Raw genomic sequence first — 57,334 nt, 5'->3', positions numbered from 1 at the left:
AGCTGGATCAGCAGGCTGCCCACCGGCAGGTCGTTCTTCCTGGTGTGCTTGGCCGAGATGTTGCCCATGCCGCCGGCGATCATGATGGGCTTGTGGTAACCCATCACCTGGCCGCCCACGTTCTGTTCGTAGGTACGGAAGTAGCCGCCCAGGTTGGGACGGCCGAATTCGTTGTTGAAGGCCGCGCCACCCAGCGGGCCGTCGATCATGATCTGCAGCGGCGAGGCGATGCGCTCGGGCTTGCCGTAAATGCCGCCCTGGGCGTGGGCGTCGCGCTCGGCAGCCGGCTGGGCCACGTCACGGGCGTTTTCCCAGGGCTGCACGGCGTGGGTCACCATCAGGTTGGAGACGGTGAAACCGGTCAGGCCGGCCTTGGGCTTGGCACCACGGCCGGTCGCGCCTTCGTCGCGGATTTCTCCGCCAGCGCCGGTGGAGGCACCGGGGAACGGCGAGATCGCGGTCGGGTGGTTGTGGGTTTCCACCTTCATCAGGATGTGGGTCAGCTCTTCCGAAGCTTCGTAGACGTTGCCCTTGGTAGCGCCGCGCTGGTAGAAGCGCGAGATGCTGGCGCCCTCGATGACGGAAGAATTGTCCGAATACGCCACCACGGTGCCCTTGGGCGCCAGCTGGTGGGTGTTGCGGATCATGCCGAACAGGGACTTGTCCTGCACCTGGCCGTCGATGGTCCAGTCGGCGTTGAAGATCTTGTGGCGGCAGTGCTCGCTGTTGGCCTGGGCGAACATCATCAGTTCGACATCGGTCGGATTGCGCTGCGCCTTGGTGAAGGCTGCCACCAGGTAATCGATCTCGTCATCCGACAGGGCCAGGCCCAGCTCGGTATTGGCTGCTTCCAGGGCGGCACGGCCGCCGCCGATGACATCCACGCTCTCCAGCGGACGGGCCTGCAGTTCGGAGAACAGGCCGGCCGCCTCTTGCGGATCGCGCAGCACGGTCTCGGTCATGCGGTCGTGCAGCAGCGCGGCCACGGCCGGCAGGCTGGCTTCATTGAGCTTTTTGGCGCCGCCCAGCAGACCGGTCTTGACCTGCACGCGGAAGATGATGCCGCGCTCGACCCGGTGGATGTGGCTCATGCCGCAGTTGCGCACGATGTCGGTGGCCTTGCTGGCCCACGGCGAAATGGTGCCGAAACGCGGGATCACCACGAAGGCATCGCCCTCGTCGCTGCCGTTGAAGGGGTCGCCGTAGGTCAGCAGGCCGTTCAGGCGTGCCTCATCCTCCTGGGTCAATGCCTGCTGAGCATCGACGAAGTGCAGGTAGCGGCCGGATACGCCGGTAATGGCGGCGTCCACTGCTTGCAATTGGGTCAAAAGGCGTTGGGTACGGAAAGCGGAAAGGGCATTGGAGCCCGGCAGGATCAGCATGGCGAGGTCGAGGCAGTTAGCTTGAATCGGGAAAACCGTCGCAGCATCGCGGCAGGGACCGGTCCACCGACACCGGCCGCACCCTCGGATGTTGCACCGCACTAGGTAAAAACGTGCAGTTTCGGGTACGGCGGACTGATGGATCGTGCGCGCGTTTGCTGGCAGAGCCGGCATTATACAGTGGACGCCGGTCCCCGTCCCAGGCAAAGCGAGCACAGGCGCCTGGGCGATGCGGCTGTCATCGCCACGCGGGCGCCGCGCGTTGTCCATCGCAGGGACTGGAACTACGGCCCGGTCCTGGCAGAAATGTAGCGCTGCGGCAATATCCGAACGGCAAGGAAATTTTCGCGGTATCATTCGGCCCGCATCGGAAATGGCCGCCGCCCTGTCCCGGGATGAGACCGGCCGGGACGGCAAGAGCCCACGGCGCACCCGAACGCAGAACCGATGACCATGACCACAGCGGCCAGGCCGCTTCCAAGACGAACAGAGTGAACAGTACACATCGACAGATCGCCGTCATCGGCGGGGGACTTTCAGGGATTTGCAGCGCCTATTTTTTGGCCGCCAAGGGCTATGAGGTGGCCGTCATCGAGCGCCGCGCCCACGTGGCCGAGGAAGCCACCTTCGGCGATTCCGGCCTGCTGGCCCCGGGTGCGGCGATGCCATTGACCCTGCCGGGAGCCATGGCCACCTTCGCCTGTCGCTTCCGGGACGAGCCGCGCGTCCTGCTGGCACCGGGCGCCGACTTCGGCCGTCGGCGCTGGATGCGCCAGACGCGCCAGGCCCAGCAGCACGCCTTCGCCGGCAACAAGCTGCGCCTGTCGCGCCTGTCGGCCTACGGTCAGAGCCTGACCCTGCAACTGCAGGCGCACTACAACATGGAACACGAAAACGGCAGCGGTGTGCTGCACCTGTTCCGCCAGCCCGCCGAGGCGGCCCGCATGCCACAGTTGCAGGAGGCCGCCGGGCAATGCGAGTTCAAGCAACAGGCCCTGGACACGGCGGCCATCCGTGCACTGGAACCGGCGTTTTCCTCGGAAGCGGCGCTGGCCGGTGCCCTCTTCTATCCTGACGACATGGCCGGCAATTGCGTGCTGTTTGCCAAGCAGATGCGCAATGCCGCCCAAGAGCTGGGGGTCAGTTTCCATTTCGACTCCACCGTCAAGTCCATCAGCGCCGATTTTGGCGGCCGCGTCACGCTGGTGCTGGAGTCGCCGCATCTGGCCTCGCACATGCAGGTCGATGCGGTGGTCGTGGCCGCTGGCATGTCCAGCGCCCAGCTGCTGCAGACGCTGGGCACGGCGCTGCCGCTGCGGGCAATGCAGAGCTATTCGGCCCTGGTGCCGGTCAAGAACCCCGACGACGCGCCCAGCATGGCGCTCTACGACGACAGCTACAAGGTCGCCATGACGCGCCTGGGCGGGCGCATCCGCGTCACCGGCCTGCTGGGCTTCGTGCCGCCGGCGCAGACACTGCCGCCCAAGGCCCTGCGCAACCTGCTCAAGATCGCCGGCGACTACTATCCCAATGCCGCCAACTACAACCAGGCCCATTTCTGGAGCAATACCATGGCCATGCTGCCGCACGGCCTGCCGCTGCTGGGACCGACCCGGAACGGCAATGTGTTCGTCAACGTCGGCCATGGCGCCACGGGCTGGGCCGCCACGGTGGGTTCGGCGCGCCTGCTGAGCGACCTGGTGGCCGGTGAGGAGCCGGAAATCCCGACCGAGGGCCTGCTGCCGCGCGATCTGCTGGCCTGAACCCGCAAAGGATGGCGAAAAAATCGGCTCTCATCGCGGCGTCGATTTTTTTCATGCATGCGGCATCTGCGCAGGCACCGCAATTCACTTAAAATCGACAGCGTTGTGCGTGACACCCTGCGCAGCCCGCCCCTGTGGCATGGCCGCGCCCTACCTGAGCTTCACTTCATCCATCCAGTCTTCACGTTAACGCCGCGGCGACCCCCCTCATGAGCGCGCTCCACTCCGTTGCCGAGATCCGCCAGGTCGAACAACAGGCCCTGTCCGCCCTGCCCCCTTACACCCTCATGCAGCGCGCCGGCGCCGCCGTCGCCGAACAGGCGCAGCACCTGCTGTGCTCGGCCACGGCCTCCTCGCCGGCGGTGCTGGTGCTGGCCGGTCCCGGCAACAATGGCGGCGATGCGCTGGAGGCGGCCTGCCTGCTCGAAGAAGCGGGGATCGAAGTCAGCGTGCAGTTGCATGCCGACGAAAGCCGCCAGCCAGAAGATGCGCGGCGCGCACTGGCCCGCGTGCGCGAAGCCGAGATCCAGTTCATCGACGATCTGAGCGACACCGCCTTGCGCGCCCAGTCCTGGGCGCTGGTGATCGACGGCCTGTTCGGCATCGGCCTGGCGCGCCCGCCCGGTCCCAGGCTGCGGCCCATCATCGACTACATCAACAGCCTGCGCTGTCCGGTGCTGTCCATCGATGTCCCCAGCGGCCTGAATGCCGATACCGGCAGCATCGTCGGCGGACGTGAGGGGCTGGCCGTGCAGGCCACCCATACCATTACTTTCATCTCCGACAAGCCGGGCCTGCATACCTGCGACGGCAGCGACCATAGCGGCCACATCGTGGTCGATCCGCTGGAGATCGACCCCACCCATTTCCCGCCGGCGCGCGCCTTCCTCAACGGACCGCAGTGCTTCGCCACCTCGCTCAAGCCGCGCGCCAACAACAGCCACAAGGGTAGCTATGGCGATGTCATCGTGGTGGGTGGTGCACGCGGCATGGCCGGTGCGCCGGTGCTGGCTGCGCGCACGGCGGCCTTCAGCGGTGCCGGGAGGGTCTATGTGGCCTTCGTCGACGAAGGTCCGGCCTATGACGACAAGCACCCGGAACTGATGTTCCGCCTGGCCGACCGGGTCGAGTTTGGCGCCAGCGCGGCGCTGGTGATCGGCCCCGGCATGGGCACCTCGCGCCACGCGCATGACATCCTGGCGCGCGCACTGGACAGCGAGGCCGACATCGTCATCGATGCCGATGCCCTGAACCTGATCTCGGCCGAACCGTCCCTGCAGCACAAGCTGCACCGGCGCCACCAGGCCGGTGCCGAGATCACAAGCATCATCACGCCCCATCCGCTGGAGGCGGCCCGCCTGCTCGACAGCAACACCCAGCAGATCCAGCAGGACCGCCCGCAGGCAGCGCGCCTGCTGGCCCGCCAGTTCAATGCCATCACCGTGCTCAAGGGCGCGGGGACGGTGATCGCCTTCCCCGATGGCGAAATCCTCATCAACCCCAGCGGCAACCCGGCGCTCTCCACTGCCGGTACCGGCGACGTCCTCTCGGGCCTGTGTGGTGCGCTGCTGGCGCAAGGCTGGCCGACCCGCGCCGCTGCCCTGGCCGCCACCTGGATCCACGGCGCCGCCGCCGACCAGCTGGTGGGTGCAGGGCTGGGCCCGGTGGGGCTGACCGCCAGCGAATTCATCCCCGCCATCCGGGCGGTGTTCAACCAGATCATCCGAGACCATGTCCAGCGCCGTCCTGCCGCATCCCCGCATCGCCCCCAGCCATAAGCTGGGCATCCTGTTTCTCATCGCCGGGCTGTGGACGCTGTCGCTGCTGGATACCGCAGGCAAGCTGCTGGCCCTGGCCGGCTACCATGTGGTGATGATTGCCTGGATGCGCTACACCATCAATCTGCTGTTCATGGCCGTGACCCTGGCGCCGCTGTACCAGCGCCGGCACGGGCGCAGCATCCTGCGCTCCAACCGGCTCGGCCTGCAACTGGGGCGCGGTGCGCTGCTGCTGGCGTCGACGCTGATCTTCTTTTCGGTCCTGAAGATCGTGCCGCTGGCTGAAGGGACGGCGATGAATTTCTGTGCCCCCCTGATCGTGCTGGCAATCTCCCCCTGGCTACTGGGCGAACGCAGCTATCTCTCGCGCTGGATCGCGGTGCTGGTGGGTTTTACGGGCATGTTGATCGTGATCCGCCCCAGTGGCGACATTCCGCCGCACGGGGTGGCGCTGGGGCTGGTGTCGGCACTGACGATGGCATTCATGTCCATCCTCAACCGCAAGGCCAGCCAGGTCGACAATCCCATGGTGACGCTGTTCTACGGTGCGCTGGTGGGCAGCGTGCTGTCGACGCTGATGGTGCCTTTCTTCTGGAGCGCCCATACGCCGACAGCCATCGAACTGGCGATCCTGGTGTCCACCGGCATTACCAGCACCATCGGCCACTTCCTGCAGAACACCGCCTACCGGCATGCCGAAGCCTCGGTGCTGACGCCCTTCTTCTATGCCCAGATCATCTCGGCCTCGGGCATGGGCTGGCTGGTGTTCGGGCAATTCCCCGATAGCATCACGGTGCTGGGCATCGCCATCATCTGCGCCAGCGGGATCGGCATCGCCTATATCGAGCACAAACGCGCCCATCCGCTGCCGCCGGCCGATCCGATGGAAGCGGTCTGAGCAGGCTCAGAGCAAGCGTCCGGCCGCGATGGTCAGGGTGCGCTCACAGCGCGCGGCGATACCGTTGTCGTGGGTGACCAGCACCAGAGTGGAACCGCGTTCGCGGTTCAGTTCGAACATCAACTGGATGACCGATTCGCCGGTGGCCGCATCCAGGCTGCCGGTGGGCTCGTCGGCGAACAGCAGCGGCGGTTCGGTGACGAAGGCGCGGGCCAGGGCCACGCGCTGCTGCTCGCCCCCGGAAAGGTACTTGGGATAGTGCTTCAGGCGGCTGCCGAGGCCGACCCGGCCCAGCATCTGCTCGGCCTTGGCGCGGGCCTGGCCATCGCCGCGCAGCTCCAGCGGCAGCATCACGTTTTCCAGGGCGTTCAGGTGCCCGAGCAACTGGAAGGACTGGAACACGAAGCCCAGCTTGCGCTTGCGCAGCAATGCCCGGCCATCTTCATCGAGGGCGTAGATGTCTTCGCCATCGAGCCGCACGGAACCTTCGCTGGGGGTATCCAGTCCAGCCAGCAGGCCCAGCAAGGTGGATTTGCCGGAGCCGGAGGCGCCGACGATGGCCACCGTGGTACCGGCGGCCACGGTAAAATCGATGTCGCTCAAGATAGTCAAACGCCCACCGGGCGCGGCGACATCGGCAACGTGTTTGGATAACTGAAGGACTTCAATGGCTGCAACGACGGTGGATTGTGCGGTATCGGTATCAGTGTCAGGAAGGGAAGCAGGCATGCAGGGCAATCAGGCAAGGGGGTCCGGGAGGGGCGCGGCGCGCACCAGCGTAATGGGCTGGCTGCTGCGGCTACTGGCGGGCGTCGCCCTGGTGCTGGCGACGGCGAGCGCTTATTCTGCCCCAAAAAACCTGCTCGTGCTCGGTGACAGCCTGTCGGCCGAATATGGCCTGCAACGCGGCACCGGCTGGACCGGGTTGCTGCAGCAACGGCTGCAGCAGGACAAATCGGAACTGCGGGTGGTCAACGCCAGCATCAGCGGCGACACCACCATCGGCGGGCGCAATCGCCTGCCGGCGCTGATGACGCAGCACCAGCCGGAAATCCTGGTGATCGAACTGGGCGCCAACGACGCGCTGCGCGGCCTGCCGCTCAAGACCAGCCAGGACAACCTGCAGGCCATGATCGACCTGGCCCGCCAGCAAAAGGCCAAGGTGCTGCTGATCGGCATGCAGATTCCGCCCAATTACGGCCCCGACTACACGCGCCGCTTCGCCGCGATGTACCAGGACCTGGCCAAGGCCAACAAGGTGGCGCTGGTGCCGTTCTTCTTCGAGGGCATTGCCGCCGACCTGTCGCTGTTCCAGGCCGACCGCATCCACCCCAACGAACAAGCCCAGCCCAGGCTGCTGGACAATGTCTGGCCACACCTGAAGCCACTGCTGGGCAAGAAGTAAATCCTCCGCCCTGAAAGCCGAAGCCCCTGCCACCGTTACTGGCGCAGGGGCTTCGTTCATCCAGCGTGAGGATGCTTCAATGACGCGCGTACAGGTCCAGGAAACGGCGCAGCAGACCTGTCGATTGCGGGGTTTCGCTGACCTTTTCGCACAGGGCCTGGGCGTCGATGCCGCAGCCGCGGTAGATGTCGGTGTAATAGCGCAGGTGGGCGCGCACGAACTCGGGCGAAAACTCCGGGTGGAACTGGGTCGAGTAGACGTTGTGCTTGTGCTTGATCACGTGGTGCGGGTCCATCGGCGAACGGGCCATGACGATGGCGTCCTTGGGCGGACGCAGCACCGACTGCATGTGCAGCATGTGCGCCGGGAAGGCCTCCGGCAGCACGCCCAGCAGTTCATCCTGGCGGCAGCATTCCAGCGTTTCCACGTGCATGGTGCCCGCAGCCCGGCCGGCCGGGTTGTAGCCGACTTCACCGCCGAAGGCGTGGGTCAGCAGCTGGTGGCCGTAGCAGATGCCGAACATCGGCGTATCCAGCTCGGCGGCATCACGGATCCATTCGGCGGTGCGCTCGCTCCAGTCTTCCTTGTCGGTCACCATGGCCGGCGAACCGGTGATGAAGACGGCCCGGTAGCTGCGCGGGCAGGAGGGGCGTTCCCCTTCATAGACGGTCACGACTTCGATTTCGGTGTGGCACAGACCGGCGGCGCAACCTATCTGGTCGGCATAACCACCATAGTTGGTCTTGAGGGCAGGATTGGCATCGCCGGTTTGGATGATCAGGACTGGGGCAGGCATAAAAACGTGGTCGGTATTCAGGGCAAAACATGGCATCGGAAGCATTCCTTGTGGGAAGTACCCCGAGCGATGCCTTCGAACTTCGACTGGAGGCAGCGACAACTCTTACGGCAGCCGTTTATTCCAGAAACGGCGCAAGATTGCATGCGGATGACAGGAATTTCACTTCAACAGCACAAACTGTGCATTTTCCCACCTAGTGGAAAGCTGACGAAACGCCAACGGACGAAGGAAGAAAAACCACCGATCCCCGGACTCCGGCTCCCTCGTACATACCCCTGCAGGCTGCGCCAGTGTCCATGATGAAACAAAAAAGGCCGCTGGAAAAGCGGCCTCGGTAAATATTTTAGTAAATTGTGGCAGACATGCCGACAACTCCCCTGAACTGGGCGGGGCTGCGCGCCGATTCACGATCCCGGTGCGCACATGCCCCGTCGCGGGTCACGCCAGCTTACTTGGCGGCGTCATCCGCGCTGACTGCAGCGGCACCCTTGAGCAGCTTGGTCTTGGCCTTTTCACGCAGGTAGTCCAGGTAAGCCAGGGCTTCCTGTTGCGACAAGGCGGCCACGATCTGTTCCTGCTCGGCCTTGCGGCGGGCGGTGTCGACGGTCTTGGGCTGTTCCACCTTGGTGACGCGGTAGATCTGGTAACCCAGGCCCTGCGTCTCGGCACCGACGTAGGCCGGCAGCTTGGCAGTATCGGCCTTCATGACGGCATTGAAGGCTTCCTGGGTCCAGCCGTCGGACTTCACGCGCGAGACCACCTTGGCCTCGCTGAAACCGGTGGCGTCATCCTTGGCCTGCAGCTGTGCCAGGCGTTCCTGGCCGGCCTTGACCGCCAGTGCCTGCTCTTCCTGCTGCAGCACGGCCTTTTGCACATCGGCCTTGACCTCCTCGAACGGACGCTTGGCCACCGGCTTGTAGCTGGTCATGCGGCCGGCCACCAGGGTATTGGGAGCAGTCTGCACGGCTTCGGTATTGTGCTTGGCCTTGATCACGTCGTCGGTAAACAGCGCGGTCAGGAACTTGGCATTGTTGTACGGCAGCGGGCCAGCGGCCGGGTTGGGAGTGCGGGTCACGCCGGTAGCGGTCTGGATCTTCAGCTTGAGCTTGTCGGAGACGGCCTTGAGGCTGTCGCCGTTTTCATAGACCAGGTTGTTGAACTGATCGGCCATTTCCGAATACTTCTTGGCGGCGATCTGCTTCTTGATCTCGGCGCCGATCTCGGCCTTGACCGCTTCCAGCGGCTTGACCGCAGCCGGCTTGATGCCGGTCACTTCGATCACGTGATAGCCGAAGTCGGATTCCACCGGATCGCTGATCTCGCCCTGCTTGAGGCTGAAGGCGGCATCTTCGAAGGGCTTCACCATGGCGCCCTTGGCAAAGTAGCCCAGATCACCGCCGTTTTCAGCCGAACCGGGGTCCTGCGAGTTGGCCTTGGCCAGCTTGGCGAAATCGCCCGGGTTCTTGCGCAATTGCGCCACCAGGCCCTCGGCCTTGGCCTTGGCGGCGGCCTTCTCGGCTGCCGGTGCGTCCTTCTTGACGGTGATCAGGATGTGGCTGGCACGACGCTGTTCTTCGGTAGCGTATTGCTTCTGGTTCTGCTCGTAGTAGGCCTTGATGTCGTCGTCGGTGACGACGGCCTGGGAAGCGACGGCAGCGGCGTCCAGCACCACGTATTCTATGTCGGCCTGCTCCGGGGTCTCGAAGCGGGCGCCGTTCTTGTCATAGTAGGCCTTGAGCATGTCGTCGCTCACCTTGACCTGGGCGGCGTAGCTGTCCGGCTTGAAGTTGAGCATCTGCACCGTGCGTTCCTGGTCGTTCAGGTTGGACAGGTTCTCGGCCACGGTCTTGGGGGCGAAGGCGGTGCTCTGGATCGCGGCATTCAACTGCTGCACGGCCAACTCACGGCGCAGTCCGGCTTCATAGGACTTGGGCGTCATGCCCTGGGCCGCCAGCAGCACGCGGTACTGTTCGTTGTCGAAGCTGCCGTCCGGCTTGGTCAGACCGGGAATCTGCAGGATGCTCTGCTGCAGCACCTGGTCCGGCACCACCAGCTTGTTGGCCACCACTTCGGCGCCCAGAGCGCGCTGAGCGATCAGGTTGTCCAGGATGGCGCGACGTGCCTGCGGGCTATCGAAGAGCTTGCTGTCGAACTGGCTGCCGTACACCTGGCGCATGCGCTCCAGTTGCTGGCGGTGCGCGGCGTCCCATTCTTCCTTGGTGATGGTCTGGCCGGCCACCTTGGCCACGCCGCTGTCGTCGGTCAGGCGGCTGTAGCCTTCCAGGCCGAAGAAGGCGAACGACGGGAAGATGAACAGCAGCAGCAGGAACTGCATCAGGCGCTGGTGAGTACGAATGAAATCAAACATGAATAGCCAATCAATAAACGATCTGGTCAATGAAGGTCAGCGAGGACTGCCGCCGGGCGTCCGCGGATAATAAAAAGGGCGAACTCGCGTTCGCCCTGATCCGGCGCAGGCCCTGGGGCCCGGGACGCACAACGCACACCGTCGTGCTCGCGCGACATTATACACATGCCAATGCCCTGCGGCATCTTTGACGGGCCGCCGCCGCGCTCCTGCCCGCCTTAACGGTCCATCTGGGCCAGGGCCACGCTGCGCAGCTGGAAACGGCCGTCATTATTGAACAGCCAACTCTCCGAGAGTTCGATGCGGCCCTGCTTCAACAGCGCCGGTGGCGGTTTGGGAAAGGGTGCGGCCGTCTTCAGACTGCCCAGGGCGCTGGCTTCGGCGTGCTTGTCGCGATTGCTGCGCAGGATTTCACTTTTGACCAGATTGCCATCCCCATCGACGATGTACTTGATCACGATCACCGAGCGCAGCAAGGCCTGCGGCCTTTCCACATAGACACTGGTGAAGTTGACCTGGGAAATGCGCTTGGCCAGGTCGACCTTGTAGCCATCCACGGTGGTCGCCGTGGAGGTACCGTCTTCGGTGGTCTTTTTTTGCTCGATGAGGGTGCGCGCCAGCTCGTCACGGGATTCCTGGGTACTTTCCGGCGCCGAGCAGGCGGCCAGCATGGCCGCTACGCCTACGCCCGAGATGGCCAGTCGCCTGAGCAACTGCCGGGGCGTCTTCGACAGGCGCGCCGGCCTGGTGCGTGTATTCATTCTGGTCTCCTCTCAGATGAACGATCTTGATTCACTCAATGCCGCTCGTCAATGAAGGATTTGACTGCAAATCGCCGTGCCGATTCCCTGCCGCCGGGAGTCTGGGCGGGCATCCATAGCTTCAATCTATAGCAAGGATTCCGGTCCGCTATTGCAGCAGGGGGTGTCATCCAGCAGTCATATTTTCACCGTACCATCCGCATGCTTTCCACCCCCGGCTGCGCCCCGCAACTCCGCACGGGCGCTGCGTTTGGGCAACAACGCGAGCTAGCGAGACCACTTCCGAGATGATGCACAATCCTTCTTCCGCCGCGCTTGCGCTGCCGCCCGGCCAGGACCCGCAGGAACACAGCGAGACCGGCTTCCTGACCGTGCAGGGCATCGAAAAGCGCTTTGGCGCCTTCACCGCGCTGGATCGGGTGTCGCTGGAAGTGCGTCGCGGTGAGATGGTCTGCCTGCTGGGGCCGTCCGGATGCGGCAAGACCACCCTGCTGCGCACCATCGCCGGGCTGGAACGCCAGGACGCCGGCCAGCTCCACGCCGGCGGACGCGATATCTCCTACCTGCCACCCCAGGCGCGCGACTACGGCATCCTGTTCCAGTCCTATGCCCTGTTTCCCAACCTGACGGTGGCCGATAACGTCGCCTACGGCCTCACCGGCATGAAGCGTGATGCACGCCGGGATCGGGTCGCGGCCATGCTGGACATGGTCGGCCTGGGCGGCAGCCAGGCCAAGTATCCCGGCCAGCTCTCCGGCGGGCAGCAACAGCGCGTGGCACTGGCCCGCGCACTGGCGCCGTCGCCATCCCTGCTGCTGCTGGACGAACCGCTGTCGGCCCTGGATGCCCAGGTGCGCGAACACCTGCAACTGGAAATCCGCCGCCTGCAAAAGCAGTTCGGCATCACCACCCTGATGGTCACCCACGATCAGGAAGAAGCCATGGTCATGGCCGACCGCATCGCCGTGATGCAGCACGGTCGCATCGAACAGTTCGGCACACCGGCCGAGATCTACCGGCGCCCGGCCACGCCCTTCGTGGCCGACTTCATCGGCCATGCCAACTGGCTGCCCTTTACCCGCATCTCCGGCTCGCAGGTCGCGGTGGGAGCGCTGCGCCTGGAAATCCAGGCCGAGGAAGCCGAACTGCCCAGCGGCCGCCTGTTCTGCCGTCCGGAATCGGTCGAACTGTTCGCCACCGACGCCACCGCCAACCGTTTCCAGGCGCGGGTGACCGACCGCATCTACCTGGGTAACCGCTACCGCCTGGCACTGGCCGCCGACGCGCTGCCCGGCCAGACCCTGCTGGCCGATGTCAGCGACCAGGCCCATGAACGCCTGGCCGCCCTGCCCGCCAACGACGGCCTGTGGGTGGCCCTGCCGCGCCAGGCCCTGCAGGTGTTTGCCTGAATCTGCGATGAGCATGCCCTCCTCCCTTTCTTCGTCCGCCATGGCGATCGAACCATCCGTGCAGCCTGCCCCGGCCCTGCCCATGAGCACGGTCGATCGCAGCCAGGGCCTGCTGGCCGGCTTCAAGTGGCTGTTGCTGGTGGTGCTGCTGGTCGGCCTGGGTGGGCCGTTGCTGTTCATCCTGGCGCAGGCGGTGCTGCAGCCCGATGGCAGCTGGGCCGGTGCGGCACCGCTGATGGCACTCTTCGCCAACATCAATTTCCTGCCCATGCTGGGGCGCAGCCTCTGGGTCTCGGCTGTGACCGCCGTGGTGACGGTGCCGCTGGCCTATGTCTTCGCCTACGCCCTGCAGCGTACCTGCATCCCCTTCAAGGGCCTGTGGCGCGGGATCGGCCTGTTGCCGCTGCTGGCACCGTCGCTGCTGCCGGGCATCGCGCTGATCTACCTGTTCGGCAACCAGGGGCTGTTCAAGGAATGGATGGACGGCAGCATCTATGGCTTCTGGGGCATCCTGCTGGGTGAAGTGTTCTACACCTTCCCGCATGCCATGATGATTCTCCTGTCGGCCCTGTCGCAGGCCGACGGACGCCTCTACGACGCCGCCCATGCCATGGGCGCCTCGCGCTGGCGCATCTTCCGCACGGTCACCCTGCCGGCCACGCGCTATGGCATCTTCGGCGCGCTGTGTCTGGTCTTCACGCTCACCATCACCGACTTCGGCGTGCCGAAGATCACCGGTGGCGCCTACAGCGTGCTGGCGGTGGAAGCCTACAAGGCGGTGGTCGGCCAGCAGCAGTTCGGACGCGGTGCGCTGATCGGCTTGCTGCTGCTGGTGCCGGCCCTGCTGACCTTCGCCCTGGACGGCTGGCTGCAGCGCCGCCAGCGCGCCAACATGAGCAGCCGCTCGGAAGTCTATGTGCCCCGCCCCGACTGGCGGCGTGATGGCCTGAACCTGCTGGCAGTGGCCTTGATCGCCGCCGCCATCCTGATGATGATCGTGGTGGCCATGGGCGCCTCGCTGGTCAAGCTGTGGCCCTACAACCTGCAACTGACGCTGCAGCACTACGACTTCGACAACATGGATGGCGGTGGCTGGCTGGCCTATTTCAACAGCCTGAAACTGGCCTGCGGCACCAGCGTGGTCGGCACCATGGTGATCTTCAGCGGTGCATGGCTGATGGAAAAGACCCGTGGCCAGGCGCCGCTGTCCGCACTGCTGCGCATGCTGTGCTTCCTGCCGATGGCGGTGCCGGGGCTGGTGCTGGGCCTGGGCAGCCTGCTGTTCTTCAACCATCCGGCCAATCCCTTCAACTTCCTGTACGGGACGATGAGCCTGCTGGTGCTCTGCTGCATCGTGCACTTCTACACCACGGCCCACCTCACGGCCGTCACCGCCCTCAAGCAGCTCGATCCGGAATTCGAGGCGGCCTCGCTGTCGCTGAAGGTGCCGCTGCTGAAGACCTTTATCCGGGTCACCGTGCCGCTATGCCTGCCGCAGATGCTGGAGATCTTCCGCTACCTGTTCGTCTCCTCGATGACCACGGTCTCGGCGGTGATCTTCCTGTACCGCCCGGACACCGTACTGGCCTCGGTGGCGGTGCTGAACATGGATGATGCCGGCGATGTCGGCCCGGCCGCTGCCATGTCCACCCTGATCCTGCTGACCTCGGCCGCCGCCGCGCTGCTGATGCACCTGGCCGGTAGCCGCTGGCTGGCGCGTGCCCAGGCCTGGCGTCGTGGACGCTCCCACTGACCGCCCGCTTTCATTGCCCGTTTCTACCCTCGCGTTTTCCGACGCTTTTTCAACCCAGCCATTCACAGACGAAGGCCATCATGAAAAAAACCAAGCTGTTTTCCCTGCTCGCATCGGTGATCGGCGCCGGCATGCTGCTGGCGGCACCGGCCGTGCACGCGGCCACCACGCTGACCGTCTACACCGCCCTCGAAGCCGACCAGATCAAGGCCTACCAGGCCGCCTTCCAGAAGGCCAATCCGGACATCGAAATCAAGTGGGTACGCGACTCCACCGGCATCGTCACCGCCAAGCTGCTGGCTGAAAAGGCCAACCCGCAGGCCGACGTGATCTGGGGCCTGGCCGCCACCAGCCTGGCCCTGCTGGACAAGGAAGGCATGCTGACCCCGTACGCACCGCAAGGCCTGTCGGCCATCGACGCCAAGTACCGCAGCGCCGCCAATCCGCCGGCCTGGGTCGGCATGGACGTGTGGGCCTCGGCCATCTGCTTCAACACCGTGGAAGCCCAGAAGCAGGGCCTGCCCAAGCCGACTTCCTGGGCCGACCTGACCAAGCCGGTCTATGCCGGCAAGATCGTCATGCCCAATCCGGCCTCTTCCGGTACCGGCTACCTGGACGTCTCGGCCTGGCTGCAGATGATGGGCGAAGACAAGGGCTGGGCCTACATGGACGCCCTGCACAAGAACATCGGCCAGTACACCCACTCCGGCTCCAAGCCCTGCAAGCAGGCGGCCACCGGTGAATTCCCGATCGGTATCGCCTTTGAGTACCGCGCCGTGAAGACCAAGAAGGAAGGCGCGCCCATCGACGTGATCCTGCCGGCCGAAGGCCTGGGCTGGGACATCGAAGCCACCGCCATCGTCAAGGGCAGCAAGCACCTGGAAGCAGCCAAGAAGCTGGCCGATTTCTCCGCCAGCAAGGAAGCCATGGCCCTGTATGAAAAGAACTTCGCCGTGGTCGCCATCCCGGGCGTGGCCAAGCCGGACGAACTGCTGCCGGCCGACTACGAAAAGCGCCTGATCAAGAACGACTTCACCTGGGCCAGCACCAACCGTGATCGCATCCTGACCGAGTGGAGCAAGCGCTACGAAAGCAAGTCGGAAAAGAAGCAATGAGTACGCTGCAATAAGCATGCCGCAGGAAGGCCTGAAGCTTTCGGGCCCTGAGCAGCACCCCGCCGTCGCAGCCCAGCCTGCGACGGCGCGCAGAGAGGATCACAGGATGCCGACAGAGCGTCCGTCCACAACAGGTAGCACACATCTCGCAAACGTATCCGATGGAGCCATCCCCATGACGCAATCCCCCTCAGAGCACGATCCGCAACACTTCGACCTGGCCGTGGTCGGTTCCGGCATCCTCGGCCTGGCGCATGCCTATGCGGCCGTCAAGCGCGGCCTCAAGGTCGCCGTGTTCGAACGTACCGGCACCCCGCTGGGCGCTTCCGTACGCAACTTCGGCATGGGCCTGGTGACCGGCCAGCCGCCCGGCATCATGCTGGACCTGGCACGTGAAAGCCGCGCCATCTGGCTGCACCTGGCCGCGCGCGCGCACTTCAGCGCCCGCGAAGCCGGCACCCTGCTGTTTGCCCGCAGCGAGGCCGAGCACGATGTGCTGCAGGAATTCATGATGGTGCGCGCCCGCCAGTACGACTACCGCGCCTCGCTGCTGGAAGGCGACAAGCTCAACGCCCTCTACAACGGCCGTTTCCGCCATCACCGTTCGGCCCTGCATGGCACCGAAGACCTGCAACTGTATTCCCGCGAGGCCATGCCGGCGCTGGTGGCCTACCTGCACTCGCAGGGCGTGCATTTCCGCTTCAATACCCTGGTGCATGGCACCTCTGATGGACGCCTGTCTACCACGGCCGGCGAATTCCGTGCCGAGCGCGTGGTGGTCTGTTCGGGTCACGATTACCTGACCCTGTTCGCTGATCGCCTGCAGCCGATGAACCTGAAACAGTGCCGCCTGCAGATGCTGCGCCTGAAGACCGAAGAGCCGCTGCCACTGACCCATGCAGTGCTGACCGGGCTGTCCTGCACCCACTATGGCGCCTTCTCGGACCTGCCGACCGCGCGTGCCGTGCATGCCGAGATCGAGGCCAATGCGCCCCTGCTCAACAAGCACGGCATCCATCTGCTGGTCAGCCCCACCCCATACCAGGAATTGATCGTGGGCGATTCGCACCACTACGGCAGCGATTCGCCGCCCTTCAACAGCGAAGAGGTCGATGAACTGATGCTGGGCCTGGTGGAACACACCCTGGCCACCCGGGTCAAGGTGATCGAGCGCTGGCAAGGCGTCTATGGCAGCAAGGGACCGGGACCGTTCTCGGCCCTGCCCATCGATGCCCACACCTCGGTGGTGCTGATGCATACCGGCATCGGCATGAGCGTGGGCCTGGGTCTGGGCGAGCGCGTGGTCAAGGCTTTGCTGGAAGGCGACAGCCTGCCCACGCCCACTGCCCAGCCGGCACCGGCGACGGCGCTGGCCTGATCGTTTTACCCTCGGCATCCCTCTCCGGCGCGGCGGCCACGCTGCCGCGCCACCGGTTTTCGATCGGTCCGCTTTCCTTCCCCGCGTTCTCTTCCGCTTTTCCTTCCCGCTACGCCTGCCCTGACGTCCGCTTCGGTTTTTTCTGCCTGTTCCTGACAGAAAAAACTTCAGCCATTGCCTGCACAGAGGCGAGCCTCTCTGACGTCGTCGCTGCATCGCAATAACCGCCAGCGCCCCGCAAAGCCTTGCCGGAAGCCACTTTGCCTGCTGCAGCGCAACCAGAAATCGCTGTCCTGCGCTGTAAGCTTGTGTAAGTTTGGAGCAAGTCTTGCGTAAGTTTGACGTCGCACACTCCCGGCATGGACAAGTGGGTCCTTACGCAAGCAATGCGAAGCCAATATCGCGGTTTGTGTCTGACGGGGAAGGCGGGGGAAGAAATCTTCATGCTGTCTCCGGTGCGTTCTTGCATAACGCCCCATTCGACCATCTGTTGCATCTGTTGCACCTGTTGCATCGCAGGGTCCGTACCCCGGGTACCGCAGGCATCCATGCAGTAGCAATATCAATTAAAACCAAGGAGACAAACATGACCACAGCATCAGTCAACACGACTGCGCGCGGGATCACACCGGAGGAAAAGAAAGTCATCTTCGCCTCGTCGCTAGGCACCGTTTTCGAATGGTATGACTTCTACCTCTACGGCTCGCTCGCGGCCATCATCGCCAAGCAGTTCTTCGCCGGCACCGATCCCAACACTGCCTTCATCTTCGCCCTGCTGGCCTTTGCCGCCGGCTTCATCGTGCGCCCCTTCGGCGCGCTGGTGTTCGGCCGTCTGGGTGACCTGGTCGGTCGCAAGTACACCTTCCTGGTGACCATCCTGATCATGGGCGCATCGACCTTCATCGTCGGTGTGCTGCCCAACTACAATTCCATCGGCATCACTGCCCCGATCATCCTGATCATCCTGCGCATCCTGCAGGGCCTGGCCCTGGGCGGCGAGTACGGTGGTGCAGCCACCTACGTGGCCGAACACGCGCCGGAAGGCCGTCGCGGCGCCTTCACCGCCTGGATCCAGACCACCGCCACGATGGGCCTGTTCCTGTCGCTGCTGGTGATCCTGGGCGTGCGTACCTCGGTGGGTGAAGCCGCCTTCGCCGACTGGGGCTGGCGCATTCCCTTCCTGGTCTCCATCCTGCTGCTGGCCATCTCGGTGTGGATCCGCATGTCCATGAACGAGTCGCCGGCCTTCCTGAAGATGAAGGCTGAAGGCAAGACCTCCAAGGCCCCCCTGACCGAAGCCTTCGGCCAGTGGAAGAACCTGAAGCTGGTCATCCTGGCGCTGGTGGGCCTGACCGCAGGTCAAGCCGTGGTGTGGTACACCGGCCAGTTCTATGCCCTGTTCTTCCTGACCCAGACCCTCAAGGTCGATGGTGCCACCGCCAACATCCTGATCGCCCTGGCGCTGCTGCTGGCCACGCCCTTCTTCCTGTTCTTCGGTTCGCTGTCGGACAAGATCGGCCGCAAGCCCATCATCCTGGGTGGTTGCCTGATCGCCGCCGTCACCTACTTCCCGATCTTCAATGGCCTGACCCACTTCGCCAACCCGGCGCTGGAATCGGCTCTGCAAAAGTCGCCGGTGATCGTGACCGCCGACCCGGCCAGCTGCCAGTTCCAGTTCAACCCGACCGGCACCAAGAAGTTCACCTCGTCCTGCGACATCGTCAAGGCCAAGCTGTCGGCCGCTTCGGTGAACTACCAGAACGTGGCAGGCGCACCGGGCTCGGTGGCCACCGTCAAGATCGGCGATCGCGTGATCACCTCCTATGACGCCAACGGCCTGTCCAAGGAAGACGCTGCCGCCAAGGACAAGCAACTGTCCAAGGAACTGGCTGACGACATCAAGGCTGCCGGCTACCCGAGCAAGGCTGATCCGGAGCAGATGAACAAGCCCATGGTCCTGCTGCTGCTGTTCATTCTGGTGCTGTACGTGACCATGGTCTACGGCCCGATCGCCGCTGCCCTGGTGGAAATGTTCCCGACCCGCATCCGCTACACCTCCATGTCCATGCCCTACCACATCGGTAATGGCTGGTTTGGCGGCCTGCTGCCGACCACCTCCTTCGCGCTGGTGGCCTTCAAGGGCGACATCTACTACGGCCTGTGGTACCCGATCGTGATTGCCATGATCACCTTCGTGATCGGCCTGCTGTTCGTCAAGGAAACCGTGCACAACAACATCCACGACTGACAGTAAGACATAGCTGCTCTAACGCCCCGCGCCTTGCCGCGGGGCGTTTCGTTTGGGCCGCCGCGACCGTGGCAGTCGATATGCCTGCGGGCTCTCGCGAATAAGCTCAAGTTGTGTCCTGCCCCCACCCCCGCCGCAAAAAACATTCCGATCCTCCACACAAGCCCATCAGGAAATCTCCGATGGACGCGTCGCTGAAGATTCATACACTAGGGCCAATGACGCAGACGCTGCGTCGCGCGCAGGAAAATCCCTCTCAGGAGGGGGCGCCAGCCTTGCCAGTACGCATGACAAAACCAACCATATAAGCCATTTTCCATGACATTCCTTGATTCATTCCGATTCCTATCTCGTCTCAGCAAGAAGAAAGCAGATACGCTGGGTCAGCTCGCCGCCATCGACAAGGCGCTGGCCGTCATTGAGTTCAGCCTCGACGGAAAAATCATCAAGGCCAACAAGAATTTCCTCGATCTGATGGGTTACTCGCTCGTCGAGATCAAAGGCCAGCACCATCGCATCTTCGTGGCAGAGGAAGAACGCAATGCGCCGGCGTACTCAAGATTCTGGGAAAAACTCGCGCGGGGCGAATTTGAACAGAGTCTCTATCGTCGCATCACGAAATCGGGTGCCGAGGTCTGGATTCAGGCCACCTACAATCCCATCATGGATGCTTGGGGACGGCCCTTCAAGATCGTCAAATATGCGCGCGACGTCACGCAACAGCAGCTACAGGTGGCCGATTTCTCGGGCCAGATCAAGGCGATCAACAAGGTTCGCGCCGTGATCCAGTTTGATATCGCAGGGAACATACTCCATGCCAACGACAACTTCCTGCAGGCGGTGGGCTATTCCCTTGCTGAAATCCAGGGCAAGCATCACGCCATCTTCGTCGAGCCGAGCGAACGCGCATCTCCTCAATACAAGGACTTCTGGCATCGCCTGGGCATGGGGCAAGCTGACGCAGGGCTGTATCGCCGCGTCAAGAAAAATGGCGATCCCTTGTGGCTGCAGGCGAACTACAACCCCATCTTCGACATGAATGGACGCGTCTTCAAGATCGTCAAATACGCGACCAACGTGACCATCCAGACCCAGGCTACCCAGACTCTGCAGGCAGCGGTGACGGGGCTGACCGGCGCGCTCAGCGAAGGCGCCAGCAGTGCGCAGAAGGCGAACAATCTGGTCAAGGCGACCTCCTCCGTCGTTGTGCAAGGAGGGGACGTCATGAACGAAGTCGTTCATAAGATGAACGCAATCAATGCCAGCGCGGCAAAGATTACCGAGATCATCGCGGTGATCGACGAGATCACCTTCCGCACAAATCTGCTTGCCCTGAATGCGGCAGTCGAGGCCGCACGAGCCGGCGAGCACGGGCGAGGATTTGCCGTGGTGGCCGGCGAAGTGCGCAGTCTGGCACAACGCACGGCGGCCTCGGCCAGCGAGATCAAGACCCTGATCGGCGAATCGGTCAACGAGGCCCGGGAGGGATCGGACCTGGTCACGAACGCGGGAAAGACCATGAGCACCATCGTCGAATCGATCAACAACATCAGTGAAATCATCGAGACGATCAGCGTTTCCGCCCACAATCAGACCAATGAGATCGAACATGTCAACGGGGCGTTGGAGCAGTTGCAAATCCTGATGAAATAAAACGGGCCACTGACGCAGCTCACAACGGAGACCTACGCACCCTGGAGGCCGGCCTTGGCGTGCTCGCCAGGCCGGACGCGTTCGTCCGCCCCGCCTTCTCTTCCACCAGCTCCATCAGGCCTTGCGCCGCAATCGACAGGCTGCGCCCCTTGGGCGTGACGATCAGCAAGGGCCGCACCAGGTCAGGTGCATCCAGCGGGATGGCCACCAGCTCCGGCAGGCGGAACTGGAACAAGGTCAGTTCCGGTACCACGCTCACGCCCAGGCCGCTCTCGATCAGGGCGGCCACGGTAGCCAGGTGCTCCACTTCCAGTCCGGTATGGATCACCGCGCCCGGGCGCAGGGCTGCATCCAGGTGCTGGCGTACGCTGGTGGAACGGGCCAGGTGGATCATCTCGCAGCCGGCCAGTTGCGCCACCTTGATGCGACGCTTGCCGGCCAGCTTGTGGTCGCGCCGACAGACCAAGTAGAACGGATCGCTGTACAACGGACGGGTATCGAACTCCAGCAGGTTCGGTCCCGGCGCGGTCAGTGCGATATCGGCCTTGCCCTGGCGCAGCAGGTCCAGGCAATGGTCTGAAATGGCGTCGAACAGCTCCAGCATCACCCCCGGATAGCGACGCCGATATTCCGCCAGCACCGGCGGCAGCCAGCCCGCCGCCAGCGACGGCAAGGCGGCGATGGCCACCCTGCCCTTGCGGCGCGCCACATAATCGCTCATGTCGGCAAAGGCAGCCTCGATGTCGTGCACCAGCTGGCGTGCCACCTGCACGAACAGTTCACCTTCCGGCGTCAGAGTCACATTGCGGGTATCGCGCTCGAACAGCCGCGCCCCGGCGGCGGCCTCCAGCTTCTGGATCATGGCGCTGAAGGCGGATTGCGAAACGTGGCAGCGCTCGGCCGCGTGACCGAAATGGCGGCAGTCGACCAGGGCCAGGAAGGCCTGCAACAGGCGGGTGGAGATATTGGTTTGCATGGCGAAGGTGGGCCGGCCATTATCCTGAAAAACCGGTCAATCAATCGAAAAAAGCGACTTTACAACAAAATCGACCGCCACCTACACTCGCCCTGCTCACCTCCCAGCAGCCTCAGTACACAACAATGATCCGGCGCGTTGGAAGTGATGACAACACAAGAACATCAAACCAAACACCGGAGACACGCATGTTAGCCCTGCTAGGCTTTGTCACGATCGTATCCTTGTTCACCGCCATCCTCACCAAGAAGATGTCGCCGCTGGTGGCGCTGATCGCCATTCCCATCATCGCTGCGCTGGTCGGTGGCTTCGGCCTGCAGACCTCGAAGTTCATCGTCCAGGGCGTGACCGCCATTGCGCCGGTAGCGGGCATGTTCGTGTTTGCGATCCTGTTCTTCGGCATCGTCACCGATGCCGGCATGCTGGACCCCATCATCAGTCGTATCCTCAAGACGGTGGGCAGCCGGCCCACGCGCATCGTGCCGGGCACCGCCCTGCTGGCGCTGCTGATCCACCTGGACGGCTCGGGCGCGGTGACCTTCCTGATCACCATCCCGGCCATGCTGCCGCTATACAACCGGCTGGGCATCGACAAGCGCATCCTGGCCTGCGTGGCCTCGCTGGCGGCCGGGGTGAACTTCCTGCCGTGGACCGGGCCGATGATCCGTGCCTCGGCGGCGCTGCATATCCCGGTGTCGGACATCTTCACGCCGCTGGTGCCGGTGCAGCTGGTGGGGCTGGCCTTTGTCTTCATCGCTTCCTACCTGCTGGGCCTGAAGGAAGAACGTCGCCTCGGCCTGGGCAAGGGTTCCACGGTGGACTTCGTGCAGCAGCATGAGCTGACCGAGGCGCAAATGAAGATCCGCCGACCGCAGAATTTCTGGGCCAACATCGTGCTCACCGTGTTCGTGCTGGGCGTGATGATCAGCGGCAAGGTCGATCCGGTGGTGATGTTCATGATCGGCGTGGTACTGGCCCTGATGATCAACTACCGCGACGTGACCATGCAGCGCGAGCGCATCGACGCCCATGCCAAGGCCGCATTGCTGATGGCCAGCATCCTCTTCGCCGCTGGCGTGTTCACCGGCATCATGACCAAGTCCGGCATGTTGACCGCCATGGCCAAGACGGCCGTCGGCCTGGTGCCGCCCGACATGGCCGGCCATATTCCGGTGGTGCTGGGCCTGCTGTCGATGCCGTTGTCGCTGCTGTTCGACCCGGATTCCTTCTATTTCGGCGTGCTGCCGGTGATCGCCGAGGTCAGCCACATGCTGGGCGTACCGACCATCCAGGTGGCGCAGGCGGCGCTGCTGGGCCAGATGACCACCGGTTTCCCGGTCAGCCCCCTGACCCCGGCCACCTTCCTGGTGTGCGGCCTGGCCGGCATTGAACTGGCGGACCACCAGAAGTACACCATTCCCTTCCTGTTCGGCGCCTCGGTGGTGATGACCATCGCCTGCGTGGTGTTGGGCCTGTTCCCGCTGTTCTGAGCCAGCGACCGGCCCCGGGAAAGAAACGTTTTTGGAGAATTGCATGACCCATGATCCGCAACGCGTCGTGCGCATCGGCGCAGGTGCCGGCTACTCGGGCGACCGTATCGAACCGGCGGCCGAGCTGGCCGAACAGGGACAGCTGGACTACCTGATCTTCGAATGCCTGGCCGAGCGCACCATCGCCATCGGCCAGCAGGCGCGGCTGGCCGATCCGACCAAGGGCTACGATCCGCTGCTGGCCGAGCGCATGTACGCCGTGCTCAAGACCTGCGCCGACCAGGGCGTGCGCATCATCACCAACATGGGCGCGGCCAATCCGCAGGCCGCAGCCCGACGCATCCGCGAGATCGCCCGCGAACTGGGCCTGACGCAGCTGAAGGTCGCCGCCGTCATCGGCGACGACGTGCTGGAGGCAGTGCAGGCCGGCGACTTCCGCATCGAGGACAATGGCCAGCCGGTGGCATCCCTGGGGGAGCGCCTCATCTCGGCCAATGCCTATCTGGGCGTAGCCCCTATCCTGGAAGCCCTGCAAGCCGGTGCCGACGTGATCGTCACCGGCCGGGTGGCCGATCCGGCGCTGGTGCTGGCGCCACTGGTGCACGAATTCGGCTGGGCCGCCGACGACTGGGACAAGCTGGGCCAGGGCACCGTGGTCGGCCATCTGCTGGAATGCGCGGGCCAGATCACCGGTGGCTACTTTGCCGATCCTGGCAAGAAGGATGTGGCCGGGCTGGCGCGATTGGGCTTCCCCATCGGCGAGATCAGCGCCGACGGCAGTGCCATCATCACCAAGGTCGCCGGCTCCGGCGGCCAGGTGACGGCGCAGACCTGCAAGGAACAACTGCTCTATGAAATCCATGATCCCGTCGCCTACTACACGCCGGATGTGATCGCCGATTTCTCGCAGGTGCAGATCACCGAAATCGGCCCTGACCGCGTCGCGGTGACCGGTGGCCGTGGCCGTGCGCGCCCGGAAACCCTGAAGACCACGCTGGGCTACCGCGACAGCTTCATCGGCGAGGGCCAGATTTCCTATGCCGGACCAGGGGCGCAAGCCCGCGCCCAACTGGCCGCCGATATCGTGCGCGAGCGCCTGGCGCTGACCGGCGTGCAGACCGACGAGCTGCGCCTGGACCTGATCGGCGTGAATGCCATCAGCAGCGCGCAGATGGCGTCGGCGGCCCATGCGCCAGAGCCACAGGAAGTGCGCCTGCGCGTGGCCGGGCGCACGGCCAGCCTGAAGGAAGCGGTACGCATCGGCAACGAGGTCGAGACCCTCTACACCAATGGCCCGGCTGGTGGCGGTGGCGCGACCAAGGCCGCCCGCGAGGTCATTGCCGTGCTATCGCTGCTGCTGCCGCGCAGCCTGGTGCACCCATCCGTTCATATCGAGGAGGTCTGACATGCAACTCAGAGACATCGCCCATTCGCGCGCCGGGGACAAGGGCGACATTTCCAATATCTCGGTGATTGCCTACCGCATCGAAGACTACGCCCTGCTGGAACGAGAACTGACCGCCGAGCGGGTGCGAACGCATTTTGCGGGGGTCGTGCAGGGAGAAGTGGTGCGCTACGCCTTGCCGCAGCTGGGGACGCTCAACTTCGTGATGCAGCGCGCACTGGGCGGCGGCGTGACGCGCTCATTGGCGCTGGATGCGCATGGGAAGGCGTTGTCGGGGGTGATGCTGGGGATGGAACTGTAGCATCGAGAATCATCTGAAAATTCTCGTAACACGAGAAGAAAGAAAGAGCGCTGTTTTGGCTGCAGTTAGGTGACATTAGAGCGACGTTGGAGCGATGCGGAGAACCTTTGTCGGTCATAAATTACCCCAGGGAAAAATAGGCAAGTTTTCACCGATTACTTCGCCCGAAACAGCGTACATTGCGACTGTCCAAAGCCGGCAAGATTTGGTATCGTCCGCCCGTGATTCATTCTCGCACTGCATCAGCTCCCTGCTGATACTCTCCCCCCATTATGAAAAAACCAACTCGACTCGGCACGCCGCTTTCTCCTTCCGCCACCAAGGTCATGCTGCTGGGCTCCGGCGAACTGGGCAAGGAAGTCATCATTGCCCTGCAACGCCTGGGCGTGGAAGTGATCGCCGTTGACCGTTATGAAAACGCCCCCGGTCACCAGGTCGCGCATCGCGCCCACGTGATCAACATGACCGACGGCGCCGCCCTGGCCGCATTGATCGAGCAGGAGCAACCGGACCTGATCGTGCCCGAGATCGAGGCCATCGCCACCGAAACCCTGGTCAAGCTGGAAGAAGCCGGCCGCGCCCGCGTCATCCCGACCGCCCGCGCCGCCTGGCTGACCATGAACCGTGAAGGCATCCGCCGTCTGGCCGGTGAAACACTGAGCCTGGCGACCTCGCCCTATCGCTTCGCCGACAGCCTCGACGAGCTCAAGGCCGCCATCGACCAGATCGGCTATCCGTGCGTGATCAAGCCGGTCATGTCCTCCTCCGGCAAGGGCCAGTCCAAGATCGACAGCGCCGACGAGATCGAAGCCGCCTGGAACTACGCGGCCGCCGGCGGCCGCGTGGACTCCGGTCGCGTGATCGTGGAAGGCTTCATCGACTTCGACTACGAGATCACCCTCCTGACGGTGCGCTCGCTCAACGAAAACGGCGAGACCATCACCAGCTTCTGCGACCCCATCGGTCACGTGCAGGTCAAGGGCGACTATGTCGAATCCTGGCAGCCGCACCCGATGCCCGGCGCCGCGCTGGAGAAGGCCCGCGACATCGCCCGCAAGGTCACCGAGAACCTCGGCGGCCTGGGTCTGTTCGGGGTGGAACTGTTCGTCAAGGGCGACATGGTCTGGTTCTCCGAAGTCAGCCCGCGTCCGCACGACACCGGCATGGTCACCATGGTCAGCCAGGTGCAGAGCGAGTTCGAACTGCATGCCAAGGCCATCCTCGGCCTGCCGGTCAATACCGCGCTGCGTACCCCGGGTGCGTCGGCCGTGATCTACGGTCAACATGAAGCCCGTGGCATCGCCTTCGACGGCGTGGCCGAGGCATTGCGCATCCCCGGCGCCGATATCCGCCTGTTCGGCAAGCCCGAGTCCTTCGCCCGTCGCCGCATGGGCGTGGCCCTGGCCGCCGCCGACAATGTGGAAACCGCCCGCATCCGCGCCAAGCAGGCCGCGGCCAAGGTCAAGCCGGTGATCCCGGAATAAGCGTCGCAAACGATCTGGCCGACGGGCTCCGAGATGCATCGGAGCCCGTTTTGCTTTTGGGGCCGGCAACGCGGTGGGGAAACGATATAAACAATATTCCCGTCGGCTCTGGTTATAATCGTCGGCTCCCTCCACAACAGCAGCTTTGCTCACGATCATGAAGTGCGATGTCGCCATCATCGGCAGCGGTCTGGCCGGTCTCTCCGTAGCTCTCCATCTTGCCGAAAAGTATCAGGTCGTGGTCGTCTCCAAGGGCGAACTGCTGGACGGCGCCAGCAACTGGGCGCAAGGCGGCATCGCCGCCGTGCTGGATTCGGGCGACAGCCACGCCCAGCACATCGAGGACACGCTGGTGGCCGGTGCCGGCCTGTGTGACGAAGGCGCCACCCGCGCCATCGTCGAACAAGGTCGCCAGGCCATCGAATGGCTGATCGCCCAGGGCGTACCCTTCACCCGCGACGACAGCGCCGAGCTGGGCTACCACCTGACCCGCGAAGGCGGCCACAGCCAGCGCCGCATCATCCACGCCGCCGATGCCACCGGGCATGCGGTGCAGGTGACGCTGGAACAGCGCGTGCGCGCCCACCCCAACATCACCCTGCTGGAACACCACTGCGCCATCGACCTGATCCACGCCGGCAGGCGCGATCGCGGGGCCGAGCCGCGCTGCCTGGGCGTGCATGTGCAAGACAGCCAGAGCGGCCGGGTGCTGGCCATCGCCGCCGGCCGCACCGTGCTGGCCACCGGCGGTGCGGGCAAGGTCTACCTGTACACCTCCAACCCGGATTCGGCCACCGGTGACGGCATTGCCATGGCCTGGCGCGCCGGCTGCCGGGTGGCCAACATGGAATTCATCCAGTTCCATCCGACCTGCCTGTATCACCCCTATGCCAAGTCCTTCCTCATCAGCGAGGCGCTGCGCGGCGAAGGCGCCCTGCTCAAGCTGCCGGCCTCGGCCGGTACGGCCGCCGGCCAGCGCTTCATGCCCGAGCACGATGCCCGGGCCGAGCTGGCGCCGCGCGACATCGTGGCCCGCGCCATCGACTTCGAGATGAAGAAACGCGGCCTGGACCATGTGGACCTGGACATCAGCCACCAGAGCCCGGCCTTCATCGCCGAGCACTTCCCGACCATCCAGGCGCGCTGCCTGGAGTTCGGCATCGACATCACGCGCCAGCCTATCCCGGTGGTGCCAGCCGCCCACTACACCTGCGGCGGCGTGGTGACCGACATGGCCGGTCGCACCGACCTGCCCGGGCTGTACGCCGTGGGCGAGACCGCGTATACGGGTCTGCACGGCGCCAACCGGCTGGCCAGCAATTCGCTGCTGGAGTGCGTGGTGCTGGGACGCGCCGCGGCTGCCGATATCGAGCGCGAACTGGCTGCTGGCACCTGGCGCGTGGCCGACCTGCCGGCCTGGGATGAAAGCCGTGTCACCGATGCCGACGAGGAGGTGGTGATCGCCCACAACTGGGACGAACTGCGTCGCTTCATGTGGAACTACGTGAGCATCGTACGTACCGACAAGCGCCTGGAGCGCGCCCAGCATCGCATCCGCCTGCTCAAGGAAGAGATCGACGAGTATTACGCCAACTTCCGCGTCTCGCGCGATCTGCTGGAACTGCGCAACCTGGTGGACGTGGCGCAGCTGATCGTCTCCAGCGCACTGATGCGCAAGGAAAGCCGGGGCCTGCACTTCAGCCAGGACTATCCGCGCACGCTGCCCCGCGCCACGCCGACCATCCTGCCCGGGCGGCAATGATGCGTCAGCTCCCTGCCCCGCACCGGCTTGCCAACGTGACAAAGAGGTAGGGAGATCAAGCGACAAGGCCCGCCGGATTTCTCCGGCGGGCCTTGTCGTTCCAGCGTACGGACAGCGTCAGCCGACCACGCGCAGGGAAAAGTCGGTGGCCTGGATATCCTTGGTCAGGCTGCCAATGGAAATGCGGTCCACGCCGGTCTCCGCAATGGCGCGCACGGTCTGCATGTTGATGCCGCCGGAAGCCTCCAGCAAGGCGCGGCCGGCATTGATGACCACGGCCTCGCGCATCAGCTCAAGCGAAAAATTGTCCAGCAGGATGGATTGCGCGCCGGCCTGCAGCGCTTCTTCCAGCTCCTGCAGGTTCTCCACCTCAACCTGGATGGTGACACCGGCATTGAGCTTGATGGCAGCCGCCACAGCGGCCGTGATGCCACCGGCAGCAGCAATATGGTTTTCCTTGATCAGGATGCCGTCGTACAGAGCCAGGCGCTGGTTGGCGCCGCCACCGACGCGCACCGCGTACTTCTGCGCCAGGCGCAGGCCCGGCAGGGTCTTGCGGGTATCCAGGATGGACGCAGGCGTACCCTGCACCACCTCTACGTAACGCCGGGTAGCGCTGGCAACGCCCGAAAGCAGCTGCAGGAAGTTCAGCGCACCGCGCTCGGCGGTCAGCAAGGCACGGGCCGGGCCTTCGATGGTGCAGACCTCGCTGTCGGCCGTCATCATCTCCCCTTCGGCGTAGCGCCAGCTGACCTGCAGCCGCGGGTCGAGGCGGGTCATGACGGCTTCGAACCAGGGCGCACCGCACAGCACGGCGGCTTCGCGCACGATCACGCGGGCCTTGACGAACTCGCTCTCCGGCACCAGCAGGCCAGTGTAGTCGCAGTCACCGACGTCTTCGGCAATAGCCTGGTTGACGTTGGCATCGAAGGCCGCATGCAGTGCCGGATCGAAGGGTGCGAAGGGATTGCGCAGATTGCTGGCGGCGACGGTGGAGGCCGAGGACGCGGATTTGAGGGCGTGGAGAGTCATGCGGGGCCGATTCCTGCAAACAGTTGCTGTTCATCTTCAAGGCGCGCGGACGGGCGGACCTTGGCCTTGCGCTGGGCGGCGAAGTCCAGCATGCGATCGATGCAGACCACGGCCTGCTGGCCTACGGCGGGATCGACATGGATTTCGTTGGCGCCGGTTTCCAGCACGTGCAGCAGATTCTGCAAACCGTTCATGGCCATCCACGGGCAATGGGCGCAACTCTTGCAGGTAGCGCTGTTGCCGGCCGTGGGGGCATCGATGAAACGCTTGCCGGGGGCGGCGGCGCGCATCTTGTGCAGGATGCCGTTGTCGGTGGCGACGATGAAGGCCGGGGCGTCAGACGCTTGCACGGCGGCGATCAGTTGCGAGGTCGAACCGATCACGTCGGCCTGGGCCACCACGGCCTCGGGCGACTCGGGGTGCACCAGCACCAGCGCATCGGGATGTTCGGCGCGCATCAGCTCAAGTTCCACGCCCTTGAATTCGTCGTGCACCAGGCAGGAACCCTGCCACAGCAGCATGTCGGCGCCGGTCTGCTTCTGGATGTAGCTGCCCAGGTGCTTGTCGGGCGCCCACAGGATCTTCTTGCCCTGGGCATGCAGGTGCTGGACGATTTCCAGGCCGATGCCGGAGGTCACCATCCAGTCGGCCCTGGCCTTCACAGCCGCGCTGGTATTGGCATAGACCACCACGGTACGGTCCGGGTGCTGGTCGCAGAAGGCGGCAAATTCCTCGGCCGGGCAACCCAGGTCCAGCGAACAGGTCGCCTCCAGGTCGGGCATGAGGATGCGCTTTTCCGGGCTCAGGATCTTGGCGGTCTCGCCCATGAAGCGCACGCCGGCCACCACCAGGGTCTGGGCCGCGTGGTCACGGCCGAAACGCGCCATTTCCAGCGAATCGGAGACGCAGCCGCCGGTTTCCTCGGCCAGGTCCTGCAGGTCTCCATCGACGTAGTAGTGCGCCACCAGCACCGCCTGCTTTTCCTTGAGCAGTTGGCGGATGCGCGCCTTGAGCTGCGCGCGTTCCTCGGGGCTGGGCGTGGCCGGTACCTTGGCCCACGCATTGGCGGTACAACTGCCGCCGGTCTCCATTTGCGGTCGCTCGAACTCGACGACCTTGGTTGCTGTTGCTTGCATGGCGGTCAACAATGCTGCGATTGAGGGTTATTCGATGCCCTGGCTGGCCAGGTAGTCTTCGTAGTTGCCACGGAAGTCGATCACCTGGCCGTCCTTCACTTCGAGGATGCGGGTGGCCAGCGACGACACGAACTCACGGTCATGCGAGACGAAGATCAGCGTGCCCGCATACTTCTCCAGCGCGATGTTGAGCGACTCGATGGACTCCATGTCCATGTGGTTGGTCGGTTCGTCCATCAGCAACACGTTATGGCGGCCCAGCATCAGCTTGCCATACATCATGCGGCCCTTTTCACCACCGGAGAGCACCTTCACGGACTTCTTGACGTCGTCGCCGGAGAACAGCAGACGACCCAGGATGCCGCGCACGGCCTGGTCGTCGTCGCCCTCCTGAGTCCACTTGCCCATCCAGTCGGTGAGGGTCTCGCCGGCAGCGAATTCCTCGGTCGGGTCCTGCGGCATGTAGCCCACGTTGGCATTCTCGGCCCACTTCACCTGGCCGGAATCCGGGTGCAGGCCGGTGACGTCGCCACCGATGCTGCGCAACAGCGTAGTCTTACCGGCGCCGTTGGCGCCGATGATGGCGATCTTTTCGCCGGCTTCGACCATGATGCTGAAGTTCTTGAAGATGTCGCGGTCGTAGGTCTTGGTGATGCCCTGGGTTTCCACGGCCAGGCGGTGCAGCTTCTTCTCGCCCTCGAAGCGCACGAAGGGGTTCACGCGGGAAGACGGCTTGATGTCCTCGACCTTGATCTTGTCGATCTGCTTGGCACGCGAAGTCGCCTGGCGGGCCTTGGACTTGTTGGCCGAGAAGCGGCGCACGAAGTCCTGCAGTTCTGCGACCTTTTCCTTGGCCTTGGCATTGACGGCCAGTTGCTGGGCGCGTGCCTGGGAGGATGCCAGCATGTACTCGTCATAGTTGCCCGGGTAGATCTTCAGGGTGCCATAGTCCATGTCGGCCATGTGGGTGCAGACCTGGTTCAGGAAGTGGCGATCGTGGGAAATGATGATCATGGTGGAATTGCGCTCGTTGAGCACGTCTTCCAGCCAGCGGATGGTGTTGATGTCCAGGTTGTTGGTCGGTTCGTCCAGCAGCAGGATGTCGGGGTTGGAGAACAGGGCCTGCGCCAGCAGCACGCGCAGCTTCCAGCCGGGGGCGACGTTGCTCATGGGACCGTTGTGCTGTTCGATGGGCACGCCCACGCCCAGCAGCAGTTCGCCGGCACGCGCTTCGGCGGTATAGCCGTCGAATTCGGCAAAGCGGGCTTCCAGGTCGGCCGCCTTCATGTAGTCGTCGTCGGTGGCATCCGGGTTGGCATAGATGGCGTCGCGCTCGGACATGGCATCCCACATCTCGACGTGGCCCATCATGACCACGTCCAGCACGCGCATCTCTTCGTAGGCGAACTGGTCCTGGCGCAGTTTGCCCAGGCGTTCGTTGACGTCCAGGCTGACGTTGCCGCCCGAGGGTTCCAGATCGCCACCCAGGATCTTCATGAAGGTGGACTTGCCGCAGCCATTGGCGCCGATCAGGCCATAGCGATTGCCATCGCCGAACTTGACGGAAATATTCTCGAACAACGGCTTGGCGCCGAACTGCATGGTGATGTTTGCGGTGGATAGCACTGCGAAAACCTTTTCAAAAATGTAACTTGCGTGCGCCAGTCCAGACCAAAGCCGTGGCACGCGAAACGTGCGATTTTACCACTGCGCGCCCGCCAAGGCTTGCCTGCGGCCGCTGGCGAGTGCGCGAAACTTGTCAAACAGCCATTCCCAAACCCGCTTTGACTGTCTGGACTTACAATTGCGCGGGATTTTTAGCCCCAGGATGAGGCTCTACCCACTTTGTCACTCTGGAAACTGCAAGCATGAAGCAAGCCACCCCGGCCCTTGCGGCCACCCTGATGCTCTCCACCCTGGCCATGGGCCATGCCCTGGCCGCCGAGACCGGCTACAACATCTGGACCAACGAATACACCGTGTCCCGTCAGCAACTGCAAAGTGCCATCGCGCCGCAATTCCCGCGCAAGCTGCGCTACATGGACATCTTCGACGTCACCCTGAGCAATCCGCGGCTGGGCATGTTGCCGGACGAAAACCGCATGAACACCGTGGTCGATGCGCAGATTGCCAACCCGCTGCTGCTGCAGCGCCCGGTCAATGCGGTACTGACGCTGAGCAGCGCCTTCAAGTACGACCCGGCCACCCGCTCGCTGCGCCTGGACGCGCCCAAGGTGGACAAGGTCGACAGCACCGACCTGCCGCCGCAGTATGCGCAGCAGCTGACCGCGCTGGGTAACGCCGCTGCCGACCAGTTCCTGCGCGATTACGCGCTCTATACCTTCACGCCAGAACAGTTGCAGATGAATGGCAAACGCTTCGAACCCGGCAAGATCACCGTCGAAAAGGATGCGGTGAAGGTCGAGGTCAAGGAGCAATAAGCACCCTGCCCGCGCCTGCTCCCCCTCGGCCTCAGGCCCGGCGCAGAGGCAAGAACGGGTAGTCCGACAGGGTCAGCGTGAAGCCTTGCGCGCCCTGCGCGTCCAGCACCGCATGGGCACCCAGCGGCAGCGTGACCAGGTCGCGCACATGACCGAAGGGCAGCCCGGTGACGATCGGGGTGGCGATGCGCTGGCGCAGGAAGGCCAGCATCGCCGTGAAATCGTAGCCGTTGTCGATCTCGGCCAGCCGGTAACCCGAAAAATCGCCCAGCACGATGGCCTGCTGGCGCGCCAGTACGCCGGCCTGCTCCAGCTGCAGGATCATCCGCTCGACGCGGAAGGGATGTTCATTCACGTCTTCCAGAAACAGAATGCCGCCGTCCATCCTGGGGAAGCGCGGATGACCTACCATGTGCGCCATCATCGCCAGATTACCGCCCCACAAACGGCCCTCGCAGCGCACTTCCGGGCTGAGTGGATCGGTACGGCGGTCGCCAATGGCGGGACGCTCGGGATCGCTCTCACCCTGGTAGTTGCGCACCACCACCTGCGGCGAAGTCAGGGTGCGCCAGAAGGTCGCCAGCGCCTGCCAGTTGGGGGCCAGGGCGCCGAAGTCGCCATTGAGCATCGGGCCCTGGAAGCCGGCGTGACCGCACTGGTCCAATAGGACACACTGCAGCGCCGTGAAATCGCTGTAACCCACCAGCAGCTTGCCGCTGGCGGCCAGGGCCGGGATATCCAGCGCCGGCAGGATGCGGCTCATACCGTAGGAACCGCGCAGCCCCAGGATCACGTCAATCTCCGGATCGGCGGCGGCCTCCATCAACTGCGCGGCGCGCTGTTCGTCGCTGGCGCCAAAGCGCTGGTAGCGCTGCGCATGGTCATAGAAGTTGCGCACCCGGCAGCCCAGCGACTCCAGCAGGGCCACGCCACGCTGCACGCCCTCCGGGTCCAGCCCGGCATGACCGCAGGGGGCAACGATGGCCACGCCGGTGCCAGCCGGCACCAGTCCGTCGAGAAGTTCGCGACCTGCTGTCATGCTGCTCCACCTTGTTGTTCACCTTCAGCGGACGTCGACTGCAGGCGTTGTTGCTTCACCTGTTCACGCCGCATGGCGAAGAATTCTTTCAATAACTGCCCGCATTCCTCGGCCATCACGCCACCCAGCAGCTCGGTGTGATGGTTCAGTTTTTCCTGCTCGAACAGGTTCACCACCGAACCGCAGGCCCCGGTCTTGGGATCGGCCGCACCATACACCACCCGCGCCAGGCGCGCATGCATTATGGCGCCGGAGCACATGACACAGGGCTCCAGCGTCACGTACAGCTCACAGCCGGGCAGCCGGTAGTTGCCCAGTTTTTCGGCGGCGCGGCGCAGGGCCATGATCTCGGCATGCGCGGTCGGGTCATGCTTGCCGATGGGCTGGTTGAAGCCGGTCGCGATGACCACCCCATCCTTGACCACCACCGCGCCCACCGGCACCTCGCCCAGCGCCCAGGCGTTGTTGGCCTGGTCGAGCGCGGCACGCATGTGGCGCAGGTCGGCTTCGGTTGCCGCCGATGGCGTCGGTGCTGTCGATGGCGTCGCCGCCTCGAGCGGAAGCGAAGCGTCCATCAGTCGGCCGTGATCTCGGCCCAGCAATTGGGCGTTTCGTGCAGCACCAGCTTTTGCAGATGCAGGCCGGTGCCATAACGGTCCTTGTAGGCCGCCTTGAGGATGGCGAAGGCTTCACGGGCCAGGTTTTCCACGGTGGGGATGCTGCCGATGACCACCGTCTTGTGGCCCGGCAGGCTGGCCAGGAAGTCGCGCACCGGCGCGTCCTTGTCATAGACCAGGAAGGCGTGGTCCCAGACGTCCACCAGGTGTTCCTTGGCCAGGGACTTGATGTCGGAGAAGTCCATGATCATGCCGTTGTCGGAATTGCCCTCGATATCGATGACCGCGCCGGTCAGGGTGATTTCCAGCGTATAGCGGTGGCCATGCAGGTTGCGGCACTGGCTCTTGTGGTCCGGAATACGGTGGCCGGCGTCGAATTCGAGTTTGCGGGTAATGGTCAGCATGAATGTTTCTTCAAGGAAGCCTGCTGCAGCTTGCGCGCAGCGGGCCGGGATGAGGTCATTGTAATCACGCGGCGCAGGGCCGCATGAAGAAAAAAGCAAAAATCGCTCAGGGAATATTGAGCAGCTTGTGGGTCTGGATGCTCAGCTTCCACTTGGGATTGTGCTTGACCATGTCGATGGCCATGCGGGTATTGGCGGCCGCCTGCGGGCCATCCATGGGCTGCAGCAGGAAGTGCTGGAAATCCAGCTTCTCATATTCCGCCAGCGGCTGGCCGGCCTGCGGCACCACCACCTTCAGCTCGCTGCCGCGCAGCACCTTCAGCTCGGCCCCCATCTTGGGGCTGACGCAGATCCAGTCCACCCCGTCCGGCACGGCAATGGTGCCGTTGGTCTCGATGGCGATTTCGAAGCCCACCGCATGCATCGCCCCGATCAGGGCGGCATCCAGCTGCAGCAGCGGTTCACCACCGGTAAAGACCACGTACTTGCTGGGCGCATAGCTGGCCGGCCAGAGGCTGTCGATCATCGCCGCCAGTTCGCCAGGACTCTTGAACTTGCCGCCATTCTCGCCATCGGTGCCGACGAAGTCGGTGTCGCAGAACTGGCAGATGGCACGGCTGCGGTCTTCCTCGCGCCCGGTCCACAGGTTGCAGCCGGAAAAACGGCAAAAGACGGCCGGACGACCGGCGTGCGCGCCCTCGCCTTGCAAGGTATAGAAGATTTCTTTGATGCTGTAGGTCACGATATCGGAGCGGGCGGGCCGCAGAAACTGGGCAGGCTGGCCGGGGCCGGCTGCCATGCTGACGCCTGGTTGGAGCGACATTTTTAACGGAGGCCCTCATTATAGCCGCTCCCCACCGGCCCGGACGCGTTTGCCGCCCCGCAAGCGGCTCAGGCCGTGCTCAGCGCCACCACCGGATCCAGCCTCGCCGCCCGCCGCGCCGGCATGTAGCCGAACAGCAGCCCGGTCAGCACGGCGCAGCCGAAGGCCGCCAGCATGGCCGTCAGCGAAAAGATCAGCGGCACCCCGGCCAACATCAGCGCCAGCCCCACCGACACGCCCAGGCCCACGCCGGCAGCGCCGCCCACCAGCGTCACCAGTACCGCCTCGGTGAGGAACTGGCGCAGGATGTCACGCTGCCGGGCACCAGTCGCCAGGCGGATGCCGATTTCACGGGTGCGCTCGCGCACCGTCATCAGCATCACGTTCATCACACCGATACCGCCCACCAGCAACGAGACCGCCGCCACCAGCGACAGCATCATCGTCATGGTGTCGCGCGTGCTGGCTTCGGCGGCGATGGAGGCGGCGGCATTGCCGATGCTGAAGTCGCGGATGCCATGCCGCTCCAGCAGCAAGGCTTCCAGTTGCTGCTGGGTGTCCTGGATGCGACCGACGTCGGCCACCGCCATGACCGTATAGGTCGGCTCGCGCTGGCCGAAGACCTTGGCCCCGGCCGTGGAAAAGGGCATGAGCAACAGGTTGTCTTCGTCGCGGTCCCCGCTGAGGGCGCCCTTCTCGCTCATCACGCCGATCACCTGGAACGGCGAATTGCCGATCAACACCATCTGCCCCACCGGGTCCGGTACCTCCGGCATCAGCTCGCGCGCCAGCCGGTGGCCCAGCACCGCCACCGAGGCCAGTTCGCGTTCGTCCTCGGCGGTGAAGAAGGCGCCCCGCGCCAGCGGCCAGGTCTGGATCTCGGGCAGGCCGGCGCCGGTGCCGCGGACATAGGTCTGGATATCCTGATTGCCATGGCGCACCACCTTGTTGCCCGTCACATTGGGCAGGACATGGGTGATGTTGGGCAGGTCGGCCACCGCCTCCAGGTCTTGCAGGGTGATGCTGCGCCCCGGGATGCGCGAACTCTCGCCGATGGCGGCCATGTACATCAGGTTGGAGCCGAAGCGTCCCAGTTGCGCCACCACCTGCTGGCGCGTGCCCAGGCCGATGGCCATCATCACGATCACCGAGGCCACGCCGATGACGATACCCAGCAAGGTGAGCGCGGTGCGAAAGCGGTTGACCCACATCACCCGCCAGGCAGCCCGCGCCGCCTCGCGCAATTCGTCCCGCCAGCGGCGCGCCGATGGCTGGCTGGCGGCGGCCTCGCGGAGATCGGGCATGGCCTGTGCAGGTGCATCCGGGGCCACGCCACTGTCACCGATGATGGTGCCGTCGCGCACCTCGATGACACGCCTGGCCTGGGCAGCCACCTCACGATCATGGGTGATGAGGATGATGGTGTGGCCGGCATCGGCCAGTTCATGGAACAACTGCATCACCTCGGCGCCGCTCTGGCTGTCCAGCGCCCCGGTGGGTTCATCGGCCAGGATGATGCGGCCGCCGTTCATGAGGGCGCGGGCGATCGACACCCGCTGCTGCTGGCCGCCGGAGAGCTGGTGCGGCCGGTTGTCCAGGCGCTGCGCCAGCCCCAGCCGCGCCAATAGCGCCGCCGCCCGTTGCCGTCGCTGCGGTTCGGGCAGGCCGGCGTAGATGGCCGGTAGTTCGACGTTTTCGCAGGCGGATTCGGTGGGAATGAGGTGATAGCCCTGGAAGACGAAGCCGAAGGCCTCGCGCCGCAGCCAGGCCAGGCGGTCGGCATCGAAGGCGGCGACGTCGCTGCCATTGAACAGATACTGGCCAGCGCTGGGACGGTCCAGGCAACCGAGGATGTTCATCAGGGTGGACTTTCCCGAGCCGGAAGCACCCACGATGGCGACGAATTCACCCTGCCGTATCTGCAAGTCCACCCCGCGCAGCACCTGTACCGCAGGGCTGCCGTCCTGGCCGCCAAAGTCCTTGCGCAGGCCGCGCAGTTCAATCAGGGCAGCGGCGGTCGCGGCCGCCATCACAACTGGAACCTCGGCAGACCGCGTCGGCCCGGTTTCTCTGCAATGACGATCTGTTCACCTTCCTGCACGCCCTGCTGCACTTCCATGCTGATCCGGTTGCGCACGCCCGCGCGCAGTTCGCGCTCCTCGATACCCCCATCGGGTAACTGTATCCGCGCCAGCAGGCGTTCCTTGTCCTTGCGCACGGCGGCCAACGGCACCACCAGCACGTCGCGTGCCGCCGCCACGACGAAATGGACCTGCGCCGTCATCTGCGGCATCAGGGCGCCATCGCGGTTGTCGACGTCGAACAGGGCCATGTAGACCACCACCTTGTTGCTGGAAGGTGCCAGTGCGCTGTCCAGGCTCTTGCCCTCGCCGCTGGGCGCCGGCAGCACCTGGCGCACCTGCGCCTGCCAGCGTCGCTGGTCGCCGCCGAGGGTAGAGAAATAGACCGGCATGCCGGCCCGCACCTTGCGCACTTCGGCTTCGGACACCTCGGTCCATACCGTCATCACGGAAAGGTCCGCAATGCGCAGGATGGCGGGCGTCTGGTAGGTGGCATTGAGGGTCTGGCCTTCGCGGGCCTCGACGTTGACCACCGTGCCATCCATGGGCGCGTAGATGCGGGTATAGCCCAGCCGCACTTCGTCGGCCTGCACCGTGGCGGCGTTCTGCGTGATCTGGGCCTGGATGTGAGCCACGCGGGCGGCGGCCTGGGCCAGCGCGGCTTCGGCGATATCGACGTCCTCGGTACGGGTGGCGCCACCGGCGTCCAGCGCCCGCTGACGCAGTGCCTGGCGCAGTGTCAAGGCGTGCTGGGCCTGCTGTTCGGCCAGTTGCGCACGCAGCCCGCTGAGGGCGGCGCGCCCGGCGTCGACGGTCGCCTTTTGCACGCTGGGATCGATCTCGACCAGCAACTGGCCCTTCTTGACCGTATCGCCGGGCTGCACATGCAGGTGCTGGATCTGCCCGGACACCTGCGCGCCGACATCGACGAAACGCCGTGGCTGCAGCTTGCCGACCGCCACCACGCTGGCTTCCACATCGCCGCGCGTGACCGCGACCGTATCGTATTCCGGCCCCGCCTGCCCCCACGACCAGACCAACACGCCCAGCATCGCTGCCAGTGCTGCCAGCGTCATGCCCGCGCCCCATCCACGTCTTGACTTGCCCCTGCTCACCCGATCTCCTTGCTCGCCGCAAAAAAGCCGGACCGGCCAATGGCGCGATCCGGCAAGCCTTGCTCTCAGAACTCCACGCGCGCGTTCAGGCTCAGGGTGCGCGGTGCACCGGCGAAGATGTAGCTGTCGCCGTTGTAGACCCAGTAGCGGCGGTCGGCCAGGTTCTGCACCTGGGCATTGAAGGTGACGTCCTTGCCGCTGAGGCGGGTGCGATAGACGGCACCGACGTCCATGACGGTGTAGGCGCTCAGCTCACGCTGGGGGGCGCCCGTATCAAGCTTGGAGCGGCCTACATGGCGCAGGCCGCCGTTCACGCTGAGGCCAGCCACGCCGGCGACGCGGTACCGCACACCGGCGGTAGCCTGCATGCGCGGCGCGCCTACGACCTGCTTACCGGCCAGGTCGGCGGAATCGCTCTGGTACTTGGCGTCCAGCCACATGAGGCCGCCCTCCAGGTTCAGCGCCGGGGTGAGCGCATAGCGACCAGACAGGTCCAGACCCTGGTAGCGCGTCTCGCCGTCCTGCACCAGCGTATTGGCCGCGTTGACATACTCCGCCGCCCGCTGCATGCGGAACACCGCCGCCGTGGCGCTCCAGTTGGCCTGCTCGAGCTTCACGCCGGCCTCGATCTGCTTGCTCTTCAGGGGCGGCATGACCTCGCCGGCATTGGCCGTGGTCTCGCCCGCCGTGCCACCGCGCTCCAGCGCTTCGACATAGCTGACATAGGTGGTGAGACCAGCCATGGGCTTGAACATCAGCGCCACCGTGGGCGTCACCGGGGCGCGTTGGTAGGAGATATTCTGTACGCCGGTCCGGTTGTAGCCGCGTTGGTCGAAGCGGGTATAGCGCAGGCCGCCGATCAACGACCACTGCTCGCCCAGGCTCAGGGTATCGCTGGCGAACAGGGCGTTCTGCACGATTTCCGTACCCCGGTATTGGGAGTGGCCGGTGTTGCTGATGCTGCCCACGCTGAGCAGCGAATCACGGTAGATGTTGCCGCTACCCACGTCCGTGCTGGTGGAGGCTCGGTCCGACAGCACCTCGTATTGCTGGCGGCTTGCGCCGAAGACCAGTTGGTGACCGATCGCACCGGTCTTGAGCTTGCCCTCCAGCATGGCCTGCAGCTGCTGATACTGGAAACTGTAGAGCCCCCCATAGACCTGCGTGCTGGTATTACCCAGCGCATCGTTGATGCTGATGTCGCCATAGACGTAATCCACGTCTTCACGGGCGTAGCGATAGTTGAAGCTGGATTTCCAGTCCGGGTTGAGCTGCCATTCCAGGCCGGTGCTCACCACGATGTTTTCATTGCTAAAATAGGCGCCCTCAGGTTGCTGGCGGGTGCGCGGATCGATGGCGGTCGGAATATCCAGGCCGCTGGCCAGGCCCATACCCCAGAAGGCATTGCCGTTGGACTTGCGACGGGCATAGACGGTATCGAAACTGAGCTTGAGGTCCTGGGTCAGCCTGAGGTCGGTGGCCAGCGAGGCCACGGTACGATCCAGCGAGCCGCCCTTGAAGTAGGTGCCGCCCTGCTCCTGCACCAGGTTGATCCGGTAGCCCAGGCGCTGGTCATCGCCGGCGCGACCGCCAATGTCGATGTGCTTGGAGAACAGCGAGCCGGTCTTGTAACCGACATCGACGGCAAACAGATTCTCGTCGGTGGGTCGCTTGAGCACGTAGTTCATGATCCCGCCCGGCGAGCCGAAGCCATACATGAAGCCCGATAGCCCCTTGAGCAGCTCCACCCGCTCGAACACTTCCATGGGCAACAGGTCGTTGCCCCAGCCCGGCAGGGCCAGGCCATCCATCTTGAAACCGTTGGTGTCGTCGATGCCCAGCCCGCGCACCAGCAGCGAGGACCCGCGCCCGTATTCGCCGCTGGCCGAGGTCACCGACGGATCGTAGCGAAAGGCCTGCTCGACGGTCGTGACCTGGCGCTCCTGGATGTCGTCCTTGTCCACCACGGTGATGGAAAACGGCGTTTCCAGCAGCGAGCGCGACCCCAGCGCGCCACTGCTGGCCGGACGCTGCAGGCCGGCCCCCGGATCGACCGCGCTGGTGGCCACCACGGTCAGGGCCGGCAGGCTGGAGGACTGCGCCGGCAACTTGCGTACGTGGATGCTGCCATCCTCGCGTTGATCCGCCACCAGGCCACTTCCGGACAGCAACTGTTCCAGCGCGCGACTCACCGGCAGATTGCCTTCCACGGCGGGTGCCTGCCTGCCGCGCAGCAATGCCGGATCGACCACCAGCAGGCGACGCGCACTGGCGGCCAGGCGGTTGAGGGACTGGTCCAGCGGACCGGCAGGAATGGACAATGGGAGGCTCTGCTCGGCCGCCACCGGTGTGGCCGCACTGGCCGGCATGACCAGCGCAGCACCGGCCAGCAGCAGGCTGCCGGCCATCAGGACATGGGCGTTGGTGGACAGCGCCCTGAGCGGACGGGTTGCAGCGGTGGTACCGTGGGCGCGATGGGTGGTGGCGGTAGAACGAAGCGACTGATGGCGCATTATTGTTATCCTCGTTAGCGATGAAAAGTGAAGGTCTTCATCTGCTTTACGAACGAGAATCCAAAAGTGCTATGGCTGGCCGGATTTTTTCTGCGCGGCAGCGACCACCCGGGTCCAGTAGCGCGTGTGACGCTGGATGCGGATCGGGAAGGCATGCTCCAGCGCTGCCAGCACGCGATCAGTATCTTCCAGCGGGAAGACGCCATTGACCGGAATCTGCGCCACCGCATCATCGACCTGCAACAGGCCGGGCCGATAACGCCCCAGCTCGGCCAGCAGATCGCCCAGGGGCCGCTCGCGGGCGATCAGCATGCCCTGGGTCCAGGCCTGCGCATTCGGGTCGAGCGCAGCAACCGCGCCCACGGTGACATCGTCGAAAACCGCCTGTTGCCCCTGCCCGACCAGCGCGCTCCCCACGGCGTTGCGCGCCGGGGTGATGCGGACTGCACCCGCCATCACCTCGACCCGACTGCGGCCGGCCTGGCGCCATCCGGGCGACGCTTCCTGGCGCACTACGAAGCGCGTCCCCAGAGCCTGCACCCGCCCCTGGGCCGTATCGACATAAAAGGGCTGCTCCGCCCAGGCTGCCAGGTGGGCGGTCTCGACCATGATGGCACCGCGTCGCAGCACCAGCCGCCGCAGCCCATCGGCGAAGCGGATATCGACCGCGCTATCGCTATCGAGCATCAGTCTGCTGCCATCGGGCAGCGCCAACTCGCGCCGTTCGCCGACGGCGCTGCGCTGATCGGCAGTCAGCGCCAGATAGGCGTGACGACGGTCATAGCACAGTGCGCCGGCACCGGCGACCAGCAGCAAAGCCAGCACCTGGCGCCGGCTCGTCCGGACGGAACCTCCGGCGCCACGGCTGCGCAAGGCCTGACTGGCCGCCTGCGGCGGCATGCCCTGCAGCATGCCCTGGAAGCGGCTCACCGCTTCCCACTGCCGGGCATGGGCCGGGTTGGCCCCCAGCCAGGCGGCGAAGGCCAGTCGTTGCGCGGGGGTGACTTCACCGGAAGCCAGAATCACGAACCATTGCAAGGCCTGGTCCAGAGCGTCTCCGGTGACACCATCCGCGGCGTCCGGGTGCGGAGTCGCGACGCTCAGCATGCGCAGACCGGTTCGCCGCACTGCTGCATGGCGAGGAAGCAGGCCCGGGTGGCCGTAAGCATATGCTTGCGAACAGTGGCAACGGCGATGCCCAAGGACGCTGCGATAGCGCTATACGTCATGCCGTCGAATTGCGACATGAAGAAGGTTTCCCGCACCTTCAGCGGCAGCCCCGCCAGCGCGGCATCGATGGCAGCCAGGGTCTGCAGCACGATGAGGGTGTCTTCATGGGATGGCGCATGGGCTTCGGGCAAGGCTGCCAGGGCCTCCAGATAGGCCGCCTCCAGCTTGCGACGGCGATGCAGGTCGATCATCAGGTGCTTGGCGATCTGGACCAGATAGGGGCGCGCCTGCTCCGGGTTCGGCATGCTGCGCCCCGTGGCCACCCGGATATAGGTGTCCTGCACCAGATCGGCCGCGTCACCGCGATTACCCAGCTTGCGTTGCAGCCATTGCAGCAGCCAGCCGTGATGGCCGCTGTACATCCTTTGCAATGCATCGCTTTCCTGCCTGTCAAGTAACCGGGCTTCCATGAGCATAATTCTTAATAATGAGAATCATTATTATATGGAAGCAGCTGCGATTTGTCAGTTTTCAGTCCACGAAACTGATCACTTGCGCCATTCCAGGGGTTCGCCGGGCTCGGGCAGGTCCAGCTTCAGACCCAGGCGTTCAATCAGGCGCCGGGCGTCGAACGGTGCCTTGACCTTCATATCGTTATCGAAATAGCAATAGACATCACGACTGGCGCGCTGCCGTGGCGCACTGGACGCAATGCGCGGCCCCTGCGCCGGCTGACCGCCTCCGGCCCAGGCCCGGATGCGTTCGGCCCAAGCGTCGATGGCCTCGTCGCTATAACCGCTCTGGTAGAGGCGCTTGTCACCGTGCAGGCGCAGATACATGAAATCAGCCGTCACGTCTTCCTGATAGGGCCATTTCTTGGGCGCATCGGCCACCACCAGTGCGACCTTGTACTTGCGCAGCAGCTTGATGAAGGTCTCATCGACGAAACTGTCATGGCGGATCTCCATGGCATGGCGCAGCTTGCGCTTCCTGTCGGTCTCCAGCTGTACCCTGCCCTCCATGCGCGGCTCATGTGCACGGGCCAGCTTCTGTGCGGCTTCAGTATCGTGCGGCAGCAGGCTCAGGAAGTGCTCCAGGGCCTCGGGCTCATAACTGAAACTGGGCGGGAACTGCCACAGGAAGGGGCCCAATTTTTCCTTCAGGTTGAATACACCGGAAGCGAACACATTGGCCAGGGCGCCATCGATATCCTTGAGCCGACGGGTATGGGTGATGAAGCGATTGCCCTTGTGGCTGAAGACGAAGCCGGGTGGCGTGGACTCATACCAGCGCTGATAGCTTTCCGGCCGCTGCAGGGCATAGAAGGAACCGTTGAGCTCGATGCTGGGCAGCATGCGCGAGGCATAGCCGAGCTCGTCATCCTGGCGCAGTCCCTTGGGGTAGAAACTGCCGCGCCAGGGCGCGTAACGCCAGCCGGAGATACCGATCCAGATCTTGCCCATGCCTGCCTCCTCGATCATGTTCATGCATGGTGTGACCGGGGCAGGCGGACTTGGTGCCGGCCAGCGCGGCAGTAGCACGCTGTTGGTACACTGCAGCCCTTTGATCGACCGCTCACCCTTTCCCCCTTCCTTCTTTTACCTCTATTGCAGGCCCATTCCATGACCGCCATCACCCAATTCCGCCTCGGGTTCCCCGCCCCCGAACATGACCACCCCATCGAAGAGCGCCGCCTGGAAGGCAATCCCCTGCGCACCACCTGGAACCACTTCACCAGCGCCAGCGGCGAAATGAACGCCGGCATCTGGGCCTGCGAAAAAGGCAGCTGGCGCATTGCCTTTGCACCGACCAAAGATGAATATTTCTACGTGCTGGAAGGTCGCTGCCGCGTCATTGATGAGCAAGGACAGGCTGCCGAGGCCGGCCCTGGGGACGCCATGGTGATCCCGGCGGGTTTCAAGGGCGTGTTCGAGGTGGTGGAGCCGATGCGCAAGCACTATGTGATCGTCGAGCGTGGCGGCGCTTGAGGCCGGCGAAACTCCACTTTACCCAGTACTGAAGGGCAGCAAAGCCGCTACCGGCCTTTGAAATCTGTCTGCATGCAGGAACGCAAAAAGCCCGCAGTAATGCGGGCTTCCTGGCGATTTGATGCTTTCAAGCGCCTGGCATTGCCAGACCCCAAATCATTCCCACTCGATGGTCGCCGGCGGCTTCCCCGAAATGTCATACACCACCCGGTTCAGGCCGCGCACTTCATTGATGATGCGGTTGGACACGCGTCCCAGCAGTTCATGCGGCAGGTGCGCCCAGTGGGCGGTCATGAAGTCCTGGGTCTGCACGGCGCGCAGGGCCACGACGTATTCGTAGGTACGGCCGTCGCCCATCACGCCCACCGATTTCACCGGCAGGAACACGGCGAAGGCCTGGCTGGTCTTGTCGTACCAGCTCTGGCCGTCGTCATCCTTCGTATTGCGCAGTTCCTCGATGAAGATTGCGTCAGCACGGCGCAGCAGGTCGGCGTATTCCTTCTTGACTTCACCCAGAATACGCACGCCCAAGCCCGGGCCGGGGAACGGGTGGCGGTAGACCATTTCCGGCGGCAGGCCCAGGGCCACGCCCAGTTCGCGGACTTCGTCCTTGAACAACTCGCGCAGGGGTTCCAACAGCTTCAGGTTCAAGGTTTCCGGCAGGCCGCCGACGTTGTGGTGGCTCTTGATGGTGTGGGCGGTCTTCTTGCCCTTGCCGGCGCTTTCGATCACGTCCGGGTAGATGGTGCCCTGGGCCAGCCACTTGGCGCTGGTCAGCTTGGCCGATTCGGCCTGGAACACCTCGACGAACTCGCGGCCGATGATCTTGCGCTTGGCTTCGGGATCGGTGACGCCAGCCAAGTGGCCCATGAACTGGGCGGTAGCGTCCACGTGGATCACCTTCACGCCCAGGTTCTTGCCGAACATCTCCATGACCATCTTGCCTTCGTCCAGCCGCAGCAGGCCGTGGTCGACGAAGACACAGGTCAGCTGGTCGCCGATGGCGCGGTGGATCAGGGCCGCAGCCACGCTGCTGTCCACGCCACCGGAGAGGCCCAGGATGACTTCATCGCTGCCAACCTGCTGGCGGATCATCTCGACGGCTTCGGAGATGTAGTCCGGCATGTTCCAGTCCGACTGGCAGCCGCAGATCTCGTGCACGAAGCGCGCCAGCATGGCCTTGCCCTGCACGGTGTGGGTGACTTCGGGGTGGAACTGCACGCCGTAGAAGCGGCGTTCTTCGTCGGCCATGCCGGCGATGGGGCAGTTGCCGGTGGAAGCCATGAGCTTGAAGCCGGCCGGCATGTCGTTGACCTTGTCGCCGTGGCTCATCCAGACCTTCAACATGCCGTGGCCCTGGGCATTGGTGAAGTCGCTGATGTTGTCCAGCAACTTGGTGTGGCCGTGGGCGCGCACTTCTGCGTAGCCGAATTCACGCAGGTGACCGTTCTCGACCTTGCCGCCCAGTTGCTCGGCCATGGCCTGCATGCCGTAGCAGATGCCCAGGACCGGCACGCCCAGTTCGAATACCGATTGCGGTACGCGCGGGGTGTCGCCTTCGGTGACGCTGTTGGGGCCACCGGAGAGAATGACGCCGGCCGCGCCGTAGTTGCGCACGAATTCGTCGGTCACATCATGCGGGAATACCTCGGAAAACACACCGGCTTCGCGCACGCGGCGAGCGATGAGCTGGGTCACCTGGGAACCGAAGTCGAGGATCAGGATTTTCGAATGCGAATGCGTGGACATGGGCAATGAGGTCTGGCTACCTTAGCTACGTTGAAAATAGACTGCTGAAAAATTCAACAGCCCGACAGCCTGGCGCAATGCCGGTGGACTGTCGGGCTGTGGCCGCATCGAAAATTACTCGGCGCGGTAGTTCGGGGCTTCCTTGGTGATCTGCACGTCGTGGACGTGCGATTCGCGCATGCCGGCCGAGGTGATCTCGACGAATTCGGCGCGTTCGCGGAAGTCGTCGATGGAGCCGCAACCGCAGTAACCCATGGAGGAGCGCACGCCGCCCACCAGCTGATACAGGATGGCGACCACCGAGCCCTTGTAGGCGACGCGGCCTTCGATGCCTTCCGGCACGAACTTGTCGGCGGTGTTGTCGCCGTCCTGGAAGTAACGGTCGGCCGAACCGTCGGCCATGGCGCCCAGCGAGCCCATGCCACGGTAGGACTTGTAGCTGCGGCCCTGGTACAGGATCACTTCGCCCGGGGCTTCTTCGGTGCCGGCGAACATGCTGCCCATCATCACGGCGGACGCACCGGCGGCCAGCGCCTTGGCGACGTCGCCGGAGAAGCGGATGCCGCCGTCGGCGATCACCGGTACGCCGGTACCCTTCAGGGCGTCGGCGACGTTGGCGATGGCGGAGATCTGAGGTACGCCCACGCCAGCGACGATACGGGTGGTGCAGATGGAGCCAGGGCCGATACCGACCTTGACGGCGTCGGCACCATGTTCGACCAGTGCCTTGGCAGCGGCGGCGGTGGCGATGTTGCCGCCGATGACTTCCACGTGCGGGTAGCGGGTCTTGACCCACTTGACGCGGTTCAACACGCCAGCGGAGTGGCCATGGGCGGTGTCGACCACGATCACGTCCACGCCGGCAGCGACCAGCAACTCGATGCGCTCGTCATTGTCCGGACCCACGCCGACAGCGGCACCCACGCGCAGCTTGCCGTGTTCGTCCTTACAGGCGAAGGGGTGTTCGGTGGATTTTTCGATGTCCTTGACGGTGATCAGGCCGCGCAGCTCGAAGGCATCGTTGACGACCATCACGCGCTCCAGGCGGTGCTTGTTCATCAGGCGCTTGGCTTCTTCGGGATCGGCGCTGGAACCGTTTTCCTTGACGTAGACCAGCTTGTCGCGCGGGGTCATCTTGGCGCGGACTTCGGCGTCCAGCTCTCGCTCGAAACGCAGGTCGCGATTGGTGATGATGCCCACCAGTGCCTTGCCTTCAACCACCGGGAAACCGGAAATGCCGTGCTGCTTGGACAGCGCGATCACGTCGCGGATCTTCATGGTGGGGGGGATGGTGATCGGGTCGCGGACCACGCCGGACTCGAAACGCTTGACCTTGGAAACCTCGCGCGCCTGTTCCTTGGGCGTCAGGTTCTTGTGGATGATGCCGATCCCGCCTTCTTGCGCCATGGCAATGGCCAGGCGTGCTTCGGTGACGGTATCCATCGCAGCCGACACCAGCGGGATGTTCAGCGAGATGTTGCGCGTCAGGCGCGTGGTCAGGGAAGTATCTTTGGGGAGGATGTCCGAGAAGGCCGGAACGAGCAGCACATCATCGAACGTGAGTGCTTTTTGGAGAAGACGCATAGTGTTTCCTATAGGCGCAAAAGCGAATTATACAGAAAACTTGATGGCACGTCTTGCTCTGCTTGCGTTTGCTACTGCGGAGGTCGCAAAAATGCCATATCGACGCGACATTCTTGCCAGAGCGGCAAGCGCCGCCGCTCATTACCCTTCCGCCCGTTCCTTGTGAGCAGCGCGGCGCCGGCGGGATAGCTTGGGATCAGCGATCAGCGGGCGGTAGATCTCGATGCGGTCACGTTCGCGCAGGGGGGTGTCCAGCGGCTTGATCTTGCCGAAGATGCCGACCTTGCAGGTCGACAGGTCGATGGCCGGCTGTTCGCGCAGCAGGCCGCTGTCAAGGATGGCCTGCTGGATGGTGCAGCCCGGGGCCACTACAAGATCCCTGAGAATCTGCAGTCCGGGCGCGGCGTAGCAGAGCTGGACTTGCAAAGGGCCTGCTTCAGCCATATATCTGTTCGGCCCGCTTGCAGAAGGAATCGACGAAGCTGTTGGCGATCATGCTGAAGACCGGGCCGATCACGCCCTCCAGGATGCGGCTGGAAAATTCATATTCCATGTCGAACTCGATCTTGCAGGCATCCTCGCGCAGCGGCTTGAAGCTCCAGCGACCTTCGAAATGCTTGAACGGGCCTTCCACCAGGCGCATGGTCATGCTGGTGGGGCGCACATTGGAATTGTGGGTGCTGAAGGACTGTTTCAGGCCGTGGTAGTTGATCTTGAGCTTGGCCGTGAGACTATCGTCACTGCGTTCAGACACCTCGACACCGCCACACCAGGGCAGGAATTCAGGGTAATCCTCAACCTTGTCGACCAGGTTGAACATCTGCTCCGCGCTATAGTTGATCAGGACGGTTTTGTGAACGACTGCCATCGAGGGTGATCCGTTTGATAAAATCGCAAAGGCACAATTTTAACCGACGAGACGAATTTTTATTTAGATGAGCATTATTGATAACAAAAAGGCCTTTTTCGATTACTTCATCGAAGAGCGATTCGAAGCAGGTCTCGTCTTGCAAGGTTGGGAAGTCAAATCGATCCGCGCCGGCCGCGTGCAATTGAAGGAAGCCTACGTGATCGTGCGCAATGGCGAGGTCTATCTGTTCGGCTGCCACATCAGTGCGCTGACCAGCACCTCCACCCACGTGCATCCGGAAACGACCCGTACCCGCAAGCTGCTGCTCAACGCGGCGGAGATCAGCAAACTGATCGGCAAGGTGGAGCGCTCCGGCTATACGCTGGTGCCACTGAACCTGCATTACAGCAAGGGCCGGGTCAAATGCGACATCGGCCTGGCCAAGGGCAAGAAACAACACGACAAGCGCGAGACCGAAAAGCAGCGTGACAGCCAGCGTGAAATCCAGGCGGCCATGAAGCAGAACCGTCGCTGATCCCGCTCTACCCTCTTCCACTGCGACCACGGCTGCCCAGGGCAGCCGTTTTCATGTCCGCCGTTACGACCAGCCGGCGAACTTCTCGCGGCAAGCCGCCACCATCTCGGACACTACCGGCGCCCATTGCCCGCGCTCGTGCTGGCGGAACAGTCGGACCGAGGGATACCAGTGACTGGAGTCCCCCACCACGCCCCAGCGCCATTCGCCTTCCAGCCGCTGCGGCAAAAAACATGGCAGGCCCAGGGCACCGGCCAGGTGTATGACGGCAGTATCGACACTGATCACGAGGTCCAGCGCGCAGGCCAGCGCTGCGGTATCGGCCCAGTCCGTCAAGGGCAAGCTATGCAGCCGGCCCGCCAGCTCCTGGTGCAGCGACTGGTCGGCCAGGGGAATTTCCACCTGCAGGCTGATGAAGTCGGCCGGCAGGTCCAAGAGCGGCAGCAAGGCGGCCAGTGGCACATCGCGACTGGGATGGGTGGTGGCGTACTGCCGCCCGGCCCAGGCCAGGCCAATACGCGGACGGCGCGGCGCAGCGCCATCCAGCAACGCCAGTTGCTGCTGCCACTGCGCTACGCGCCCCGGATCGGCAAAAAGATATGGCGGCTGCGGCCCCTGGCAAGGATCAGGCAACGCAAGCAACAACGGCAGGCTCAGCAGCGAGGCATGACAATCATGGGGCGGCGCTTCATGGGCGTGGGACACGCAGTCCACCCCGGGCAAGGAGGGGGCGAGCACCGCCAACAACGCTGCGGGGGCGCAGAGCGTCACCTGCGCTGCACGCTGCGCGACCAGCGGGATGTAGCGGGAAAATTGCAGGCAATCGCCCTGCCCCTGTTCGGCCCACAAGAGCACTCGCTTTCCCTGTACATCCTGGCCTGGCTGCCAGCGCGGGCTCGGGCTGCTGATGCCCTGCCGGGCCAGTTCGGCTATCGCGAAACGGGCTTCATGGGCTGGCCATCCCCGTGCATAGTCATGCCGCGTCAGCAGCATGTGGGCGCGACCGACCTGGGCCTGCGGGAAATCGGCATGCCAGCGCAGGGCCTCTTCATAGGCGGCTTGTGCTTCATCGATGCGGCCCATGCGGCGCAGGATGTCGGCGCGATTGAAGGCAATCAGGGCGCGGGTGCCGTCGTCGCTGTCGGGGGCTTCCGAATAGCAATGCAGCGCCTCTTCGTGGCGGTTCAACAGAAGCAGGATATCGGCGTGCAAGGCCTGGTGTTCCAGGGTGGCCAGCGGCAGAGCGGGAGCAAGGGCGGCCAATGCCTGGTGTGGCTGCGCCAGCTTGTAGTAGAGGCGCGCCAGCGTAGCGGCGCGCTCGATGTCCGGCGGCTCTTCCGGCCCTTGGGCGGCTGCCAGCGTGTCGGCCCATTGCACCATCACTGCGCGATGGGCGACGCGCGCGTCGTGATAGTCCGGCACCAGATCCAGGCAGGCTTCGTAGGCAGCGATCGCGCCGGCCAGTTCACCCATTTCCACCAGCAGATCGGCACGCTGCATGTGCAATGGCAGGAAGCCGGGGTCCAGCGCCAGTGCCTGCTCCAGCACGGCCACGGCCGCAGCAGCTTGCTGGGCGCCACGCAGGGCGATGGCCTCGCACATCAGGCCCATGATGCTTGCCAGTTTGGCGGGGTCGGGAGAAATCATGGCCGGCAGCTTATCACGCCGCCGGCTCGTGACGCCGCCGCCGGATCACGCCGTGGTATCGATCAGGTTGCCCGTGGTCTTGCCTGCCGCCAGCTTGCTCTGCAGGTTTTGCAGGAAGCCGGAAAGCGACGTGGTGGTCGAGGATGCGCCCAGGGAACTGAGGAGGTTGCTGAACGCACTTTCCAGTGAAGAGCTCGTGCCATCACCACTATCGCTGCTGCCGGAGGAGAGACTGGAGATCAGGCTATTGAGGTCCGCCTCCAGCCCACCGCCGGGCGGTGGCGGACGGCCCGCTGGCGAGTAGGAGCGCGCCGTGCTGTCGGTGGCCGTGGTGCTGGCACTGCTGGTGCTGCTGGAACTGGTGGAGCCGTCGACCTCGCTGGTGGCCGACACGCTGCTGGAGGAACTGCCGTCAGAAGACGACGAAAGTGCCGGCGGCGCTCCCGGTGGGGGATTGTCCTGGCCTTTCAGGGCGGCCATGAGTTCCTGCAGGAAGGCATCGAGCTTGGAATCGACATTCGAAGCCGAAACGCTGCTGCTTGAAGAGGTCGTGCTGGCCGAGGTGGTGGCGCTGCTGGCGGTCGCATCAAGCGCCACGCCCAGCGAACCGAGAATATCCTTGAGCGCGCCGATCAGCCCTCCACCCTTGTCGCCACGCGGCGGTGGTGGCGGTGGCATATCCAGGCGCTGCGTGGCGCTGGTGGAAAAGCCGCTGGTACCGCTGAGCGCGGACAGATCGGACAGGCTGAAACTGCTGGAACCAACGCTGCTGATGGCCATGACACTCCCCTTTTATTGTGTGCGACGCCCCTTGCGTCGCTCCCTTGTCAGTGTCAACAGTATCGATCATCAAGACCTGTTAAGTTGAACCGGAAAGCGTAAAGCGGAGTAAAGTTCTGTCAACACGCGCAGTGCGGGCCATTGCCGCAAGTCAAGCCTGGCGCGGCCTGCCAGCGGGTGGCAAAAGAATCGGTCAAGGAGGGATGGGCGCAATACACCGTTGCGAAGGTTCACCGGCACGCGGTAAATGAATGTAAAGATGCAATTGTAAAGACGGCTGGAAACACTCCTGCAAAACCTTTTACGGCATATTACGGGCTGCCGACGCCCTGCGGCCTGGAGGCAGGGCAATTCGAGAATGGAATGCAGCGATGTCTAAAGTGCTTTTGATCGACGATGACGTGGAGCTCGTCGATATGCTCAAGGAATACCTGGAGCAGGAAAAATTCGAAGTCAACGTCGCCTACGATGGCGAAGCCGGCGCCGCCGAGGCGCTCACCGGCCAATACGCCATCGCGGTGCTGGATGTGATGATGCCGCGCCTGAACGGCGTCGATACCCTGCGCCGCATCCGCGCCAAGAGCAGCATGCCGGTGGTGATGCTGACCGCCAAGGGTGATGACACCGACCGCATCATCGGCCTGGAACTGGGTGCCGACGACTACGTCCCCAAGCCGTGCACACCACGCGAGATCGCCGCCCGCATCCGCGCCATCCTGCGCCGCGCTTCTGCCGAGAGCAGCGAACAGGCGCCCTACTCGCCACTGGCCGTGGGCGCGCTGTCGATGTGGCCGGAACAGCGTCGCGCCACCTGGAACAGCCGGCCGCTGGAATTGACCAGCAGCGAATTCAACCTGCTGGAAGTGCTGGCCCGCAATGCTGGCAAGCCCGTCAGCAAGCAGACCCTGTCGGAACAGGGGCTGGGCCGCCCGCTGGCGCGCTTCGATCGCAACATCGACGTCCACCTTTCCAGCATCCGCCAGAAGATCGCCGCCCTGGGCAGCGACAAGAGCTGCATCCAGACCGTCTATCGCCTCGGCTACCAGTTCATCAAGGAATAAAGTGGGCCGGCTTTTCTGGAAGTTCTTCTTCTTCATCGCGATCGCCCAGATTACCGCCACCTTCGGCGTGGGCGTGCTGTTCTGGATAGAAAACCTGGAACGCAGCAACCGCAATTCGGAAATCGACCTCAGTCCGCCGGCCTCGTTCATGATCCGCTCGGCGGCGGCCACGCTGCAGTTCGGCGGGCCGGAAGCGCTGCGCAGCCTGATCAACGAAGGACGCCCGCATCGCCTGCAGCTGTACGCGGTGGATGAAGAGAACAAGGACCTGATGGGCCGCGAAGTGTCGCCCAAACTGGTGGAAGAGGCGCGTCACCTGTTGACGACCGAGCGCGAGCGACGCTCGGTGGAACTGGTCAAGGCCACCAACGGCCATAGCTACCTGATGTTCATTCCGGCGCCCAACGATGAGTTTGCGCCGCCGCCCGGACCCGGCGGCATGCCCGGTCGCGAGCCGCGCTACATGAAGGAACGCGGGCCCAAGCCGCTGTTCTTCCCGACCATGCCGCTGGCCGTGGCACTGATGGCCAGCCTGATATTCGCCCTGCTGCTGGCCTGGTATTTCTCGCATCCCATTCGTCATCTCAAGAACGCCTTCAACCAGGCCGCCAATGGCAACCTGGATCTGGAACTGGAGCCGGTGATGAGCGCGCGCAACGACGAGCTGGCCGACCTCGGTCGCGATTTCGACGCCATGACCGCCAAGCTGCGCACCCTGATGGAAAGTCAGCGTCGCCTGCTGCATGACGTCTCGCACGAATTGCGCTCGCCGATTGCGCGCCTGCAGATGGCCATCGGCCTGGCGCGGGTGCAGGACCGGGACAAGCTGGAACTGACCCTGGAACGCATCGAACGCGAGAGCGTGCGCATGGACAAGCTGGTGGGTGAACTGTTGACGCTGTCGCGACTGGAAGCCAATGTCCCCGGTTCGATGGAAGAAGCCATCGCGATCCAGCCCATGCTGGGGGACATGATCAACGACGCCAATTTCGAAGCCGAGACCCTGGGCAAGCAGGTGGAAAGCCAGATCGCCTGCCGGGTACAGGTGCAGGGCAATCCGGAATTGCTCTATCGCGCCATCGAGAACGTGCTGCGCAATGCCATCAAGCACACCGGGCCAGCGACCACGGTGCAGGTGGTGGCCGAGATCGATGAGATCGGCAAGCTGCTGCACCTGTCCATTCTCGACCGTGGGCCGGGTGTGCCGGAGGAAGAGATGAACAGCATCTTCGAGCTGTTCTTCCGCAGCAGCCGTACCAAGAGCAACAGCGCCGGGCACGGCCTGGGGCTGTCGATTGCGCGACGCATCGTGGAAGCCCATCAAGGCAGCATCCGCGCCGCGAATCGGCCGGATGGCGGCTTGCGGGTGGACATCACCCTGCCCTTCATGGCTGATGAGCCGGCCCGGGGCGACACCGTGGAGACCTGAGGGCGCCGCCATCAGGTCCGGTGCCGGCCCCTTCTAACGGGCCGCGGCTTGCCGCTGAGAATTGACGATGGTCGTCATCAATCCGCGTTGCACCGCGATCTGGAAGGCCTGCAGTTCCTGCACACCCTGTTCGGCTGGATAGGGAATCGGCAAGCGGTTCATCAGCACGGCCCAGGACCAGCCATCGGCGCGCGATTGCAGGTAGGCGTAGCTGCCGGTGGTCAGGGCGCCGCTATGGGAGAGGATTTCCATGCCGTTGGTACGGGTCACCACCCAGCCCAGGCCATAGTTGTTTTCCGCCAGCCGGTTATCCCGCTGTTTCATCAGCGCCAGCGTTTGCGGCTTGAGCAGGGCCGGGACGCCACGCCCCTGGACCGCATCGACGAAGCGCACCAGATCGGCCGCCGTGGTGACCCAGCCGGCGGTCGCGTCCATGCTTCGGAAATGGTAGGCGCTATAGGATTCCGGCCCGGTCGTGCCGCTGCCATCGCGGTCGGCCACCGCAGGCCAGCGCGGATCGTCGTAGTAGCCGGCTTCGCCGGCGGCGCGCTCGGTGCGGCGGTCACCGGCGATCACTGCATCACCGATCCCGGCCGGCGTAAATACCAGGGCCTGTACCGCCTGCTCATAGGGCTGCCCGGTCCTGTGCTCGATGATGCGACCCAGTACGTTATAGGCGAAATTGCCGTAGAAGAATTCGCTGCCCGGCGCGGCGTCCAGCAGACGCTGCTTGAGCACGTAGGCGATCACGTCACGTGCCGAGGCTGGTGCCGCTACGTGCTGCGCCTGGGCGATATGGGCCAGATCGTATTGCGGATCGTAATCGCTGCCGCCCCACCCACTGGTATGCTGCAACAGCTGGCGCAGCGTGATCTTGAGTACGCGCTGATCCAGCGGCGGCGCGAAGTCCGGATAGGCCGTGTCCGGCAACAGGCCTTGCGGCCCGAATACCGGACGATCCAGCACCTGCGGCAGCTCGTTTTCGAACAGGCGCAGCAGCGCCACCGCCGTCACCGCCTTGGAAATGCTGCCGATGCGAAAGCGCGTCTGGGGAGTGACCGGGGTATTGCTCTCGGTGACAGCCATGCCGTAGCCGCGCTGATAGACCAGCCGGCCCTGATAAGCAATAGCGATGCTGGCCCCGGGCACCGGGTATTGCGCAAGGATCTGTTCCATCCGCGCATCCACACGGGCGGCCAGGGCCTCATCCTGCTGCTGGGCATGCGCCAGAGGGGCGGCCGCCATCAGGGTGGCGCCCATCAATACCAGCACCGGCCGGCAAAAGGCGATACGGGAAAGAGCAAAGGTCATGGCTTATTTCTGTTGCTTCACTACCTGCAGGGCCGAGGCGATCAGGCCGCTCATATCCGACAGATTGGCCGGCACGATGATGGAATTGTTGGTCTTGGCCAGCTTGCCGAAGGCATCGACATACTGCTCCGCCACCTTCAGGTTGACGGCATCCGAACCACCGGGTTGCTGGATTGCCGAAGCCGTCTTGCGGATCGCCTCGGCACTGGCTTCGGCGATGGCCAGGATCGCTGCAGCCTGGCCCTGGGCGCGGTTGATGGAGGCCTGTTTCTCGCCTTCCGAACGGGCGATGGCGGCTTCGCGCTCACCGGTGGCGATGTTGATCTGCTCCTGCTTGCGCCCTTCGGAGGCGGCAATCAGCGCACGCTTCTCGCGCTCGGCGGTGATCTGCGCCTGCATGGCGTGCAGGATCTCCTTGGGCGGGGTCAGGTCCTTGATTTCATAGCGCAGCACCTTCACGCCCCAGTTCTCGGCGGACTCGTCGATCGCGCTGACGATGGCGGTGTTGATGTGATCGCGTTCCTCGAAGGTCTTGTCCAGCTCCATCTTGCCGATCACCGAGCGCAGCGTGGTCTGCGCCAGCTGGGTGATGGCGGCAATGTAGTTGGACGAACCATAGGAGGCCCGCATCGGATCAGTGATCTGGAAGTACAGGATGCCGTCGACCTGCAGCTGCGTATTGTCACGGGTGATGCAGACCTGCGGCGGCACGTCCAGCGGGATTTCCTTGAGGATGTGCTTGTAGGCCACGCGATCGATGAAAGGCACCACGATGTTGAGGCCCGGCGCCAGCGTGGCGTGGTACTTGCCCAGGCGCTCCACCACCCAGGCATGCTGTTGCGGGACCACCTTCACCGTCTGCACGACGAAGACGATGGCGAGGAAGAAAATGACCAGAGTGACGCTACCCAGCATGGAACTCTCCTTGGAACTTGAAGGGGGTTGGATCAGCGCGGCGCCACCAGCAGGCGACTGCCGCGGATTTCGCGGATGACATGGGGACCGGGCAAGGCGTGGTGGCCGGGCAGCAGTTCGACATCCCACTGCGCCCCCCGGTACGGAACCCGGGCGATGTACTGGCTGCCGTGCGCCTGCCAGAGCGGCACCTCGATGCCCTGGCCGATATCGAGCAGCAGGTTGGGATCGTCGTTGCCGCTGCCCTGACGCAGGCGGCCGTAGCGGCTGCGGCGCAGGCCGAGCACGGCGATCACGCCCACGATGGCGGCCACCAGCAGTTGCCACTCCAGTTGTACGCCACCCCACGCGACGACGCCGCCGGCCACCAGGCCCAGCGCAATCATCAGCAGATAGAAAGTGCCGGTGAACAGTTCCGCTCCCAGCAAGATACCGGCCAACACCAGCCAGATCGCCCAATCGCTCATCACCTATCCCCGTCGAAAAACAGCAAACGCGCCAAGTCTACCGCAGCTTGAGAACACAAAAACAAAGGCGCGGACATTTCTGTCCGCGCCTTTCACTTCTTTCGACGAAAGACGTCAGTGTTGGTCAGTAATGCTTACTGGAGCTTACTGGATCATCACTTCTTGGCCAGCTGCTGCCAGGTATCGATGACGGTATCCGGGTTCAGCGAGATGGACTCGATGCCCTGCTCCATCAGCCACTCGGCGAAGTCAGGATGATCCGACGGACCCTGACCGCAGATGCCGACATACTTGCCCTTCTCGCGGCAGGTGGCAATGACCTTGGACAGCAAGGCCTGCAGTGCCGGATCGCGCTCGTCGAAGTCGGCTGCCAGCAGCTCCATGCCGGAATCGCGGTCCAGGCCCAGGGTCAGCTGGGTCAGGTCGTTGGAACCGATGGAGAAGCCGTCGAAGTGTTCCAGGAACTGCTCGGCCAGGATGGCGTTGGACGGCACTTCGCACATCATGATGACGCGCAGG

49 protein-coding genes (1 of these 49 cut by a window edge) are annotated in these 57,334 nt (G+C 64.1%); 20 read left to right on the top strand and 29 right to left on the bottom strand.

Annotated features, from left to right (window positions below):
* Nucleotides 1–1,382, bottom strand: partial view of a phosphoribosylformylglycinamidine synthase gene (purL, locus tag VE092_RS01955; RefSeq protein WP_324873279.1) — the 5' end (the start) only. It extends 2,644 nt beyond the left edge of the window; the window shows 1,382 of its 4,026 coding nt (coding positions 1–1,382); the start codon lies at nucleotides 1,380–1,382; its stop codon lies off the left edge, out of view.
* Between the two features lie 491 nt (nucleotides 1,383–1,873).
* On the opposite strand from purL, the gene VE092_RS01950 reads away from it, so the two are divergent.
* The 3 genes from VE092_RS01950 (at nucleotide 1,874) to VE092_RS01940 (ending at nucleotide 5,821) form a co-directional block, all read left to right on the top strand.
* The gene (locus tag VE092_RS01950) at nucleotides 1,874–3,145 is read left to right on the top strand and encodes an FAD-dependent oxidoreductase (protein ID WP_324873276.1); all 1,272 of its coding nucleotides are present in this window, start codon (nucleotides 1,874–1,876) and stop codon (nucleotides 3,143–3,145) included.
* 209 nt (nucleotides 3,146–3,354) lie between these two features.
* Nucleotides 3,355–4,923: an NAD(P)H-hydrate dehydratase gene (locus tag VE092_RS01945; RefSeq protein WP_324873274.1), complete on the top strand. Its 1,569-nt coding sequence runs from the start codon at nucleotides 3,355–3,357 to the stop codon at nucleotides 4,921–4,923.
* On the top strand, nucleotides 4,877–5,821 hold the full coding sequence (locus tag VE092_RS01940; RefSeq protein ID WP_324873272.1) for a DMT family transporter: 945 nt from the start codon (nucleotides 4,877–4,879) through the stop codon (nucleotides 5,819–5,821). Before VE092_RS01945 ends, VE092_RS01940 begins: the two co-directional genes overlap by 47 nt.
* A gap of 6 nt (nucleotides 5,822–5,827) precedes the next feature.
* Here the strand turns inward: VE092_RS01940 and VE092_RS01935 are convergent, their stop codons facing one another.
* Entirely contained in the window at nucleotides 5,828–6,550 is a 723-nt protein-coding gene (locus tag VE092_RS01935) for an ABC transporter ATP-binding protein (RefSeq protein WP_324873270.1), read from the bottom strand.
* Between the two features lie 52 nt (nucleotides 6,551–6,602).
* Between VE092_RS01935 and VE092_RS01930 the strand changes: the two genes are divergently transcribed.
* Complete coding sequence (locus VE092_RS01930; RefSeq protein WP_174616870.1) at nucleotides 6,603–7,226, top strand: arylesterase; 624 nt, start codon at nucleotides 6,603–6,605, stop codon at nucleotides 7,224–7,226.
* 76 nt (nucleotides 7,227–7,302) lie between these two features.
* Here VE092_RS01930 and VE092_RS01925 read toward each other — a convergent pair whose 3' ends face one another.
* The 3 genes from VE092_RS01925 to VE092_RS01915 form a co-directional block, all read right to left on the bottom strand.
* Nucleotides 7,303–8,022, bottom strand: a complete 720-nt coding sequence (locus tag VE092_RS01925; RefSeq protein ID WP_324873268.1) for a glutamine amidotransferase — start codon at nucleotides 8,020–8,022, stop codon at nucleotides 7,303–7,305.
* 451 nt (nucleotides 8,023–8,473) lie between these two features.
* Nucleotides 8,474–10,393, bottom strand: a complete 1,920-nt coding sequence (locus VE092_RS01920; protein WP_324873266.1) for a SurA N-terminal domain-containing protein — start codon at nucleotides 10,391–10,393, stop codon at nucleotides 8,474–8,476.
* A gap of 218 nt (nucleotides 10,394–10,611) precedes the next feature.
* On the bottom strand, nucleotides 10,612–11,154 hold the full coding sequence (locus VE092_RS01915) for a hypothetical protein (protein WP_324873264.1): 543 nt from the start codon (nucleotides 11,152–11,154) through the stop codon (nucleotides 10,612–10,614).
* 287 nt (nucleotides 11,155–11,441) lie between these two features.
* Here VE092_RS01915 and VE092_RS01910 point away from each other — a divergent pair, with 287 nt between their 5' ends.
* The 6 genes from VE092_RS01910 to VE092_RS01885 all read left to right on the top strand — a co-directional run bounded on the left by VE092_RS01910 (nucleotide 11,442) and on the right by VE092_RS01885 (nucleotide 20,710).
* Nucleotides 11,442–12,563 carry a putative 2-aminoethylphosphonate ABC transporter ATP-binding protein gene (locus VE092_RS01910; RefSeq protein WP_324873262.1) on the top strand — a complete coding sequence of 374 codons (1,122 nt, stop codon included), beginning with the start codon at nucleotides 11,442–11,444 and terminating at the stop codon, nucleotides 12,561–12,563.
* A gap of 7 nt (nucleotides 12,564–12,570) precedes the next feature.
* Complete coding sequence (locus VE092_RS01905) at nucleotides 12,571–14,316, top strand: putative 2-aminoethylphosphonate ABC transporter permease subunit (protein ID WP_324873260.1); 1,746 nt, start codon at nucleotides 12,571–12,573, stop codon at nucleotides 14,314–14,316.
* Nucleotides 14,317–14,447: 131 nt separating this feature from the next.
* On the top strand, nucleotides 14,448–15,431 hold the full coding sequence (locus VE092_RS01900; protein ID WP_414653390.1) for a putative 2-aminoethylphosphonate ABC transporter substrate-binding protein: 984 nt from the start codon (nucleotides 14,448–14,450) through the stop codon (nucleotides 15,429–15,431).
* A gap of 175 nt (nucleotides 15,432–15,606) precedes the next feature.
* Complete coding sequence (locus VE092_RS01895; RefSeq protein WP_324873256.1) at nucleotides 15,607–16,809, top strand: TIGR03364 family FAD-dependent oxidoreductase; 1,203 nt, start codon at nucleotides 15,607–15,609, stop codon at nucleotides 16,807–16,809.
* Nucleotides 16,810–17,395: 586 nt separating this feature from the next.
* Nucleotides 17,396–19,057, top strand: coding sequence for an MFS transporter (locus VE092_RS01890; protein ID WP_324873254.1), 1,662 nt, complete (start codon nucleotides 17,396–17,398; stop codon nucleotides 19,055–19,057).
* Between the two features lie 318 nt (nucleotides 19,058–19,375).
* Nucleotides 19,376–20,710 carry a PAS domain-containing methyl-accepting chemotaxis protein gene (locus tag VE092_RS01885; RefSeq protein ID WP_324873252.1) on the top strand — a complete coding sequence of 445 codons (1,335 nt, stop codon included), beginning with the start codon at nucleotides 19,376–19,378 and terminating at the stop codon, nucleotides 20,708–20,710.
* 19 nt (nucleotides 20,711–20,729) lie between these two features.
* Here the strand turns inward: VE092_RS01885 and VE092_RS01880 are convergent, their stop codons facing one another.
* A complete protein-coding gene (locus VE092_RS01880) occupies nucleotides 20,730–21,686 on the bottom strand; it encodes a LysR family transcriptional regulator (protein WP_324873250.1) in 957 nt (318 codons plus the stop codon).
* Between the two features lie 188 nt (nucleotides 21,687–21,874).
* Here VE092_RS01880 and VE092_RS01875 point away from each other — a divergent pair, with 188 nt between their 5' ends.
* The 5 genes from VE092_RS01875 to nadB all read left to right on the top strand — a co-directional run bounded on the left by VE092_RS01875 (nucleotide 21,875) and on the right by nadB (nucleotide 28,128).
* A complete protein-coding gene (locus VE092_RS01875; protein WP_234296576.1) occupies nucleotides 21,875–23,176 on the top strand; it encodes a CitMHS family transporter in 1,302 nt (433 codons plus the stop codon).
* Nucleotides 23,177–23,219: 43 nt separating this feature from the next.
* Complete coding sequence (locus VE092_RS01870) at nucleotides 23,220–24,581, top strand: acyclic terpene utilization AtuA family protein (RefSeq protein ID WP_324873246.1); 1,362 nt, start codon at nucleotides 23,220–23,222, stop codon at nucleotides 24,579–24,581.
* A gap of 1 nt (nucleotide 24,582) precedes the next feature.
* Nucleotides 24,583–24,882 (top strand): AtuA-related protein, encoded by a 300-nt coding sequence (locus VE092_RS01865; RefSeq protein WP_324873244.1) that lies wholly within the window; start codon nucleotides 24,583–24,585, stop codon nucleotides 24,880–24,882.
* Between the two features lie 272 nt (nucleotides 24,883–25,154).
* Nucleotides 25,155–26,366, top strand: a complete 1,212-nt coding sequence (purT, locus tag VE092_RS01860; RefSeq protein ID WP_006712647.1) for a formate-dependent phosphoribosylglycinamide formyltransferase — start codon at nucleotides 25,155–25,157, stop codon at nucleotides 26,364–26,366.
* Nucleotides 26,367–26,523: 157 nt separating this feature from the next.
* Nucleotides 26,524–28,128, top strand: coding sequence for an L-aspartate oxidase (gene nadB / locus VE092_RS01855; RefSeq protein ID WP_324873241.1), 1,605 nt, complete (start codon nucleotides 26,524–26,526; stop codon nucleotides 28,126–28,128).
* A gap of 117 nt (nucleotides 28,129–28,245) precedes the next feature.
* Here nadB and nadC read toward each other — a convergent pair whose 3' ends face one another.
* Genes nadC through VE092_RS01840 form a run of 3 tightly spaced genes read right to left on the bottom strand, consistent with a single transcriptional unit; the run spans nucleotide 28,246 to nucleotide 31,922 of the window.
* Nucleotides 28,246–29,160, bottom strand: a complete 915-nt coding sequence (gene nadC, locus VE092_RS01850) for a carboxylating nicotinate-nucleotide diphosphorylase (protein WP_324873238.1) — start codon at nucleotides 29,158–29,160, stop codon at nucleotides 28,246–28,248.
* Nucleotides 29,157–30,296 (bottom strand): quinolinate synthase NadA, encoded by a 1,140-nt coding sequence (gene nadA, locus VE092_RS01845; protein ID WP_324873236.1) that lies wholly within the window; start codon nucleotides 30,294–30,296, stop codon nucleotides 29,157–29,159. Before nadA ends, nadC begins: the two co-directional genes overlap by 4 nt.
* 27 nt (nucleotides 30,297–30,323) lie before the next feature.
* A complete protein-coding gene (locus VE092_RS01840; protein ID WP_006712651.1) occupies nucleotides 30,324–31,922 on the bottom strand; it encodes an ABC-F family ATPase in 1,599 nt (532 codons plus the stop codon).
* 242 nt (nucleotides 31,923–32,164) lie between these two features.
* Here VE092_RS01840 and VE092_RS01835 point away from each other — a divergent pair, with 242 nt between their 5' ends.
* Nucleotides 32,165–32,737, top strand: a complete 573-nt coding sequence (locus VE092_RS01835) for a DUF1439 domain-containing protein (protein ID WP_324873234.1) — start codon at nucleotides 32,165–32,167, stop codon at nucleotides 32,735–32,737.
* A 31-nt stretch (nucleotides 32,738–32,768) separates the two neighbouring features.
* On the opposite strand, the gene ldcA is transcribed toward VE092_RS01835, so the two are convergent.
* From ldcA to VE092_RS01785, 10 genes are all read right to left on the bottom strand, one after another.
* The gene (ldcA, locus tag VE092_RS01830) at nucleotides 32,769–33,776 is read right to left on the bottom strand and encodes a muramoyltetrapeptide carboxypeptidase (RefSeq protein ID WP_324873232.1); all 1,008 of its coding nucleotides are present in this window, start codon (nucleotides 33,774–33,776) and stop codon (nucleotides 32,769–32,771) included.
* On the bottom strand, nucleotides 33,773–34,351 hold the full coding sequence (gene tadA / locus VE092_RS01825) for a tRNA adenosine(34) deaminase TadA (protein ID WP_324873230.1): 579 nt from the start codon (nucleotides 34,349–34,351) through the stop codon (nucleotides 33,773–33,775). The genes ldcA and tadA overlap by 4 nt, the downstream gene beginning before the upstream one ends.
* On the bottom strand, nucleotides 34,351–34,797 hold the full coding sequence (gene queD, locus VE092_RS01820; RefSeq protein WP_006712655.1) for a 6-carboxytetrahydropterin synthase QueD: 447 nt from the start codon (nucleotides 34,795–34,797) through the stop codon (nucleotides 34,351–34,353). Before queD ends, tadA begins: the two co-directional genes overlap by 1 nt.
* Before the next feature lie 106 nt (nucleotides 34,798–34,903).
* Complete coding sequence (gene queE, locus VE092_RS01815; protein ID WP_324873489.1) at nucleotides 34,904–35,539, bottom strand: 7-carboxy-7-deazaguanine synthase; 636 nt, start codon at nucleotides 35,537–35,539, stop codon at nucleotides 34,904–34,906.
* A 149-nt stretch (nucleotides 35,540–35,688) separates the two neighbouring features.
* Nucleotides 35,689–37,650, bottom strand: a complete 1,962-nt coding sequence (locus VE092_RS01810) for a MacB family efflux pump subunit (RefSeq protein WP_324873227.1) — start codon at nucleotides 37,648–37,650, stop codon at nucleotides 35,689–35,691.
* The gene (locus VE092_RS01805) at nucleotides 37,650–38,777 is read right to left on the bottom strand and encodes an efflux RND transporter periplasmic adaptor subunit (protein WP_324873225.1); all 1,128 of its coding nucleotides are present in this window, start codon (nucleotides 38,775–38,777) and stop codon (nucleotides 37,650–37,652) included. Before VE092_RS01805 ends, VE092_RS01810 begins: the two co-directional genes overlap by 1 nt.
* Before the next feature lie 104 nt (nucleotides 38,778–38,881).
* Nucleotides 38,882–41,329 carry a TonB-dependent receptor gene (locus VE092_RS01800; RefSeq protein ID WP_324873223.1) on the bottom strand — a complete coding sequence of 816 codons (2,448 nt, stop codon included), beginning with the start codon at nucleotides 41,327–41,329 and terminating at the stop codon, nucleotides 38,882–38,884.
* Nucleotides 41,330–41,398: 69 nt separating this feature from the next.
* Nucleotides 41,399–42,436 carry a FecR domain-containing protein gene (locus VE092_RS01795; protein ID WP_324873221.1) on the bottom strand — a complete coding sequence of 346 codons (1,038 nt, stop codon included), beginning with the start codon at nucleotides 42,434–42,436 and terminating at the stop codon, nucleotides 41,399–41,401.
* Nucleotides 42,430–42,930 (bottom strand): sigma-70 family RNA polymerase sigma factor, encoded by a 501-nt coding sequence (locus VE092_RS01790; RefSeq protein WP_324873219.1) that lies wholly within the window; start codon nucleotides 42,928–42,930, stop codon nucleotides 42,430–42,432. Before VE092_RS01790 ends, VE092_RS01795 begins: the two co-directional genes overlap by 7 nt.
* A 117-nt stretch (nucleotides 42,931–43,047) precedes the next feature.
* A complete protein-coding gene (locus VE092_RS01785) occupies nucleotides 43,048–43,962 on the bottom strand; it encodes a DUF72 domain-containing protein (protein ID WP_324873217.1) in 915 nt (304 codons plus the stop codon).
* Nucleotides 43,963–44,121: 159 nt separating this feature from the next.
* On the opposite strand from VE092_RS01785, the gene VE092_RS01780 reads away from it, so the two are divergent.
* Entirely contained in the window at nucleotides 44,122–44,487 is a 366-nt protein-coding gene (locus VE092_RS01780) for a cupin domain-containing protein (RefSeq protein ID WP_324873215.1), read from the top strand.
* Nucleotides 44,488–44,643: 156 nt separating this feature from the next.
* Here the strand turns inward: VE092_RS01780 and guaA are convergent, their stop codons facing one another.
* From guaA to VE092_RS01760, 4 genes are all read right to left on the bottom strand, one after another.
* Entirely contained in the window at nucleotides 44,644–46,236 is a 1,593-nt protein-coding gene (gene guaA, locus VE092_RS01775; RefSeq protein ID WP_324873213.1) for a glutamine-hydrolyzing GMP synthase, read from the bottom strand.
* A gap of 114 nt (nucleotides 46,237–46,350) precedes the next feature.
* Entirely contained in the window at nucleotides 46,351–47,820 is a 1,470-nt protein-coding gene (gene guaB / locus VE092_RS01770) for an IMP dehydrogenase (RefSeq protein ID WP_006465559.1), read from the bottom strand.
* A gap of 141 nt (nucleotides 47,821–47,961) precedes the next feature.
* Complete coding sequence (locus tag VE092_RS01765; RefSeq protein WP_324873210.1) at nucleotides 47,962–48,264, bottom strand: RnfH family protein; 303 nt, start codon at nucleotides 48,262–48,264, stop codon at nucleotides 47,962–47,964.
* Complete coding sequence (locus VE092_RS01760; RefSeq protein WP_324873208.1) at nucleotides 48,257–48,688, bottom strand: type II toxin-antitoxin system RatA family toxin; 432 nt, start codon at nucleotides 48,686–48,688, stop codon at nucleotides 48,257–48,259. Before VE092_RS01760 ends, VE092_RS01765 begins: the two co-directional genes overlap by 8 nt.
* A 67-nt stretch (nucleotides 48,689–48,755) precedes the next feature.
* On the opposite strand from VE092_RS01760, the gene smpB reads away from it, so the two are divergent.
* On the top strand, nucleotides 48,756–49,205 hold the full coding sequence (gene smpB, locus VE092_RS01755) for an SsrA-binding protein SmpB (RefSeq protein ID WP_006465562.1): 450 nt from the start codon (nucleotides 48,756–48,758) through the stop codon (nucleotides 49,203–49,205).
* A 63-nt stretch (nucleotides 49,206–49,268) separates the two neighbouring features.
* Here the strand turns inward: smpB and VE092_RS01750 are convergent, their stop codons facing one another.
* Nucleotides 49,269–50,852, bottom strand: a complete 1,584-nt coding sequence (locus VE092_RS01750; RefSeq protein ID WP_324873205.1) for a tetratricopeptide repeat-containing glycosyltransferase family protein — start codon at nucleotides 50,850–50,852, stop codon at nucleotides 49,269–49,271.
* A gap of 45 nt (nucleotides 50,853–50,897) precedes the next feature.
* Nucleotides 50,898–51,632, bottom strand: a complete 735-nt coding sequence (locus VE092_RS01745) for a hypothetical protein (RefSeq protein WP_324873203.1) — start codon at nucleotides 51,630–51,632, stop codon at nucleotides 50,898–50,900.
* Nucleotides 51,633–52,003: 371 nt separating this feature from the next.
* Between VE092_RS01745 and VE092_RS01740 the strand changes: the two genes are divergently transcribed.
* Together VE092_RS01740 and VE092_RS01735 are read left to right on the top strand one after the other, a co-directional pair.
* Entirely contained in the window at nucleotides 52,004–52,693 is a 690-nt protein-coding gene (locus VE092_RS01740; protein WP_196872091.1) for a response regulator transcription factor, read from the top strand.
* 1 nt (nucleotide 52,694) lies between these two features.
* Entirely contained in the window at nucleotides 52,695–54,122 is a 1,428-nt protein-coding gene (locus VE092_RS01735; protein ID WP_324873200.1) for an ATP-binding protein, read from the top strand.
* Nucleotides 54,123–54,155: 33 nt separating this feature from the next.
* On the opposite strand, the gene VE092_RS01730 is transcribed toward VE092_RS01735, so the two are convergent.
* The 4 genes from VE092_RS01730 to VE092_RS01715 form a co-directional block, all read right to left on the bottom strand.
* A complete protein-coding gene (locus VE092_RS01730; protein ID WP_324873198.1) occupies nucleotides 54,156–55,433 on the bottom strand; it encodes a serine hydrolase domain-containing protein in 1,278 nt (425 codons plus the stop codon).
* Nucleotides 55,434–55,436: 3 nt separating this feature from the next.
* The gene (locus VE092_RS01725) at nucleotides 55,437–56,348 is read right to left on the bottom strand and encodes a stomatin-like protein (RefSeq protein WP_324873197.1); all 912 of its coding nucleotides are present in this window, start codon (nucleotides 56,346–56,348) and stop codon (nucleotides 55,437–55,439) included.
* Nucleotides 56,349–56,380: 32 nt separating this feature from the next.
* Nucleotides 56,381–56,815, bottom strand: coding sequence for an NfeD family protein (locus tag VE092_RS01720; protein ID WP_324873195.1), 435 nt, complete (start codon nucleotides 56,813–56,815; stop codon nucleotides 56,381–56,383).
* Nucleotides 56,816–56,970: 155 nt separating this feature from the next.
* The coding region (locus VE092_RS01715; protein ID WP_324873193.1) for a putative PEP-binding protein at nucleotides 56,971–57,334 on the bottom strand (364 nt) is incomplete at its 5' end.

Origin of the sequence: Herbaspirillum sp. (genome assembly GCF_035644555.1) — a bacterium.
Taxonomy (GTDB): domain Bacteria; phylum Pseudomonadota; class Gammaproteobacteria; order Burkholderiales; family Burkholderiaceae_D; genus Herbaspirillum.
This window is presented reverse-complemented; position numbering and strand designations above follow the sequence as displayed.

What these genes read in the sequence shown, in the direction of transcription:
- VE092_RS01945 (WP_324873274.1), top strand. Translation starts at nt 3,355, where the DNA reads ATGAGCGCGCTCCACTCCGTTGCCGAGATCCGCCAGGTCGAACAACAG.
- VE092_RS01940 (WP_324873272.1), top strand. Translation starts at nt 4,877, where the DNA reads ATGTCCAGCGCCGTCCTGCCGCATCCCCGCATCGCCCCCAGCCATAAG.
- VE092_RS01935 (WP_324873270.1), bottom strand. Translation starts at nt 6,550, where the DNA reads ATGCCTGCTTCCCTTCCTGACACTGATACCGATACCGCACAATCCACC.
- VE092_RS01930 (WP_174616870.1), top strand. Translation starts at nt 6,603, where the DNA reads ATGGGCTGGCTGCTGCGGCTACTGGCGGGCGTCGCCCTGGTGCTGGCG.
- VE092_RS01925 (WP_324873268.1), bottom strand. Translation starts at nt 8,022, where the DNA reads ATGCCTGCCCCAGTCCTGATCATCCAAACCGGCGATGCCAATCCTGCC.
- VE092_RS01920 (WP_324873266.1), bottom strand. Translation starts at nt 10,393, where the DNA reads ATGTTTGATTTCATTCGTACTCACCAGCGCCTGATGCAGTTCCTGCTG.
- VE092_RS01915 (WP_324873264.1), bottom strand. Translation starts at nt 11,154, where the DNA reads ATGAATACACGCACCAGGCCGGCGCGCCTGTCGAAGACGCCCCGGCAG.
- VE092_RS01910 (WP_324873262.1), top strand. Translation starts at nt 11,442, where the DNA reads ATGATGCACAATCCTTCTTCCGCCGCGCTTGCGCTGCCGCCCGGCCAG.
- VE092_RS01905 (WP_324873260.1), top strand. Translation starts at nt 12,571, where the DNA reads ATGAGCATGCCCTCCTCCCTTTCTTCGTCCGCCATGGCGATCGAACCA.
- VE092_RS01900 (WP_414653390.1), top strand. Translation starts at nt 14,448, where the DNA reads ATGCTGCTGGCGGCACCGGCCGTGCACGCGGCCACCACGCTGACCGTC.
- VE092_RS01895 (WP_324873256.1), top strand. Translation starts at nt 15,607, where the DNA reads ATGACGCAATCCCCCTCAGAGCACGATCCGCAACACTTCGACCTGGCC.
- VE092_RS01890 (WP_324873254.1), top strand. Translation starts at nt 17,396, where the DNA reads ATGACCACAGCATCAGTCAACACGACTGCGCGCGGGATCACACCGGAG.
- VE092_RS01885 (WP_324873252.1), top strand. Translation starts at nt 19,376, where the DNA reads ATGACATTCCTTGATTCATTCCGATTCCTATCTCGTCTCAGCAAGAAG.
- VE092_RS01880 (WP_324873250.1), bottom strand. Translation starts at nt 21,686, where the DNA reads ATGCAAACCAATATCTCCACCCGCCTGTTGCAGGCCTTCCTGGCCCTG.
- VE092_RS01875 (WP_234296576.1), top strand. Translation starts at nt 21,875, where the DNA reads ATGTTAGCCCTGCTAGGCTTTGTCACGATCGTATCCTTGTTCACCGCC.
- VE092_RS01870 (WP_324873246.1), top strand. Translation starts at nt 23,220, where the DNA reads ATGACCCATGATCCGCAACGCGTCGTGCGCATCGGCGCAGGTGCCGGC.
- VE092_RS01865 (WP_324873244.1), top strand. Translation starts at nt 24,583, where the DNA reads ATGCAACTCAGAGACATCGCCCATTCGCGCGCCGGGGACAAGGGCGAC.
- purT (WP_006712647.1), top strand. Translation starts at nt 25,155, where the DNA reads ATGAAAAAACCAACTCGACTCGGCACGCCGCTTTCTCCTTCCGCCACC.
- nadB (WP_324873241.1), top strand. Translation starts at nt 26,524, where the DNA reads ATGAAGTGCGATGTCGCCATCATCGGCAGCGGTCTGGCCGGTCTCTCC.
- nadC (WP_324873238.1), bottom strand. Translation starts at nt 29,160, where the DNA reads ATGACTCTCCACGCCCTCAAATCCGCGTCCTCGGCCTCCACCGTCGCC.
- nadA (WP_324873236.1), bottom strand. Translation starts at nt 30,296, where the DNA reads ATGCAAGCAACAGCAACCAAGGTCGTCGAGTTCGAGCGACCGCAAATG.
- VE092_RS01835 (WP_324873234.1), top strand. Translation starts at nt 32,165, where the DNA reads ATGAAGCAAGCCACCCCGGCCCTTGCGGCCACCCTGATGCTCTCCACC.
- ldcA (WP_324873232.1), bottom strand. Translation starts at nt 33,776, where the DNA reads ATGACAGCAGGTCGCGAACTTCTCGACGGACTGGTGCCGGCTGGCACC.
- tadA (WP_324873230.1), bottom strand. Translation starts at nt 34,351, where the DNA reads ATGGACGCTTCGCTTCCGCTCGAGGCGGCGACGCCATCGACAGCACCG.
- queD (WP_006712655.1), bottom strand. Translation starts at nt 34,797, where the DNA reads ATGCTGACCATTACCCGCAAACTCGAATTCGACGCCGGCCACCGTATT.
- VE092_RS01810 (WP_324873227.1), bottom strand. Translation starts at nt 37,650, where the DNA reads ATGGCGGCCGCGACCGCCGCTGCCCTGATTGAACTGCGCGGCCTGCGC.
- VE092_RS01805 (WP_324873225.1), bottom strand. Translation starts at nt 38,777, where the DNA reads ATGACGCTGGCAGCACTGGCAGCGATGCTGGGCGTGTTGGTCTGGTCG.
- VE092_RS01800 (WP_324873223.1), bottom strand. Translation starts at nt 41,329, where the DNA reads ATGCGCCATCAGTCGCTTCGTTCTACCGCCACCACCCATCGCGCCCAC.
- VE092_RS01795 (WP_324873221.1), bottom strand. Translation starts at nt 42,436, where the DNA reads ATGCTGAGCGTCGCGACTCCGCACCCGGACGCCGCGGATGGTGTCACC.
- VE092_RS01785 (WP_324873217.1), bottom strand. Translation starts at nt 43,962, where the DNA reads ATGGGCAAGATCTGGATCGGTATCTCCGGCTGGCGTTACGCGCCCTGG.
- VE092_RS01780 (WP_324873215.1), top strand. Translation starts at nt 44,122, where the DNA reads ATGACCGCCATCACCCAATTCCGCCTCGGGTTCCCCGCCCCCGAACAT.
- guaA (WP_324873213.1), bottom strand. Translation starts at nt 46,236, where the DNA reads ATGTCCACGCATTCGCATTCGAAAATCCTGATCCTCGACTTCGGTTCC.
- guaB (WP_006465559.1), bottom strand. Translation starts at nt 47,820, where the DNA reads ATGCGTCTTCTCCAAAAAGCACTCACGTTCGATGATGTGCTGCTCGTT.
- VE092_RS01765 (WP_324873210.1), bottom strand. Translation starts at nt 48,264, where the DNA reads ATGGCTGAAGCAGGCCCTTTGCAAGTCCAGCTCTGCTACGCCGCGCCC.
- VE092_RS01760 (WP_324873208.1), bottom strand. Translation starts at nt 48,688, where the DNA reads ATGGCAGTCGTTCACAAAACCGTCCTGATCAACTATAGCGCGGAGCAG.
- smpB (WP_006465562.1), top strand. Translation starts at nt 48,756, where the DNA reads ATGAGCATTATTGATAACAAAAAGGCCTTTTTCGATTACTTCATCGAA.
- VE092_RS01750 (WP_324873205.1), bottom strand. Translation starts at nt 50,852, where the DNA reads ATGATTTCTCCCGACCCCGCCAAACTGGCAAGCATCATGGGCCTGATG.
- VE092_RS01745 (WP_324873203.1), bottom strand. Translation starts at nt 51,632, where the DNA reads ATGGCCATCAGCAGCGTTGGTTCCAGCAGTTTCAGCCTGTCCGATCTG.
- VE092_RS01740 (WP_196872091.1), top strand. Translation starts at nt 52,004, where the DNA reads ATGTCTAAAGTGCTTTTGATCGACGATGACGTGGAGCTCGTCGATATG.
- VE092_RS01730 (WP_324873198.1), bottom strand. Translation starts at nt 55,433, where the DNA reads ATGACCTTTGCTCTTTCCCGTATCGCCTTTTGCCGGCCGGTGCTGGTA.
- VE092_RS01725 (WP_324873197.1), bottom strand. Translation starts at nt 56,348, where the DNA reads ATGCTGGGTAGCGTCACTCTGGTCATTTTCTTCCTCGCCATCGTCTTC.
- VE092_RS01720 (WP_324873195.1), bottom strand. Translation starts at nt 56,815, where the DNA reads ATGAGCGATTGGGCGATCTGGCTGGTGTTGGCCGGTATCTTGCTGGGA.